Annotated in this window: 39 protein-coding genes (1 of these 39 running past the window's edge); 13 read left to right on the top strand and 26 right to left on the bottom strand. The window is 36.9% G+C overall.

The features are described 5' to 3' along the window. Window positions 1-556: 556 nt before the first annotated feature. A complete protein-coding gene (locus GJU43_RS18490) occupies window positions 557-3,772 on the top strand; it encodes a TonB-dependent receptor (RefSeq protein ID WP_154342754.1) in 3,216 nt (1,071 codons plus the stop codon). Between the two features lie 240 nt (window positions 3,773-4,012). Beyond that, window positions 4,013-4,504, top strand: coding sequence for a peptide-methionine (S)-S-oxide reductase MsrA (gene msrA, locus GJU43_RS18495; RefSeq protein WP_154342756.1), 492 nt, complete (start codon window positions 4,013-4,015; stop codon window positions 4,502-4,504). Window positions 4,505-4,766: 262 nt separating this feature from the next. Here msrA and GJU43_RS18500 read toward each other — a convergent pair whose 3' ends face one another. Then, window positions 4,767-5,012, bottom strand: a complete 246-nt coding sequence (locus tag GJU43_RS18500) for a hypothetical protein (RefSeq protein ID WP_154342758.1) — start codon at window positions 5,010-5,012, stop codon at window positions 4,767-4,769. A 210-nt stretch (window positions 5,013-5,222) separates the two neighbouring features. Here GJU43_RS18500 and GJU43_RS18505 point away from each other — a divergent pair, with 210 nt between their 5' ends. Continuing rightward, window positions 5,223-6,797, top strand: a complete 1,575-nt coding sequence (locus GJU43_RS18505; protein WP_154342759.1) for a Na+/H+ antiporter — start codon at window positions 5,223-5,225, stop codon at window positions 6,795-6,797. Window positions 6,798-6,990: 193 nt separating this feature from the next. Here GJU43_RS18505 and GJU43_RS18510 read toward each other — a convergent pair whose 3' ends face one another. After that, a complete protein-coding gene (locus GJU43_RS18510; protein WP_154342761.1) occupies window positions 6,991-11,211 on the bottom strand; it encodes a T9SS type A sorting domain-containing protein in 4,221 nt (1,406 codons plus the stop codon). A gap of 134 nt (window positions 11,212-11,345) precedes the next feature. On the opposite strand from GJU43_RS18510, the gene GJU43_RS18515 reads away from it, so the two are divergent. Both GJU43_RS18515 and GJU43_RS18520 read left to right on the top strand, forming a co-directional pair. Beyond that, window positions 11,346-13,355, top strand: a complete 2,010-nt coding sequence (locus tag GJU43_RS18515; RefSeq protein ID WP_154342763.1) for an ATP-binding protein — start codon at window positions 11,346-11,348, stop codon at window positions 13,353-13,355. Then, the gene (locus tag GJU43_RS18520) at window positions 13,352-13,972 is read left to right on the top strand and encodes a response regulator transcription factor (protein ID WP_154342765.1); all 621 of its coding nucleotides are present in this window, start codon (window positions 13,352-13,354) and stop codon (window positions 13,970-13,972) included. The genes GJU43_RS18515 and GJU43_RS18520 overlap by 4 nt, the downstream gene beginning before the upstream one ends. Before the next feature lie 67 nt (window positions 13,973-14,039). Here GJU43_RS18520 and GJU43_RS18525 read toward each other — a convergent pair whose 3' ends face one another. From GJU43_RS18525 to GJU43_RS18540, 4 genes are all read right to left on the bottom strand, one after another. Then, window positions 14,040-15,554, bottom strand: a complete 1,515-nt coding sequence (locus tag GJU43_RS18525; protein WP_154342767.1) for a glycosyl hydrolase family 32 — start codon at window positions 15,552-15,554, stop codon at window positions 14,040-14,042. A gap of 7 nt (window positions 15,555-15,561) precedes the next feature. Continuing rightward, entirely contained in the window at window positions 15,562-17,739 is a 2,178-nt protein-coding gene (locus GJU43_RS18530) for an HAD-IIB family hydrolase (protein WP_154342768.1), read from the bottom strand. 251 nt (window positions 17,740-17,990) lie between these two features. Continuing rightward, a complete protein-coding gene (locus GJU43_RS18535) occupies window positions 17,991-18,557 on the bottom strand; it encodes a cysteine hydrolase family protein (RefSeq protein ID WP_154342770.1) in 567 nt (188 codons plus the stop codon). A 75-nt stretch (window positions 18,558-18,632) separates the two neighbouring features. After that, window positions 18,633-19,589 carry a GlxA family transcriptional regulator gene (locus tag GJU43_RS18540; RefSeq protein WP_154342772.1) on the bottom strand — a complete coding sequence of 319 codons (957 nt, stop codon included), beginning with the start codon at window positions 19,587-19,589 and terminating at the stop codon, window positions 18,633-18,635. A gap of 411 nt (window positions 19,590-20,000) precedes the next feature. Between GJU43_RS18540 and GJU43_RS18545 the strand changes: the two genes are divergently transcribed. Genes GJU43_RS18545 through GJU43_RS18555 form a run of 3 tightly spaced genes read left to right on the top strand, consistent with a single transcriptional unit; the run spans window position 20,001 to window position 23,894 of the window. Further along, window positions 20,001-21,449 carry a hypothetical protein gene (locus tag GJU43_RS18545; protein WP_154342774.1) on the top strand — a complete coding sequence of 483 codons (1,449 nt, stop codon included), beginning with the start codon at window positions 20,001-20,003 and terminating at the stop codon, window positions 21,447-21,449. Between the two features lie 2 nt (window positions 21,450-21,451). Further along, window positions 21,452-22,486 (top strand): caspase family protein, encoded by a 1,035-nt coding sequence (locus GJU43_RS18550; protein WP_154342776.1) that lies wholly within the window; start codon window positions 21,452-21,454, stop codon window positions 22,484-22,486. Continuing rightward, window positions 22,473-23,894 carry a hypothetical protein gene (locus GJU43_RS18555; protein ID WP_154342778.1) on the top strand — a complete coding sequence of 474 codons (1,422 nt, stop codon included), beginning with the start codon at window positions 22,473-22,475 and terminating at the stop codon, window positions 23,892-23,894. The genes GJU43_RS18550 and GJU43_RS18555 overlap by 14 nt, the downstream gene beginning before the upstream one ends. Window positions 23,895-24,989: 1,095 nt before the next feature. Here GJU43_RS18555 and GJU43_RS18560 read toward each other — a convergent pair. The 7 genes from GJU43_RS18560 to GJU43_RS18590 form a co-directional block, all read right to left on the bottom strand. Beyond that, window positions 24,990-25,829 (bottom strand): DNA-binding domain-containing protein, encoded by an 840-nt coding sequence (locus tag GJU43_RS18560; RefSeq protein WP_154342780.1) that lies wholly within the window; start codon window positions 25,827-25,829, stop codon window positions 24,990-24,992. A 9-nt stretch (window positions 25,830-25,838) separates the two neighbouring features. Then, entirely contained in the window at window positions 25,839-26,753 is a 915-nt protein-coding gene (locus GJU43_RS18565; protein WP_154342782.1) for a DUF692 domain-containing protein, read from the bottom strand. Continuing rightward, on the bottom strand, window positions 26,743-27,330 hold the full coding sequence (locus GJU43_RS18570; protein WP_154342784.1) for a hypothetical protein: 588 nt from the start codon (window positions 27,328-27,330) through the stop codon (window positions 26,743-26,745). The genes GJU43_RS18565 and GJU43_RS18570 overlap by 11 nt, the downstream gene beginning before the upstream one ends. Window positions 27,331-27,346: 16 nt before the next feature. Beyond that, entirely contained in the window at window positions 27,347-28,861 is a 1,515-nt protein-coding gene (locus tag GJU43_RS18575) for a ferritin-like domain-containing protein (RefSeq protein ID WP_154342786.1), read from the bottom strand. A gap of 20 nt (window positions 28,862-28,881) precedes the next feature. Further along, window positions 28,882-30,876 carry a hypothetical protein gene (locus GJU43_RS18580; protein ID WP_154342788.1) on the bottom strand — a complete coding sequence of 665 codons (1,995 nt, stop codon included), beginning with the start codon at window positions 30,874-30,876 and terminating at the stop codon, window positions 28,882-28,884. A gap of 43 nt (window positions 30,877-30,919) precedes the next feature. After that, window positions 30,920-32,638 carry an alpha-keto acid decarboxylase family protein gene (locus GJU43_RS18585; protein ID WP_154342790.1) on the bottom strand — a complete coding sequence of 573 codons (1,719 nt, stop codon included), beginning with the start codon at window positions 32,636-32,638 and terminating at the stop codon, window positions 30,920-30,922. A gap of 85 nt (window positions 32,639-32,723) precedes the next feature. Next, the gene (locus tag GJU43_RS18590) at window positions 32,724-34,091 is read right to left on the bottom strand and encodes a heme-binding protein (RefSeq protein WP_154342792.1); all 1,368 of its coding nucleotides are present in this window, start codon (window positions 34,089-34,091) and stop codon (window positions 32,724-32,726) included. A gap of 852 nt (window positions 34,092-34,943) precedes the next feature. On the opposite strand from GJU43_RS18590, the gene GJU43_RS18595 reads away from it, so the two are divergent. The 4 genes from GJU43_RS18595 to GJU43_RS18610 all read left to right on the top strand — a co-directional run bounded on the left by GJU43_RS18595 (window position 34,944) and on the right by GJU43_RS18610 (window position 37,938). Further along, entirely contained in the window at window positions 34,944-35,534 is a 591-nt protein-coding gene (locus GJU43_RS18595; RefSeq protein WP_154342794.1) for a Crp/Fnr family transcriptional regulator, read from the top strand. Window positions 35,535-35,657: 123 nt separating this feature from the next. Then, the gene (locus GJU43_RS18600; protein ID WP_154342796.1) at window positions 35,658-36,206 is read left to right on the top strand and encodes a carboxymuconolactone decarboxylase family protein; all 549 of its coding nucleotides are present in this window, start codon (window positions 35,658-35,660) and stop codon (window positions 36,204-36,206) included. A gap of 21 nt (window positions 36,207-36,227) precedes the next feature. Then, a complete protein-coding gene (locus GJU43_RS18605; RefSeq protein ID WP_154342798.1) occupies window positions 36,228-36,899 on the top strand; it encodes a peroxiredoxin-like family protein in 672 nt (223 codons plus the stop codon). Between the two features lie 4 nt (window positions 36,900-36,903). After that, complete coding sequence (locus GJU43_RS18610; protein WP_154342800.1) at window positions 36,904-37,938, top strand: hypothetical protein; 1,035 nt, start codon at window positions 36,904-36,906, stop codon at window positions 37,936-37,938. 248 nt (window positions 37,939-38,186) lie between these two features. Here the strand turns inward: GJU43_RS18610 and GJU43_RS18615 are convergent, their stop codons facing one another. The 11 genes from GJU43_RS18615 to GJU43_RS18665 form a co-directional block, all read right to left on the bottom strand. After that, window positions 38,187-39,017 carry an endonuclease/exonuclease/phosphatase family protein gene (locus GJU43_RS18615; RefSeq protein ID WP_154342802.1) on the bottom strand — a complete coding sequence of 277 codons (831 nt, stop codon included), beginning with the start codon at window positions 39,015-39,017 and terminating at the stop codon, window positions 38,187-38,189. Between the two features lie 154 nt (window positions 39,018-39,171). Beyond that, window positions 39,172-40,689 carry a SusD/RagB family nutrient-binding outer membrane lipoprotein gene (locus GJU43_RS18620; RefSeq protein ID WP_154342804.1) on the bottom strand — a complete coding sequence of 506 codons (1,518 nt, stop codon included), beginning with the start codon at window positions 40,687-40,689 and terminating at the stop codon, window positions 39,172-39,174. Window positions 40,690-40,724: 35 nt separating this feature from the next. After that, the gene (locus GJU43_RS18625; RefSeq protein WP_154342806.1) at window positions 40,725-44,135 is read right to left on the bottom strand and encodes a SusC/RagA family TonB-linked outer membrane protein; all 3,411 of its coding nucleotides are present in this window, start codon (window positions 44,133-44,135) and stop codon (window positions 40,725-40,727) included. A 119-nt stretch (window positions 44,136-44,254) separates the two neighbouring features. Next, complete coding sequence (locus GJU43_RS18630) at window positions 44,255-45,190, bottom strand: FecR family protein (RefSeq protein ID WP_154342808.1); 936 nt, start codon at window positions 45,188-45,190, stop codon at window positions 44,255-44,257. A gap of 118 nt (window positions 45,191-45,308) precedes the next feature. Continuing rightward, window positions 45,309-45,866, bottom strand: a complete 558-nt coding sequence (locus GJU43_RS18635; RefSeq protein WP_154342810.1) for a sigma-70 family RNA polymerase sigma factor — start codon at window positions 45,864-45,866, stop codon at window positions 45,309-45,311. Between the two features lie 1,078 nt (window positions 45,867-46,944). Continuing rightward, on the bottom strand, window positions 46,945-49,092 hold the full coding sequence (locus tag GJU43_RS18640) for a peptidase domain-containing ABC transporter (protein ID WP_154342812.1): 2,148 nt from the start codon (window positions 49,090-49,092) through the stop codon (window positions 46,945-46,947). Between the two features lie 22 nt (window positions 49,093-49,114). Beyond that, window positions 49,115-50,251, bottom strand: coding sequence for an HlyD family secretion protein (locus GJU43_RS18645; protein WP_154342814.1), 1,137 nt, complete (start codon window positions 50,249-50,251; stop codon window positions 49,115-49,117). Between the two features lie 204 nt (window positions 50,252-50,455). Then, the gene (locus GJU43_RS23240) at window positions 50,456-50,923 is read right to left on the bottom strand and encodes a CPBP family intramembrane glutamic endopeptidase (protein WP_154342815.1); all 468 of its coding nucleotides are present in this window, start codon (window positions 50,921-50,923) and stop codon (window positions 50,456-50,458) included. A gap of 82 nt (window positions 50,924-51,005) precedes the next feature. Continuing rightward, window positions 51,006-51,473, bottom strand: coding sequence for a CPBP family intramembrane glutamic endopeptidase (locus tag GJU43_RS18655; protein WP_154342818.1), 468 nt, complete (start codon window positions 51,471-51,473; stop codon window positions 51,006-51,008). A gap of 79 nt (window positions 51,474-51,552) precedes the next feature. Next, complete coding sequence (locus GJU43_RS18660; protein ID WP_154342820.1) at window positions 51,553-51,723, bottom strand: hypothetical protein; 171 nt, start codon at window positions 51,721-51,723, stop codon at window positions 51,553-51,555. A 15-nt stretch (window positions 51,724-51,738) separates the two neighbouring features. After that, window positions 51,739-51,906, bottom strand: a complete 168-nt coding sequence (locus tag GJU43_RS18665; RefSeq protein WP_154342822.1) for a hypothetical protein — start codon at window positions 51,904-51,906, stop codon at window positions 51,739-51,741. Window positions 51,907-52,427: 521 nt separating this feature from the next. Here GJU43_RS18665 and GJU43_RS18670 point away from each other — a divergent pair. Next, a complete protein-coding gene (locus tag GJU43_RS18670) occupies window positions 52,428-54,131 on the top strand; it encodes a helix-turn-helix domain-containing protein (protein WP_154342824.1) in 1,704 nt (567 codons plus the stop codon). A 282-nt stretch (window positions 54,132-54,413) separates the two neighbouring features. Here GJU43_RS18670 and GJU43_RS22840 read toward each other — a convergent pair whose 3' ends face one another. Both GJU43_RS22840 and GJU43_RS18680 read right to left on the bottom strand, forming a co-directional pair. Then, complete coding sequence (locus GJU43_RS22840; RefSeq protein WP_195760065.1) at window positions 54,414-54,992, bottom strand: hypothetical protein; 579 nt, start codon at window positions 54,990-54,992, stop codon at window positions 54,414-54,416. 20 nt (window positions 54,993-55,012) lie between these two features. Beyond that, window positions 55,013-57,671, bottom strand: partial view of an RHS repeat-associated core domain-containing protein gene (locus tag GJU43_RS18680; RefSeq protein ID WP_154342827.1) — the 3' end only. 3,785 nt of this gene lie beyond the right edge of the window; 2,659 of the gene's 6,444 nt are visible here — the last part of the coding sequence; its start codon lies off the right edge, out of view; its stop codon occupies window positions 55,013-55,015.

Raw genomic sequence — 57,671 nt, forward strand, 5'->3', positions numbered from 1 at the left:
CTTTAAAAAGCGTTAGATCGAGATGAAAAAATTATTATGTTTTTTTATCTCTCGCAGATTTTGCAGATTGAGCAGATTTAAATTTTAAGTTTTAAGTTTTTGTAAATCTAATGGGAAGAAAAAAATCTGCAATATCTGATAAATCTGCGTGAAAAAATTAAAAACATGGAACTAAAATCTGTCTGAAAAAAATCGCTTGTATGACGTTATAAAAACTATTTTTCTATGTTTTTACTATTAAAAAAAAACACTCAACAGCTAAAAATGGGATATTTTACATCACAACGGTACTATTTGGGGATGCTGTTTTTTGCAATCCATAACACTGGCTTAACACTCTAATCTTTTTCTAATCTGCTTTAAATATAACTCTAATCTACTTATTTTTAGATTTTTACACAAGTAATTGATTTTAAAGAGTTAGCTCTCTTTTATAAAAATAACACGTTCCTAATTTTAAGATAACACTAAATTGTTTTATGATTTTAAGTTAACAAAAACGTTAAATGGGATCGGAACAAAGGGATTTTCTTTGTCAAATAAAAACTAAAACAACATGACAAAACTAAAACTCTTTTTTTCGGCTTTAATGCTTCTTGTTATGGGGAACATTTTTGCTCAGATTACAACCTCGTCCTTATCTGCAAAAGTAAGTGATGGTACAAGTGCTCTTACCGATGCCGAGGTTACATTAACTCATTTACCTACAAACGCAGTCTACAGAGCTGTAACAGACAAACAGGGTAGGTTTAGTTTCGAAAATTTAAATGCCGGCGGCCCTTACGAACTGGAAATTAAAAGCAGGGACACCAAAGATTACTCTAACGCACAAATATTTTTAGCCCTTGGTGATAATGATTTACCGACCATCGTGGTTAGTAAAGCGGACAATAATGTACTGGAAGAAGTTGTCATCACAAGTTCTAAACCTTCATCTAAAAATAACGGAACCAATATTAACGAAAAACAGGTAAATGGTCTTCCGTTAATCAACAGAGGGATTCAGGATGTTACAAAACTGGTACCGCAGAGTTCAAACAATTCTTTTGCCGGAACCAATTTCAGATACAATAACGTAACGATTGACGGTTCTATAAACAATGATGCCATCGGATTTAGTCCGTCTTTAGGAGGGCAGTCCGGAACTTCAGGTATGCCGGGAAGCAGCACGCGTTCGAATTCGATAAGTCTGGATGCGATACAGGATATTCAGGTTTACATTGCTCCCTACGATATTAAATTAGGAAACTTTTTGGGAGGCAGCGTGAATGCCGTAACCCGCAGTGGTACCAATACAGTAAGCGGATCTATTTACAGTTATGGCAGAAGTGCTGCCATTACAGGCCCGAACAATGCCGGTGACGGTTCTAAAATGCCAAACTCTTTTGGTGATTACCAGGTGGGTTTCCGATTGGGTTTACCAATTGTAAAAGACAAATTATTCTTCTTTACGAATATGGAATATGCGGAGCGAACTGATCCTTTATTTTACAATGCCGGACAAACCAATTCTGCCGGAAAACTAACTTCGTTAGTGGATAACGCCACAGCAGAACAAATTTCGAATTTCGTTAAAACAAATTACGGATTTGACCCGGGCAGTTATGGTGCGTACAACAACTTTGCAAAAAGCCAGAAATTCTTCAATAAATTAGACTGGAAAATTAATGACAAACATTCCCTTTCGTTACGAAACAATACGGTTATCTCTGAAGCTTCAAACTTAGAGCGTGATGCAGCAAATTTCAGGTTTTCAAGTATGGATTTCACACAGAAAAACCAATCCATCAGTACGGTTTTAGAATTAAAAAGTCATTTCAACAGTCAATGGTCAAACTCCTTTATTGCCAGTTATTCAGCGATTAAAGATTATCGTAATCCAAAATCAGGCAATACGATGTTTCCTCAGACGGAAATTGGGTATAACGGAGGTACTATTTTCTTAGGAAATGATCGTGAAGCAACTGTTTTTAATATGAAACAAAATACAGCTGAAATCACAGACAACCTTACGTACAAAACCGGAAACCATACGTTGCTTTTTGGTACGCACAACGAATTCTACGACATCAATTACGGATTCGTAAATGCACTTAACGGAAGAGTTTCATACAAATCTTTAGCTGATTTCTACAATAAATTGCCTTCTCGTGTTCGTGGAACGTATCCGTTTGACGGTGCGAGCAGAGATGAGATTTTTAATAATCCGTATGCTAAATTCAAAGTCAACCTTTATAGTTTTTATGTACAGGATGAAATCAGAATTGGCAACAAATTAAAAGTTACTCCGGGTGTGCGTGTAGATTACACCGATTTGCCTACCAAACCGAATCTGAGTGCACAGGTACAAAACTCTCCGGCTGATCCTAATTATGGTACAACCTATACTTATACGCCATTAAATCAGATCAAAAACAACTTTTTCAGTACTGCTTTAGTTTCTCCAAGAATAGGATTTACCTATAATGTAGACGAAGATAAAACACTTGTTTTAAGAGGAGGATCAGGCGTATTTACAGGCAGAATTCCGTTTGCGTGGTTAGGGTATGCCTATTACAATGATGGTGTAGGATACGGAAGTTACGACAAAAACAACCTTACAGCGGCACAAGTTGCAGCGGCTGGCGATCCATTGGCAAATAATGGACTAAACGGCTATCACGATGCAACGCCAAAAGTACAGGCAGATTTGGTGGACAATAAATTTAAAATGCCGGCTGTTTTAAGAAACTCCCTTGCAATAGATAAAATCATCGACGGCTATAAGTTTACAACCGAAGGGATTTATACCAAAGTAATTCGCGATCTTGAATTTCAACAGGTAAATAAGACAGATAACCCTACTTATTTCTCTTATGACACGAATCATCAGATGCCAATTTATGCTGCTAATATCAATCCTGCTTTTTCAAATGCGTACCTCCTTTCCAATACCAATAAAGGATACCGATACAGCATTACCGAAATGGTTTCAAAAACATACGATTTTGGTTTAAATTTCATGGTGGCGTACACCTACGGAAATTCCCGTGATGTGACCAACGGAATTCGTAACTCTATGGAAAGTAACTTCCAGATGAACCAGTCCTTAACACCAAATGATCCGCAACTGGCCACTTCTAACTTTAATATCAAACACAGAATCGTTTCTAATGTTGGGTATGCCTTAAAATTGGCTGATAACAATACTTTTTCTGCCAATGTTTATTTTAATGCACAATCCGGAAACCCGTTTTCATGGGGATTTGTAAACTCAACCATCGCTGGAACAGGACAGGCAGCAGGATTGGCGTATATCTTTAAAGACGCAGCAGAAGCCGCTAAATATATTGGAGTAAGTCCAGCGGGAGTTCCATCGGCTACAGCAGCACAACAAGTAGCTGATTACGAAGCTTTCGTTAACGGAAATGATTATTTGAAAAGCAGAAGAGGAAATTTCACAGAAAGAAATGGCGACACTACTCCATGGAACATCCAGGCAGATTTGAAATTAATGGATGAAATTAAAGTTACAAAAGTAGGAACCTTCCAGATTTCATTTAGTTTGGCCAATATTGGAAACCTTATCAACAAAGACTGGGGAAGAAGTTATTTCGTTCCAAATACCTATAATTCAACAGCCAATTTAGGTTTAACAAAATCAGGAAACTTAGGCGGAGTTGCTACTGGCGATCCAACTTACACTTTCCAGAAACCTGCATCATCACCTTACACTGTAGATCAATTAGCCTCAAGATTCCAGGGACAATTTGGAGTTAGGTATTCGTTCTAGAGATTGTGTTTATTTTATTTTTTAATTGTCACCCGGTTTCATAAGTATGATACCGGGTGGCTTTTTTATAGCTGTTTCTTTTTTATTTACCTGCTTTCAATTATTTTAGCTTTCCGGTTTCCTAATTTAATTTCAGTACGTATTACCCTAATTTGGATTTACTGCCTTATCTTTAGTTTTGCTTATAAAGAAAAATAAGGACAATCATTTAAATAACAATTTACTTAATCTATACCAATCATGGAAAATTTAAAAAAAGCATACATAGCCGGCGGCTGTTTCTGGGGAATGGAAGATCTGTTCCGTGTTCGTCCAGGAGTCAAAGACACTCAGGTGGGTTATATTGGCGGAAGCAATGACAACCCCACTTATCCTAACCATCCCGGACACGCGGAAGGCATAGAAATTACCTACGATCCCAATGAAACCTCCTATCGTAAACTTCTTGATTATTTTTTCAGAATGCATGACCCCTCGACTGTCGATCAGCAGGGCAATGACAGGGGATCCAGTTACAGATCTGCTTTATTTATCCAGAATGAAGAGGAAGAAGAAACGGCCAGGGAGATCATTAAAATTGTCGATGATTCCGGGCGCTGGCCAGGTAAAGTGGTCACAACACTCGAACCTTACACAAAATTCTGGCCTGCGGAGGAATATCATCAGGATTACCTTGTAAAAAATCCTAACGGTTATACCTGCCATTTTGAGAGGTTTGGTACTTTCCTGTAAAGCACAGCTACGCAGGCTTCCATACTAAAAAGCCTTTTGATTTGTGCCGCTATTTTTATAATAGAATTGATACCGCACTGCCGCGAAGGCTTCAGATACAGCTGCAATTTGGAATACCCGTGCAGGGGCAACTTGCAGTGGGACTAAAAGGACAAAATAATGACAACAAACAAAGAAGAAAACACGACCAATGTATTCTACATCAGCAGTGTAACATTTTTAACTTTTGTCATTCCTGTAGTTGCTTTTTTATCAGAGTATTTCATAACCAGCCATTGAACTTTGAACTTTTTAGTAAATGGTTTATCTTTTCGGCAGTGGGGATTCGTTTATTTTTGGCTGGAATCAAACAGGTAAAAAATCCTGAATTTACTGCAAAAGTCATTTTTGAACTATCGAACAACGAACCTTGTTTTCGGTGGCCTTCGCTTTCCTTAAAATCATGATATACCGCTGTTATTCTTACCCATTTTTCCGATTGGGACAAATACTTTAACTTAGTAGCCATCTGAACAGTATATTTGTACTGTTAATTGAATATTTATATCAGGAGAGCCTCTTACTAAAGTTGAAACGTCAACAGCACCAAAGAAGGCATTTTTGATACCAACAGGTCAATTAATCCGATAACATTTTAACCGAATGTCCAAGAAAAACAAGGCTTATATTCCGGTCGAATATAGCAGCTTAAATTAAAAACTATTTTAGAACCAAACGAATGCTTGAAAATTTCCCTTTTTATCTCGGTATATTAGTCGTTATTTTATTACTGATTATGCTGGCTAATAAAATAAAAGTAGCCTACCCTATCCTGTTAGTGCTGGCAGGATTGATTATAAGTTTTATACCCGGCAGGCCTTTTATAAACATAGAACCCGATCTCATATTTTTTATTTTTTTACCGCCATTGCTTTACGAAGCCGCATGGACTGTTTCGTGGAAGGAATTGTGGCGCTGGAGGAGAATCATTACAAGCTTTGCATTTGTAGTTGTTTTTCTTTCGGCACTTTCCGTGGCACTGGTTGCCAATTATTTTATTCCGGGATTTTCACTCGCATTGGGTTTTGTGCTCGGAGGTATTGTCTCCCCGCCGGATGCCGTCAGTGCAGGTGCCATTTTAAAATTTGTAAAAGTTCCCAAAACTATTTCGTCAATTTTAGAAGGCGAAAGTTTATTAAACGATGCTTCATCACTGATCATTTTCAGATTTGCGATGATCGCCGTCGCCACCGAGCAATTTATATTTTATAAAGCCGCAGCAAGTTTTAGCTGGATGATTATTGGCGGTGTCTCTATTGGTTTATGTATCGGATGGATTTTCATGAAAGCCCATAAATACCTTCCTACCGATAACAACGCAGATATCGTTCTGACCTTACTTACACCCTATATTATATATTTGTCTGCTGAAGAGGTGCACTGCTCGGGAGTATTAGCCGTTGTGAGCGGCGGTTTGCTTTTGTCTAATAACAGGCACCGTTTCCTGACCAGCAAATCTCGTTTGCAGGGCATAAATGTGTGGGAAAGTTTTTGTTTTATATTAAACGGCTTTGTCTTTATGCTCATCGGACTGGATCTTCCGCAAATTACCCGTGGACTCGAAGGCGTAGGACTTCTTTCAGCCATTGGGTATGGTATTATGATTACATTTGTTTTAATAGTAAGCCGGATATTGTCTTCCTATGGCGCTGTCGTGGTGACAATGATTGCACGTAATTTTATAACCGTAGCAGATAGCAAAAATCCGGGCCTAAAAGCACCCTTCATACTCGGATGGACAGGTATGAGAGGCGTTGTTTCCTTAGCGGCCGCTTTATCTATACCGGTTTACCTGAACAATGGCAATGGATTTCCACAGCGTAACCTTATTTTGTTTATCACTTTTATTGTTATTCTTCTCACCTTGCTCATTCAGGGCTTAACACTTCCCTATTTTATCCGGAAAATTAATTTTAGCTCCCTGGACGACTCTCTCCCACGTGATGAAGTTTATAAAAATATACGACAGGAACTGGCCGAGTATGCGGTAGATTATTTAAAAATAAATTATAGTGACCAGGTAGAAAACAATCCTGCATTGCAACATCTTATTCTAAAGTGGGAACAATACAGTAACGGAATCGAAGATGAATCCATTGGAAAAGAACTTAAAGTTATTTATCTTGATTTATTAGACAAACAACGGCAATGGTTACTGGAAAAGAACAGAACCGACCTGAGTATAGATGAGTCCATTATCAGAAGGCAAATGCATTCTTTAGATATCGAAGAAGAAAAATTACGGTTTCTGTAGTATTCCTGAAATTTAACCGGATTTGAGCACTGCACCGCCATATCAAATATTTACTGAATAGATTTCTGTACGGAAGCCAAATGAATAAAGATATAATTTAAAAGCAATAAAAAAGCCAGTGAAAATAATTCCACTGGCTTTTTACTACTACTAAAAAATATAATTTATTTAAAAAAGAACACCGGTAAAAAAATTAATTCTTAACGATTTTGACTGTTTTTCTTTGATTGTTTTCATTTGTTATTTTAAGAAAATACAATCCTGTCGGATAGGAACTCATATCTAATTTTGAGGTCCCTTCGTTAATGTTTTCAGTTCTTATTTCTTTCCCCAGACTATCATACACTTCAATTTTTGCAGCAGTGTCCGCTTCAATATTAAAGACATCATGAGAAGGATTCGGATATACTCTCAAATTAGAAACAGGATCAAAATCAGTTCTTCCTAAAGTGGTAACCTTTATACAATCTGAAGTTACGGAACAGCTTCCTGAAGTAATGACAACGCTGTAGGTACCTGATGTTGCAGGTGTATAGGTTTGATTTACCGCTCCTGGAATTACAGCATTATTATTCGCACAGTCGATCCATTGATATGTTGCATTTGGCATATTTGACGATAAAATTCCGTTACTATAGTCAACAGATCCATCAATCGCAGGAGTAACCACAATTTCCAAAGTGGTTTGTGTAGCACAAGCATTCAGTTCCGGTACAAATGTATAGGTCGTGGTAGCCTGATTGTTTAGTGCCGGAGACCAGGTTCCTGTTATTCCGTTATTCGAAACCGTTGGCAGATCTGCTAAAACAGCTCCCTGGCAAATAGCGGCTATGGGTGTAAAAGTAGGTACTACAGATGGCGTAATCGTTAAATTCAAAGTAGCAGACGCACAAGCTGTTGCCCCTGCAACTGAATAAATACCCGATTCCGTATACGTCAGTCCATTATAATCCCAAACATAACTTCTGCAGGCGGTAGCCGTTTTACTGATGGTTACGGCCGGAGTAACCACAATTTCCAAAGTGGTTTGCGTAGCACAGGCATTCAGTTCCGGTACAAATGTATAGGTCGTGGTAGCCTGATTGTTTAGTGCCGGAGACCAGGTTCCTTTTATTCCGTTATTCGAAACCGTTGGCAGATCTGCTAAGACAGCTCCCTGACAAATAGGGTCAATGGCTTCGAAAGTAGGCACTACAGATGGCGTAATCGTTAAGTTTAACGTAGCCGATTCGCAGGCTGTTACACCCGTAGCCGTGTAAATACCTGATTCCGTATAAGTCAGACCATTATAATCCCAAACATAACTTCCGCAGGCGGTAGCCGTTTTACTGATTGTTACGGCCGGAGTAACCACTATTTCCAAAGTGGTTTGCGTAGCACAGGCATTCAGTTCCGGTACAAAAGTATAGGTCGTGGTAGCCTGATTGTTTAGTGCCGGAGACCAGGTTCCTGTTATTCCGTTATTCGAAACTGTTGGCAGATCTGCTAAAACAGCTCCCTGGCAAATAGGGTCAATGGCTGCGAAAGTAGGCACTACAGATGGCGTAATCGTTAAATTCAGCGTAGCCGATTCACAGGGTGTTGCACCCTTAGGCGTATAAATGCCCGATTCCGTATAGGTTTGTCCGTTATAATCCCAAACATAACTTTCGCAGGCGGTAACCGTTTTAGTACTGTTTATTGTCGGATTAACGGTTAGATTCAATTCTTCACTATGGCAGTTATTTACCACAGTATATTTTCCTGATGTTGTATACGTAACAGTATTGACAGCCCAGGTATAACTGTCACAAACAGTTGCTGTAGTAACATGGGCAGTCCCTTCTGAATAATTGGCTCCGCCATCTTTTGACCAATTGGTATTGGCATTAGCCGCTGCAATATCGTCTACTATAATACACGTCAGGTTTTCCGCCTGAGTAGCATTCATGTAAACCAAATTTGGTTTGTTTTTTAAATTCAACCCTGTAATTTTCGTATACCTGCAATTCAAATCGGTTAAATTAACCTGATCACTTAAATCTAAATTAGTAAGCGGTCCGCTCACTTCTATTTTTTCCAAAGCCGTTAATCCCGACAGGTTTAAATCCGTTAAAGCCGAATTCCCAAAATTAATCTCTTTTAGATTCTTCACTCCGTTTAGATTCACTGTCCTCAGATAATTTCCGTACGCACCAATTCTTTCCAAAGAGGTCATCCCACTTACATCCAGGTTGCTAAGAGAATTGTAGATTAAATCGAGAGTCTTTAAACTCTTAAAACCTTTAATTCCGGTTAAGTTAGAAATAGAAAGAGCCACCAGATTTAAATCTGTAACCGTATCAATATTCGCAGTAAGTACCTTATTATCGATCACATCATCATATCCCAGATCAATTAACTTTTGTTCAAAACGTTCATCTGCAATAAACGTATAGCCTTCCGGCATGGTACCCAATGTAATGTCTACGGCAACTCTGTCGCTTTCGCACTGCGCATTGGTATCATAAAACGTTTGTCTTTGCGAAGCATAATACGTTTTGTTTTCCAAAACCGTAGTACCTGCCAGAGGTGCTCCGCCTGTAGCATCTGCATAAAACTGGACCGATTGTCCCTGAGTAATCGTAATATCAGCAATAGTAGCACCGGTCAGTCTGAATTGAGAATGAATGACAGGTACATCCACAGGGGCGATCGTCAGGTACAGGTAATGAATAGTACACCCGTCATCAAAAGTGACATTTTCTGATTGCGTATACGTGACACCATTCAAAGGCCAGGTGTAACTTCCGCAGGTATAGATATAAATTTCGTCATACTGATTTACCGTTACGCTCACTTTTTTTCTCGGGCTTTCCCCACAAGGGTAAGCCGATTGGGTTACGTAATAATCACGCGTTGCTAATGCTCTTGTGCTTAGTAAAGGAGTAACACTCGCCATAGAAAGATACCATTTGATAGTGTTACCACCACCGGTAGCAGTTGCTGTCAGATCAGCAACAGTCGGATTGTTTCTCGCACAAAAAGTCTGATCTGTTACCGTGGGCTCATAATTTGGATTTACAAAAGTTTGAGAATCTGTTAGTCTTGCACTTTCACATCCGTTAATGGTTTGTGTAATGTAAAGCGTTAAAAAAGAACCCGGTGTAATTTCAAGTGCACTATCAATAGGTGTTGTACTTGTAGCCGATGCATAAATTTTTATCGCATCGGGATTATTAAACTTAGAGGCCAGTGTCGCGTAAGTAGAAGGTCGGCACAAAGTACCATTTACCCCCATATTTCTGGAAGGCAGAGGTGTTGTGTTTACCACTACAGCTACTAAAGTCCTGTCACTTTCGGTGCCATTGATGGTTTGCGAAGCATAATAATTTCCCGATACCAAAGCAGTAGCCGGATCCAATGCAGTTCCGTCTGTTGCGTCCAGGTACCATTTTATGGCCGTACCCGTAGCAGCCAGATTGGCTACGGTTGCACCACCACAAAAAGTCTGGTCCGCAGCGGCATAAGGGCTGCAAGACAGGGAATAGTTGGCCGTTGCATCTTTGCCCCAATTTTCATCAGCAGCATTGATATTGGCATTGGCAACATTATTGACAATAACACAAGTCAGTGCCGGGTTTTCAGTACAGAAAAAGTATTGCAAATCAGGGTTATTGCTTACGTCAAGTACCGTTAAATTATTCCCCGAACAATTCAGATTGGTCAAAGCTGTTAAAGCACTTACATTTAAATCGGTCAATTGATTCTGATAACAGGCTAAATCAGTTAGTTTTGTCAATCCCGACAGATCTGCGGTTGTCAGTTTATTTGCACCGAAATTTAAAGTGGTCAAATTCGTCAGACCGCTTAAATTCAGACTGGTAATTTTATTCTCATTACACTGAAAAGTTTCTAATTTATCTAATCCCGTTAGCGTCAGTGCAGTCAGTAAGTTTTGTCCGCAGGAAAGAAGGGTCAGATTTGTTAATCCGCTCAGGTCCAAAGTGGTTAAGGCATTCGATCCGCAGCGAAAGGTCTCCAGATTAAATAAACCATTCAAATTAATACCCGTAAGATCATTGCCGTAGATTTCCACCACACGCAGACTTGCCATCCCCGATAAATCAAGTGCCGTAAGCTGCTGATAATTCAGATACAATTCCTGCAGACTTGCAAAATCTTTAATTCCAGTCAGGTCTTTTATACTTCCGCCCTGCAGGTTCAAATTGGTGACACCGGCAATGGAAGCGGTTAATACCTGTCCGTCAATGGCACCGGAATCAAGCCCCTGATTAATTAAGCCTTGTTCAAAAGCAGCATCAGGTATTGCGGTGTATTGTGCTTTAACCGAAGTAAAACCAATCATTATAAACAAAAAAAGACCGAATATTTTGGTCCGGTAATTTTTAGCAGTGGATAATGAAATTGATTTTTCGAGTAATTTTAGTTTCATACATTGTCGTTTTTGGATTAAGTAACAAAGGTGAATCAATAGAAGAAACTATCATATAAGGGGTAACCCCCGATTTTTATGTAATCATCGCGATATCAAATTAAAAAAGATACTTTTGTTAAAAATCCATTCCAATGATTCCATACAAAAAAGGACTTTTTCTGCTTATTACGATTCTTATTACCGGGGCTTTTTTCTCGTGTAATGAAAAAAAGGAAAGCGCTGTTCTTTATAAAAAACCGGCCGTCGAAAAAATCGATAAAACTTTTGACTGGATAAAAGACGATACCAACTTTGTAAAACCCGGTTATCAGACTACTTTATATCAGTACTACAACCAAAAGCTAAAAGAAAAAAACTATGTAACGGCTGCCAAAACACTGCAGGCAGCAGCCTGGAATACGGCAGGTTATGCTTCTTTCGATCAGCGGCTTTTTCAGACCATTACGACATTTTTAGAAAAATATAAAAATGAAATTCCGGAAGAAAACACCTGGTTTGCCAACATGTATTATGGCGATTATTATACGGACAAAGGAGACATTAAAAAAGCAATTGAATGGTACAGCAAAAACACGACGATTGAAACAGTCGATTATACCAGTTGTTATTTAAAAGCAGACGGTTACCGTACAATTGCCTGGTGCCATCACCTGTTAGGGAATCTGAACCTGGCCTTAAAAAATGAATTCAAAGCATTGGAATATTTCAGAAAAACAGATAACATATCCGCTGCAGCCGGCGTATACATGGGTATTGCCGAAATTTATCAGGCTTCGAAAGACTATGATAAAGCAGCAATTTTTTTGAATAAATCGATCGTCACTTATGCTAAAGACAGAAAGAAAAATTTAGGAAGTATCTTTATTTGTCTCTACAATAAAATTAATTTGTACGACCGAAGTATGAATTATACCAAAATGAAACCGTTGATAGATTCGGTATACCTGGCTTTCAAAAAAAGTAAGATCAATGATCCTTCTGTTAAAGTTTCTATTAACATCTATTATGCCCACCAACTGATTGATCAGAGCAAAATTACAAAAGCCAGAATAGTACTGGATGAACTGAAACCGGATGTATTGTTTCTGAACTCCAACATTACCAATCAGGAATACCGGGTAGCACTAGCCGAACTGGAGTCTAAGCAAAACAAAGGGATCCGCAATACCAAACTAATCCATAAAACCATTGAGGAACTAAAGGCCAATCAAAATTTCACAAGGGTCAGGGATCTGTATGCAGTGCTTTACAACGATGCCATGAATAAAAAAGATTACGAAAAATCGATGCTGTATCAGGATAGTATGTATGAAGCCACAGATAGTCTGGGCAGCAAAGAAATGGCCAATATTGTAGCACAGCTGGACAAGAAATACCAGACGCAGGCAAAAGAACAGCAAATCGCCTTACAGAAAAAAACGATTCTCAATAAAAACGCCACAATTGCCTTACTGATTTCCGGCTTCATTGGTTTTATTTTATTAACCTTTGCATTGACTTTGATAAGAAAACAACGAATTTTAAAACAGGAAAAGCAAAATTCACAGCTGTACACCAAACAATTGCTGGAGAAAACCGAGGAAGAACGAAAACGAATCGCCAGTGATCTGCACGACAGCGTAAGCCATGAATTACTGAGCCTGAAAAATTCATTCGAACAAAAATCGGAAACTACCGATAAAAAAATTGATACGATTATAAACGACATCCGGATTATAAGCCGGAATCTTCATCCTGTAATGTTCGACAAAATAGGGTTAAAAGCCAGTATTGAACAATTGACAGAAAGAGTACAGGCGGTTAATAATTTTATGGTCACTTCAGAAATTGAATACCACAATTCATTGCCCGCTGCCGATGAATTGCAGGTATATCGCATCATTCAGGAAACGTTGTCCAATATTATAAAACATGCCAATGCCGTTGCGGCAAAAATTACCGTCACCGAAAACGACACAGAACTCCTCATTGAAGTGAAGGATAACGGAACCGGATTTAATGCAGCCGAAAAACTGTCCGGAAACAATGCTTTCGGGCTTCACAACATTATAGCGCGCAGCAGGGCCATAAACGGGGAAGCAAAAATTGCATCGGATAAAAACGGAACTATTGTCACTATTGAAATAAAAAAACCAAAATGAGAATACTAATCGCAGACGATCATCCTTTTACGCTGCAGGGAACCAAAAGTTTTGTCGAATCCTACGGGCATAAAGTAATCGATACGTGTTCGAACGGTACTTCGGCATTAAATCTAATCACACTTCACACACCGGATGTCGCCATTCTGGATATTAATATGCCGGGCTTAGACGGATTGGATGTATCCAAAAAAATACAGGAAAACAGGCTTAAAACCAAAGTGATCCTGCTCACCATGCACAAAGAAATAACCATTTACAGAAAAGCAAGTGAGTACGGTATTTTTGGTTACATCCTAAAAGAGCACGCCCAGAAAGAACTCGAAATATGTCTGGAAGAAGTACAAAAAGGCAATCGCTACGTGAGTGCCTATCTGGAAGAAGACCTGATATCCGATTCCTTTAATGCTGATGATAAGCTGGCCCGCCTCACTTTATCCGAAAGGAAAATCATAGAACTTGTCGCCCAGCTCAAAACAAGCAGACAAATTGCCGAATTACTCTTTTTATCCGAAAAAACCGTGGAAGGCCATCGCGGCAATATCATCGAAAAACTCGGACTGGTCAAAGAAAAAAACACCCTGCTCAAATGGGCCATTCAAAATATCAAAGGATAAAAGCACTATCCGGAATCATGAAACCGGAATCCAAAGTAATCCTGGCACCACAATAAAACAGCAAGACCTAAACCTGCGTTATTTTAGTAAATTCCTCAAATGATTTATTGGGATCAGAAGTCGCATATTCATTCTCCGGTTCGGGAAGCACATGAATTTTTGAATCATTTAATGAAATTATGGAAGAACAAACATATATCCCTATCTTTCCATCACTGTATTTGAAGTCTAATAATGTTAATTTTACAATTTCATTGACAGAGAGCTCATAATAATTTCCATAGCGGATAATCTTAAAATAGATTTCTTTACTTTCTACTATTTCAAATTGATTGGTCTGAATATTTTCAAAAACAAAATTATTCTTTACATCCTTTTCATTAAATCCCCAGGCCCTGAACTGAACAAAACCGTTTACAAAATCAATTGATATATAATACGCTGTTCCTTCTTCGTCACATTCAATAACAAAACCTGTTTTTCCCATGCCTTCTACAGCTAATTTTCCTTCCCAGACAAAATTATTGGATGGCTTTTCAAAGCAGAAAACCTCATATCCGCTGCGACAGCCAATTCTCCATCTATTTTCATTTTCCACAACAAAATTTGCCGAAGGGTTTCCTAAAATGGGAACAGGGACAGGTAAGTTTCTTTGGTGAATTGTTCTTTGATACAAGGTTCTCCAATGATGATAGGTTTTTAATAATAGTCGGCCATCATTACTATCCACATCTAATTGTTTTGGCGGAGGAATTACGCGATGTGTATTGACATTTCCTCCCACAAAATAAAAATTATAGATTAAAAAATGATCTCCGTCTTTTACAATTCTTGCCGCATAATTACCTTGCGGCAACAGCACATTATTATGAAAAGCATGGTATTCTCCTTTAAAATCAGGCGAAAACCAATACCGTACTTTAATATCTTCACGGATGGAACCCAGCAAATAATGTATTCCTTTTATTTCAACCACGCAAGGGCATTCAATATCGTCATATACATAAGCAATATGCAGCGGTTTTTCAAGAACAAAACCCTTTTCACCCCTTTTTGCTACACCAATGCAGCCTCTTCTGTAGGTTGGTCCTACGGCACTGCGGGCACAAATCAGTAAATAATCTTCCCCTTCAAATTGATATTTATAGGGATCCCTGAAACTGAGCCATTCCCGTGGGTTATTATCCCTGCTTTCATAATACGGAGCTTCACTTTTCAGGGGCAAATTATATTTATTTTCTTTTGTCCAGTGAATTAAGTCAGGAGAAACCGCCCTGCCTACTTTTTGCATGATTCCTTTATCTTTCCTTTTTAAACCTGTATAGTACATCTCGTATCCTTCGCCATCAGAATTTGTACTCACATGCATGGTCCATAACATATCATCATCCCATTCTCCGGGATCTCCAACAAACAAAGCATTTTTTACTCTTTTCCAGGAAAGACCATCTTTTGAAACTGCATGAGCAATATAATCGTGATTGGGAATAATCAAATGAAATAAATGATGCATGCCTTTCTCATCTATAAATACATCAACATCTCCAATTTCCCAACTGCTAAAACCTGAACCTGAATACATCTTATCCTTATTTAATTATTTTATAATGTTTTAATCCTTCCAGAATACCGGAGGAAGCTGCGCTTTTCGCCACATAAATATTTTTAGTGGTTTCATATCCCGCCAATTCAGCACTCCGGTTTCCTACGATAATTCCTTTAACAGACCCCCTGAACATATCGATATCATTTCCCGAATCACCAGCAGCAATTACACTCGACAAAGGAATAGCCCATTTGCGGCATAAAAATTTAATTGCATTTCCTTTCGAAGCCCTTTTAGGAATAAAATCAAGGAATTCATCGTGACTTGGAATAATATTTACTTTGTACCATCCTGTACCTAAAGCCGATATTAACTGCTCATGATTGTATTTTTCTTTCTCATAGTAGTAGGAAATTTTATACGGATTCTGCGCTTCTTCTTCCTGTAATCGGATCCAGGGAATTCCTTTTAAACGAGTTACAATATCTTCTCTTTTCCAGCGGCCTGCCAAAAAGGTAGCCCATCCTTTGTCTAAAATATAATCTTTCCCGTTGGTGTAATAAATTTCAGTTCCTACAGCGCAGATAATAAAATCCGGCAAAGGAAATTGTTCTTCTTCAATCACTTTTTTAACGAGGGCTAAATTTCTTCCGGATGCCAGGGCAAAAGACATTTTTTCATGACGATTAATCAAATGTTCTTTTAATTCTTTCAGTCCCGGATTATCCAAATCCGGTGCAATTAATGTTCCGTCAATATCAGATACAAATAAATGCTCCACCTTTCTTTTTAATCGGTCGAGGTTAATATTGGGGTAATGCAGATTTTTAATTCCTGAGCCGGATGACAAGGATAAGTTTTCATTAACATAGGCAACATATTGATTAACGTGACTGAGCCAGCTGTAATGTTTTTGAATATTAATCGCTCCGTTATTGGAGTAATAACGCCATTGGTTATCATCGGTCAAAATATTCCGCAATGCTTTCTTGATTTGATTTTCATCCTTTGGATCTACCAATTCACCATTCTGGCAAGTCGGAATAATTTCAGAGGGGCCGCCGTTTTTGGTAACCACAACGGGCAGACCGGAACTTGCCGATTCAATAACAGTTAATCCGAAATTTTCATGCAAAGCCAGATTCACAAAAACCCCTCTTTTTTCTGCGGCATAGCGATAAATGATAGAGACCTCATTTTCTACATCATGCTTCTTAGGAATTGCCATTTTTCCATATAAATCATATTTATCCATTAATAGTAACAGATCTGTTAAAACATCTTTTTCAGATTCCGGCATTTTCGAAATATCCTTTCTGATTCCGGCAAAAATGACCAAATTTGCAATACTTTGCAATTCTTTGTCTTTACCATAAACTTCAATAAGAGTATGAAGATTTTTATGGCGGTCGGGTCTTGAAAGTGCTAAAATAAAGGGTTTGTGCGGATTTATTAAAAACTTGGAAATCGTTTCAGCTACCCAATATTTTCTTTGTTCTTCTTCCATTTGTTTATCAGCATCCTGTTCCTGATGATAATAAGGCACAAATTTAGTGGTGTCAATACCCGGAGAAATCACGTGATATTTGGCTAATTCAAAGTTTTTATAAGGCCGGTACGTTTCAATTTCCTGTTCTGTAGAAGTAACAATAAACTCTGATAACGCTAAGGTCCTTTCTTCAGCAGCAATTCTTTGTCTGAACTTAAATTTCTTTTCAATTTCTTCCTCATTCAGGCCACTTTCAAGCAGCTTTTTCTTTTTATAAAAACCCAAAGAATGTCCTGTATGCGCAAAAGGGATGTTTAAAATGGTAGATAATTCACTGGCTGCATATCCGGCGTCACCATAATGGGAATGAATCCAGTTTGGAAATATATCATGAAGTTTTACATGCTGAACAATGCCACTGACAAAGGTATCCAGGCCTTCCCACAATTGCTCTTTTGGCTTGTATTTTTTTCCTAAAAACGGAATTCGTCGAATATCTAATTTTTCATTAATAACTTCAATAGGAACAGCATATTCCGGAGAAAGATTCGGATCGTCAATAAGTCTTGTAAAGATATGAACCTGTTCTACATCTTTATGTTGTGACAGGAACTCCGCCAGTTCATAAACATATTTCGTTTGTCCTCCATTGTCAGCATCTCTACCAATCTCTAAGCCTGAACCTTTTAAAAGTCCGTGAATATTGATTAATGAAATTCTTAATTTTGTCATCTTATTTTTTATTTATTAGATTTTTAAGATACAAAAAATAAAGCAGGCTGACCCTGGTTTTTATAAAAATAACAGGTTTATTAACATCCTGAAGCCTAAAAGTAAGAATCGAAACCTTTTAGATTATCCGGTTTATTCTTAAAAAATACAGCTTATCAAAACACAGCTGTTAACAAGAAGGGGCGTCTTGTGTAACTCTTTTCATCATTAATTCAGAGACCCCTTTTTAGTAACGATGCCCGTTTTAAAAGTTAAACCAGCTCTAATACTTTTTCGGTCGTAATCACCTGGGCAAATTCATTGTGCAGACTCGCCAGAGAGATCTGATGAATTAGTTCCGAATCGAACTTTTCGCCATTGACCCCTGCCCTGTCAAACGTAGCCGTGGCATCGGAAATCACCAAAACGTCAAACCCTAGATTACCGGCCATTCGTGCGGTTGTAGAAACGCAGTGATTGGTCGTTAATCCCGTCAAAACCAATTTATGAATTCCCTGCTCGTCCAGCCTTTCTTTTAGATCGGTTCCTATAAAAGCACTGTTTACGTTTTTTACAAGTACAGGCTCGCCTTCCATCGGTTGTACTTCTTCTTTAATTTCAAATCCAGGATTCGATTCGTGCAGTTTGGAGTCCGGGTGTACCGAACTGTGCACGATATGAAAGACAGGGAGTTTAAGAGCGCGCCATTTTTCAAGAAGCTGCGCTATTTTTAGTTCCGCATCCTTATTGTTCCGGTTACCGCCCCAGTAGTCTTCATCATTAAACCCTTTTTGTACATCGATAATAATCAAAGCTGTATGCTGTTCCCTTAGTTTCATGTTTCTGTTAATTAGATTAGTACTACAAAAATAGCAGCTGTTCCCCTATGCAAACAAGGACAAAAGACAGTCGTTTTAAGACAGCCTGTTTTTAATTTCGCCAGGCAGTTCCTGCAGATGGGTTTCCAGGACAACCCGCAATTGCTTCGAGGTCTTGTAACCGCACAAATGGGCAATGCTTTCTACCTTATAATCCGAATGCGCCAGGAGGCTTTTTGCTTTTTCGATTCTCAGTTTCGTACGGTATTCGGCAATCGTGATTCCGGTCTGTTTCTTAAAAATCCGTGTCAGATTTCGGGGACCGATATGAACGAGGTCTGCCAAAAAATCAATGGTAGAGGTTTTCTCGAGATTGTAAATAATCCAGTCCTGAATGGTATGGATTTTTTCATCACGGTGATTTCGGTTTTGCAGGTAGACACTTTCCTGCTGATCACTTCCCTGTCTTCTTTTGTAGACCACCAATTCTTTGGCAATACTGGTAGCGACTTCTTTTCCATGTCGTTCTTCTATAATAAACAGGGCCAGATCAATACCTGTTACAATACCGGCACTGGTATAAACATTTCCTGCTTTGGTAAACAGGACATTGCTTTGCACTTTCAAAAGCGGAAAATCTTTTTGAAACCTGTCTATTAATTTCCAGTGCGTGGTACATTCCTTAAAATCCAAAAGTCCCGATTTCGCCAAAATAAAAGCCCCGTTACATACACTTGCTATGGTGGTCTGCTTTGCATTTGCTTTTTTAAGCCATTCGAAAAAAGAGACATCCTCATCTATTTTACTGATTTGTGCCGAACTGAATCCGGATAAAAATACAATATCATTCCCTCGCGGATTTGTTTTTGAAAAATGGACAACCGATGAAAGTGCTAATCCCGAAGAAGAAGTAATGACAGGATTACTACTGATGAATTTTAACTCATAAGGAAGCCCTAAATTTTTAGCTTCCTGAAAAACTTCCAGAACACCGGCTAAGTCCAGTAAGGTAACCTGTTTCGGAATGTAAAAATAAATAATTGTTACTGCCATTTTTGGGATTGTCTTATTAAATGCTAAACTGCCTTTCAAATTTAGAATAAAAATAAGGATCTGAAACTTTAGACCAGCACTGAAAAATGTTTGGATCTAAAATCAGGATCCTTTTTTATATAAAATAGGAGGTTTTACCCTAAAATAATCGGGTATTTTTACCCTTTACTACTCTCTTTTTTATTTTTAAATTTACTTTTTATTTTAGCGCAGCAAATAAAGCATTGATTGTTAAACTGTTGACCGGTAAAGTATCAGAACTAACTATTTGTACTAAAATCAGACATACTGCGATCCAAAGTAAAGGGAGGCTCCTTTTTCATATAAGGTCAGATAAAATGTAGAATCTTTTTGTCTGGACAAAGAGCGTAATTCTATTAGATTATTAACAGCCAAAAACAAACATAATCTATGGCAAATCTTGAAAAAATCTATTACATCAACGTCGGACAGGGCGGAACCTTTAAAAAATCCGGGGACTATGACAGTTCACCGTCCGATGTAGACAACCTGTTCAAATACCTGGAGGAAAACGACATCGAAAGATTACTCGTTTACTTCCATGGCGGACTTGTGAATGAAACCAGCGGCATGGGATCTGCCGAAGTAATGCGCGCCAACTTCGTTGATGCTCCTTCCAAAACCCATGCGGTAACTTTCGTCTGGGAAACAGGGCTCTGGGAGACCATAGTCGAAAATCTCAGTTCAAAGAGCAGCGACAACCAATTCCGGAAAGTACTGAACTTTGTCATCAAACTTATCGGAAAAAAAATAGGCATCGATTCCCGCGGTGGCGGTGAAACGCTGGACACTGCCACTATAGAAGCAGAAAAGCGAAAAGAATATCCGTTTGCCGAACTGAATGATCAGCTCAAAAATACTACAGACCAAGGCAGCAGAGGTGGAAGTATTCTGTTTGATGAAGAAGATGAAATAGGCTTTTTTGCCGATCTTAAAAAAGATAGCGATGATATGATCCAGGCAGAAGGTGAAATGGCAGCAGAAGAAATCGAAGTAGCAGCAGCTGATCCTGATGCCGGCGATTCAAGGGGATTGTTACTGACGATCGGAACGCTTGTAGCTAAAATTGCATTTGCTGTTCTTAAACGTTACGCAAAGGAAACCCATCATGATTTCTACCCTACCGTTGTAGAAGAAACTTTCAGGAAGCTTTATATCGACCAAATCGGCAAATGGGGCTGGTCTGAAATGAAAGAAAAGGCCCGGGAAATGTTTGCAGATAACGAAGGGCTGTCCGGTGACGATTTACATGCCGGAACCTATTTCCTAAAACTCCTGGAAGCACATTACCAAAAAAGACAAACTGCCGGTAAAAAATTCACGATTGAACTGGTAGGACATAGCGCGGGCTCTATCGCAATCTGTAATATGCTGGCCGTAACATCCGAAAACTTCAAAGAGCTAAAATACAACAATGTCGTTTTTCTGGCGCCTGCCTGCAGGACCGACCTGTTCATCGCAAAAGGAATTCCTGCAAAAGAAAACGGAGTCTTTAAAAAGTTCAAGATGTTTACCATGCAGGAACAGTATGAGAAAAAAGATTACTGTGTCAGATACCTCTATACCTACTCCCTGCTCTATCTGGTATCCGGCTTGTTTGAAGACGAAACCGATGCCAAAATAATGGGGCTTCATGAACAGTTCAAAGCCGAAGACCGTTATTCCAAATTCGAAGAATTGAAAGTAATAAACAGGTTTATTACAAGCAACAAACTGGCATTATCAAAGGATATTGAAAATGCAGACAACAGCATGTGGACCGATTCTCTCCGTCATGGCGATTTTGACAACAACAGTGCCACGTTAAAATCAATACTTTCCACTATCAATAGGGTCTAATCATGAATTATGCAATCGTAATAGGAATTGACCACTACGAGAAAAAACCGCTGTCAGGTGCCGTAGCAGATGCAAAAGCTTTCGCCAATTGGCTGGAAACCAAAGGAGGTGTGCAAAAGGAAAACCTAAAATTGTTTGTGTCAAACAGCGAAGACATGCTCGTTAGTGGTCCCGAAATTGACATAGCCATCGATAAGATCAACCGTGTTGCCAGAAACAACAACGAAACAAACAGGCTGTATTTTTATTTTTCCGGACACGGTATAGGCGTCACTTTCGACAACACAGCACTTTGCCTCCGCCTCTGGCCGGCCTTAATCAACCATTGCATTTCAGGCCTGGACTACCGCACCTGGTTTACCAATGCCGGAGCGTTTGATGAGGTACTGATTTTCTTCGATTGCTGCCGCGAACATGATACCCTCATTAAAGGCAATTCACCTGCCGGTTCCTGGAACCTTCCTATTGGCAACAGAAACCCCAAGGTGCTCATCTGTAATTCTACTGCTTATGGCAAATTGAGCTATGAGGTGATAATCGATCCGCCGGGCGAAAGCAAATCAGAAACCGACGGACTCCCTAAAGAATCAGCCTCTGACAAAAAAAGGGGGGCCTTTACCACTTTTCTTATTGACAGTCTGAACGGCGATGCAGATAGTGATGGCACCGGACAGATTACCGCACTGGCACTTAAAGATCATATCCGTAACAATTTTAAAAGCCATGCCGAAAAATTCAAAAAGACACAGGACGCTGTAGCAGATACACTAAATGGCGGAGATCAGATTCTGATCTGCACTGTTCCCGTGATATTGCCCCAATTTAATTGTGAAATCACTTTTGAGCGCAATTCCAATGTCACGCTCTACGGTCCGAATTTAGAAGACCTCTGGACAGGTGATGTGGTAGTCGGACAGGTTTTACAAAGAAATCTGGACAAAGGCTTTTATCAGTTAAAGGACAATCTGGATACAACAGTACCGCCTAAAAATTTCACCAACTATTCTCCAAAAACAATCAGTTATGAACGCTTCTGATACCCAATATACAATCCGTATTTCTTTCACTCAGTCATTGGACGGATTGCAGCTTGTACTCGTTGACGGCAGCCTGAATAAAATAGTGGAGCAGGAAACGCAACAGCTTGAACTTACATTGTCCAAAGGAATTTACCAGCTAAAAGCTTCTTTCATAGATTACTTCGAAGAATACTTCCTCACCGTCCATAAAGACGAGCATTTTGTGCTGGATTACCATTACCCGATGACTTCACCAAGTATGGATTTTGCGACCACCCATGAATATTTTTCAGTTCCTGCCGAAATATGGAGCCGAAAATGTACTTCAGGCGATCCGGATAAAATTCCAAATTTCTTTTTTTTTGCAGCCGCCTTTGACAAAGATGCTCCGTATAAAGAGGAAATAATTACCGATCTTGTTGAAAATTTTTCTTTGTTCGATCCAAAAGGAAAACTAAATATCCGTTTAGACGATGACAATTCGTTTGTTGATCCCGAAGCTGCAGTTGTTATTTTTTCGGCCCGTCTCAAAAAAGGGCTCTATTTTCTTAAGTACCGAAAAAAAGGAAAACGCAGGATTTTTCCCTTTTACATTTACAACGGATACCAAACCCAGTTTTTATTGCGTTACAAGCAGGCACCTGATTTTTATAACAGTTTTTTCTACTACGACAACAAATTTGGATTTCACAGACAGGACAGCCAATACCTGCTGCTCGACAAAATCCAATATGCCTACAAAGACTACAATAACTATAAGCTGCTGACCCCTTCAGACCGGTCTGCTATAAAAAATCATCCCTATCTGGTGGCCCTTGTACAGATCCTTCACCTGGTTACGGGAAATGAACAGGACGACACCGAATTTGCGAATGCACCCCTACTGGAACTGCCCGACATTGCCATGCTGAAAGCCCTGACGGATAAGGAGAAGCAGATCAATTCAGAAGAATTACCCATCATCTCAGCTATAATGGCCAAATGTATGATCACCGTCGGAAAAAAGATGGAGTTCAAACCCGGTTCCATCATGGATCGTGTGGTAGACACCCTGAATTATGATATTTTCTGGAATAATTTCTCAAAAGTAGAAGACCTCTCGCGTATGGCAGACTTGTATAAGGACCTGTTGCAAAAATCAAAGTATTATGGTACAAACCTAAAAGACAATGCTATCGCCAAAGTTAAAAAACTAATTGTCAATTCAATACGTACCACACCGGAAACATTCAAAGAAGAACGCCTCAATACCCTTTTAGGAAATAACCTCACGGACACACCCGAAGATACTACCCGATTTACAGATGCGATAAACAGTGTCGGAAACGTATCCGAGATCGCCAATAAATTTAATCTCCCCCCTACTACTGTTCTTCGCAACTACGAAAAATATGATGAGATCTACAAAAAAATGAATCCCAAATAACATCAAACAATTTTTGCAGCCTGTTCTCCGGAAATGTCGCCCAAAATTCAGCTGTTAGTTTCTTCACTCGCCAATAGTAATTAACCGTAAAGACAATGGAGGTTTAGTTATACGCAGAACGTTTGCGGCTCTGTATAAATTAGTACTCCTTTTTATTGAAGTTAGACCAATTAGGTGTACATTAGCGCTGATTGATACAGTATAAAAAAGTAAAGGAAAAGTATAGCATTATGCTAAATCTAACATGTTTGGTATAATGCAAAACCGGTGTCAGGCTGAGCGAAGTCGAAGCCCTTTTCTGTAAAAAAGCCCTAGGCTTTACTCAGGGTGACATTGATTTCTAAAAGAATAAAGATGTTTATTCTATTTTATAGTTTTTATCTATTTGTTTTTAGATCAGATCAGAATTGGTATGAATTACATCCAACGCGTTAAAGCTATTATACTGTAGTAGCGATGCTGCTTATAAGAACAAACAGGAGAGCACTGAATCCGGAATTCTGTGCTATTAAGGATTTTTAAGTAGACATAAAATGGAAGATTATGTTTATGGACGCCCGTCTCGTACTTCAAAGTGCAGACGGGTTTTCCATTTCATTTATTTAAGGTTCCTGATTTTGATTCTCCAACAACTCAGCATCAGCTAAAGTCATACTGCCTAACCCGAACAGAATCTTTTAAACCTCTTTATAAAGATAGTAACTAAAGATCACCAGCATATAGGATAATAAACTATAGACATCCACTAAAAAAGAGTATCGCCCTGAAGCATAATTTTTATCCTTCAGTATAACTAATCCGTTAGCTTTTTTACCGAAATAATAGTAATTAAGAATGTGAAAAGATACGGGACAAATAATAGCAAGTTTTAAATGAAATGGATACCTTTTGCCACAAAAAACTAAGGCTGTTTTAAAGATAGTCACCAAAACACATTTTGTGGCAGAATCGTGGCACATGGAGTTTTTGAAAACAAGAAATCGAGTAAAATCAGGCGTTGACAAATTTAGGTTCGAAACTTTTAGATCCATTGTTTTTTTAGTTTTTTATCAGGAGGGTCTCTGTCCATTTTAGGATTTAGCTGATAAAATCTCGTTACACTCTAAAAAAATGAGAATCCAGCCAGCGTTCTTTCCAACTGCTCCATACCTGTTCGAATTGGACTGTATTCGCTTTATAATGAGTATTAAACCATTCTTTTGTCTCAATCACATTCTTATTCTCTTTTAAAAAACACAGAAAATCATACTGCTCTTTGTGCAGATCGTAAATAGACAGTTTAAATTTGTGCCTTAACACCACACAATAACTTTCTTTTCCAAAAGGCAGAGCGGGATTTTTCCCATTTTTGAATTCATAATAGTACTTTCGGACTGGAAACTGAAACTTAAATAAAGCAAATACAGGTACCAACTTTAGTTGCTCTTCGGATGTGTCGATTGCTGCCAGCTGGTAATTTTCTTCTGCTTTCTCTTCAAAAAGAACACCAATCGCATATTCAAAACGGGCCAGTTCAATCATAAAATCAATCCAGTCTTCTTTGATACCTTCATTGGCATCGGGTCTGTTATTTTCCAGATATTCTGCAAAATGGGCTCCCAAAAAAGATAAATTGTAATTATTTGAGGGGTTTGAAGCAAGATAGTCATCAGCGAAAGCACAAAAAATCGCTTCTCCTAAAGCATATTCCAATGCACTAAACTGCTGTGACATACAATTTCGTAATCGTGCAATATAACTTCGCTGGTAAATCGCTAAATGTTCCTGAGCCGTAAGTTTTTCTGAATGACAAATTACATCTTCAATTGAAGCTGCATTTGTGGCATTCGAAAGCAAATCATTAGGATTTATTCCTGTTTGCTGATAGGGATCGAGCAAAAGCTGCTGCATCCATTGCTGAAAGTCTTTTAATGGTATTTTTACCGTTTTCTGCATCTTTGGAGTTTATAAAAGTTTATTCACCGCAAATAGATTCAATGGGTTTGAAACCTGTTCTTTATCAATAGAAAAAACTTCTTTTTCAACTCCAACAAATGCTGCATCCATATATTGTTTTGATTTCAGTAATTCTGAATGGTACACATCAAAAGCCGGAATATTACCATCCCATTCTAATAAAATTGATGCCTGATCTGCTAATTGATAAGCTAGTTGAAATAATTTCCAAACCTGATTATTTACTTCTCTATCGTGTGTATCAATAATATAATTGCCACAATTTTGATGACCAGCCAAATGCATTTGAACTATTTTATCATGCGGAATTCCGTTGATGTATTCTACGGGATCAAAATCATTATTAAAAGAAGATACATATACATTGTTTACATCAAGGAGTAATCCACAAGCTGTTTCTTCGGTCATGATTCGTAAAAACTCCCATTCCGGAAGAGTTGAATTATTGAAAGATGCGTAGGTACTTGGGTTTTCTACAATCAGCGGTCGTTCTAAATAATCCTGAACTTGTCTAATTCGGTTACAAACATGTTTTAATGAATCTTCATTTAGCGGAAGCGGAAGTAAATCGTGCGAATTGGTCGTTAAAACTCCTGTCCAGCATAAATGATCGCTGATCCAGGCTGGCCTGACTTCACCTGCCAGTTGCTTTAAACTCTTTAAATAATCAAAATTTAAAGGATCAGTGCTTCCTATAGAAAGCGATACCCCGTGCATTACCACGGGATATTTTTCTGCTATTTGTTGTAAAATATATCTCGGACGTCCATGTGAATCCATAAAATTCTCAGAAATTACCTCAAACCAGTCTACGGCAGGGTTTTTCTCCAGAATATGTTCAAAATGTTGGCTTCTGAGTCCTAATCCCAATCCTAAATTGGGTAATCCAAGTCTAGTGTCCATTATTTTTGGGTTGACAATTTGAAAGGCTCTCCGGTAATTTTTTAGCGCTTTCTTCTTCCATTTTCAAAACTCTTTTTGCTGCCGCAATTTTTCTTTCGGCAGGGTTGCTGATGTAGGAACAAGATCTTGAACCGCTTTGTCCGCAAGAAGAATAATCTACACCCGAAGTACCACGAATTGAGTTTACGTACTCATCGCTTGGTCCGTATTGCTGTGGAGCTTCGCCAAAAGATTCTCCGTTTTCTTTTCTTTTTTCTTCAAAGCGTATTCTGGCCAATTGCCAGACGCTAAGTCCTTTATTAGGGCCTTGCGCCATAAAACGAGAAGACAAAATAGGCACACCGCAGCTGCCTTGATAACGACAATCATTTTCACCCGGATGGCAAAGTTCTTCTGTAGTTCCAAAAATCCCGCAGCCTCCCTGCCCTTTACAAGCATTTAAGGTGTGGCAAGGATGACCAACTGCTGTTGAACAATCGCCCTGACCTGCACAATCATTATTTCCTGAATATCCCGCATTTTTGCATGAATTAAGCCCCATGCATACATGAAGTTCTTTTGTTACTAATTCTGACATGTTGTATATTTTTATATTAATGATTGTGTCTAAAAGGTGTACCTGGTACTTTAGGAATATCGGCTTCAATGCTGTAATCCAATCCTACGTCTGGTAAAGACGGGAAATAGTTTTCGCTTTTTATGGCCCAGCCCCAATTAACAGGATCGGCTTTTGCCAATTGATCCACCAAACTCATGATTTGTGCTTTTGGTCTTAAGAAACTTTGTTCAAACGAAAAAGGTTCAAATGTTAAAGCGCCTTTATAAGCCTGATTGCCTTTAGTATAAGTGTATTGATTAATTTGGTTACCAACTCCACTCAAAAGCCAGATCATTGATTTATGAATACCAAAAATGAATAAATCGTATTGTGTACTTTCGTCTTTATAATAACAGGCTTCAATCATTAAAAGAATATAAGCAAAAACTGCATTACCTAATTGTGAACATAATGCCAGTGCCTGATTGTTTGAAGCTATATAATCGGCTGTTTTAGGATTCGCATCGGTGTCATATACAAAATAGCTGAAGAAATCATCTAAGCCCTGAATGTTACGAAACTTTTGCTGATAATGCCCTCCAAGTGTATAGGCTTCCAGAAATTTTGCAAAATGAGCAGGTTCTTTCCCGGAATCATCATAATCGCCTTCCCAAAATTCTACCTTGCCATCGACAATATCCATTGGTACCGGCATTTTATTTTCGCCCCAAATTAAGGTATGCTGCTTGTATTTACTTTTCCCTTCTCCCTGATCAATAATACGTTCTATCGCATCAATTGCCGAATGAGCGTCATGTACTCCAACAAGTCCGCCGCTATCATCTGCATTAGCAAATTGAGGATTGTGCTCTCTGTCATAATGTACCGTATTCATTGAATTTTGAGAATAATACGGTCTCGGACGATCTGGATTATCCGGAGGAAGTAATTGGGGTCTGTAATTATAAGGTCCCGGGAAATCCTCCTTTATACATTTGATAATCATTTCATACAAACGCCCGATTGTTTGATATTCAACCGTATCCAGCAATTGTGCATTTGCATAAGGATCTTTAAATGGTTCAGGACTTTCAATTTGTAAAAATGTAGTCAGTTGCTTCAATGACAATTTTGCTGCATTAATTTGAAATTCAGGAATATGTCCGTCTAATTGTGTTGGAAATGTTAATACTTTTCCAATCCCTAACAAATCTGGTGCTGTCTGACAAACCGCCTGTTTTAAATTACAGGCAAGTGCCAGGTGCAGCATTTCTTCGATAACAACGCTCATAATTAAAGCCGCCGATTTATTCGAATACACCAGTATATCCAGTTTCAGATCTTGTGCCAGTTCATCAATTTCAGCAGCAGTACGTACACCGGATTGTGAAAGCTGCGCATGAAGTTTAGCATATAGTTTGTCCTGATCCTGTGCTCTGTTAATGGAATAATAAGTCGATAAATAAGTGGGAATAGTAGCAAGCTCCAGCGCAATTGCCTGTTGCATTACATCTTTAATATTCTCTTTTGTTACCGAAGCAGAAAATTTAAATAGTTTTTTTGTTTTCATTTGTATTTGGTTAAAATAGATTACTCCGGACTGATAAATGGATAGTATTTTTCGTCAATAATAGGTTCAATACCGAAGAAATCATTCAGAACAGATTCGGCTGTACAAAATGCACCTTCTACCCAGGCCTGATCGTTTGAATATGTTTCTCCAACAATAAAAATTTCGCAGTCTGTGTTTGGAACAAGCTGTGAAGGTTTTCTAATTTTTCTTTGTACATCGCCTAGACTATAATGCGATTTATAAGCATGGTATCCTGCATTAAATGGAGGAAGAGACCAGTCCATATATTTCGTTTCTAAAGGTTCTGGCACATACGAATAATCAGCCTGTGGTCCAAAATGCAATGACGCTAATTGTGAACGAAGCATTTTTACCATTACAGGAGTAGCTTCTCTTGGTCCTTCAAGCGGCTGACAGTCTCTGGATTCAGGAATTTCGCGCGTAGCATCTGGTCCAAGTTCTAGAGCTTTCCAGAATGTTGCGTACAGAATATCATCATAACTGGCCAAAATACCATATACTTTTTTCCCTTTTCCGTCTCTGGCGTTATCTCCAAAATAAACTACTTGTCTAATAGGCATATCTGTAATACTCGGCCCAATAGTATCTAATTCGGCTACAGTCGAAATTTGTTTTTCCTGTTTAAAAGTCAATCGTTCCTCGATTGCATTTTCTACAGCAGCTATAAAGCTTACTTTATCGTTAAATGAATTAATAAGGATAGCCGGATTTTTAGCCGATTCTATTTTTTTAAGATAGTTAGAAGGAAAACCCTCTTTTCTTAATTTCTCAATTCCTTCTTGTGTTAAGAAATAACTTGTTAGTTTAGCCGGATACGTAGGGCTCCCTGCCTCGGTTGTTCTCCACCAGGGTGTATCGAAAAACATACCTATTTTGTAGGAAGGTTCCATTAATACAGACTCTAAATACAGCTGTACTTTCTCATCATTTAATACATCCGTTCCTTCTTCATCACTGTATCTGCTTGCCTGCGCCACTAAGTCAATTGCTGCTCTTGGCATAGCCAGAAATGCAGCATCACATTTTTTTCTTTCTGCAAGTGCATCCGGATCTTTGCGTGTTGCAGTTGTAAAATTCACTCCGGATTTTGTGTGCAAAATAGAACGCAATCTAACATTTGGATAATAATTTAGCGTGATTCCTTTTTGTTTTGCCAATTTTTCAACTTCTTCAAATAAGCTGTCAAATAAGCTGGAATATCCTTTTATTAATGTTTTGTATTCTGTTCCCGGAAGAAACTCATCATTCACATTAAATGACTGGGCACTATTGCTGTTTACTACGTTTGAACTGTAGCCGTTACCATCCGATAAATAACTAAATCCTTCCTGCCCAAGCATATCATAACCCAGGTTCCAATATCCAATTTCTTTTAATAAGTCTCCTTTTTGAAAGATCGAACTATCAGGCATGTCAATATTGATTTTTCCTTCTTCATAAAATCTGCACCATTCTCTACGGGTAGTCGGTCCTGATGTTTGAGTGATCGCTACAGATTGTATCGTTGTAAAACCATCATCTGGCGGAGCATCCTGAGCGTAATTGCTTGCAAAATAGGGAGCTGGCTGGTTAGAATTAATATCTGAGATATACATGTTTTTAGAACGCAAAGACATCAAGGGATCTGCTGATTCATTAAACGGAATTGAATCTTTCTTTAAATCTAATTCTTCAATAGTTTTAGTCACTAAACGATGTCCGGGCCCCTGAGGAGTCCCATCCCAATATAAATATCTCATACCTCCTAATTCAAGGTACGAATTGTCTTTGTCGTCTTTATAATGCCATGTACAAACACGTGCCCCCGGTGCTCTGGTTCCTGGATTTTTTTTAGAAAAATCATATTTCCCCCAGTCGTAGAGTTCTAATACATCGCCCTTAACAAGCATTTTTTCGTTTTTGCCGTTTTTAGATTTTCCATCAAGTAATCTCCACGCCGTATAGAGTCCGGCTGCACCTGCTCCAAAAATAGAGTATGTTTTTTTGCTCATGATAGTATAGTTTTTAAATTTTCAGTTTTTATAGATCTTGGTTTTATTCATTTCCCAGTCTTGCCATTTGCTGCGCAAGATCTTTTTGAGGAATCACAATTTCTACCAGGGTTGGAAGATTTGTTTTTTTCTTAAGTTTAAGAAGTACATCGTCTAACTCTGTAACGGTTTCAGCACGGTAGCTGTTTGCTCCAAATCCTTTGGCAAGTGCCTGATAATCCCATTTTGGAAGAATATCAAATTCGTCAAACTTATGATCCGGGCCTGCCTTAAATGAGTCCATGTCTACATATACCTGTTCAATAGCATATACTCCATTGCTCATTACAAAAATTACAGAGTTGATCTTGTATTTTACAAGAGTCGAAAGTGATTGTGCGATCATCATAAAACCACCGTCACCGGCCACAGTCCAGGCCTGTTTGCCACTTCCGAGTTGGGCTCCCGAAGCTGCACCGGTTTCAAAACCAATACACTGCCACGCAGCCGAAGAAATATAGGCGTTTTGAGATAATCCGTACATATTGGTAGCCACATACATTGATGAACTTACACCAAAAGTCATTACAATATCGTCCAGCATTTTTTCTTTTTTCAGAAAAGATGCAGCATGCTCAAAAAAGCGGTTAAACGTTATTACTTCCGGAGTTAAATCGTATTTAGGATCTGAGTTAGATCGCCATGGTTCCGGGAATTTTGGCTGAGCCGGAGCTATTGCTTTTAAAGGATATCCTGAAGTTTTTTTAAAGCGTTCTGTTAAGGCTTCGATGAAGTCTTTTAAAGTTACTCCCGAATAGGTAAAATAACCAACTCTGGTTTCCTGAGTTGTTACCTGAATCATATCCGAAAATTTATTTTCTACCAGCCATAAATAATCATCGGTAATAATAGTTCCTAAGGACAAGATACAGTCTGAAGCTTCAACTAATTTTATAACTTCGGGTATTGAAGCCTGATCAGAATAAGTACCGATGAATTTATCGCCTTTCTCATCCAGAACCGTTTTTCCAAGTGAAGTTGTAGTGTACAACATTCCGCTTGCTTTAATAAGTTCTTCTAATTGCTTGGTTAGTTTATGTCTCAAAAGCTCTACACCTGCAAAAATTACAGGTGTTTTGGCCTGACTAATTTGAGACCACGCCTGAGAAACAGCATTTTCAAGTGCTGCTGGTTCACTCTTTATGATTTCAGCTTCCAGTTTTTTACCAGATGGTTTAGGACAAGGTTCGCCCCATACTTCTTTATAACATGCTATGTACACTGGTCTTTGGTGTGTAAGCGCTGCTATAAGTAATTTATCGATTTTTTCAGGAGCACCTGCAGAAGTACTCAGGGTCTCGGCAGCAACAGTTACTCTTTCGTAAACTTCCTGATCTGCATTAAGGTTACCTGTAGAGTGATGATAAAGTACATTGTACATACTTCCTATTTGTCTTGCATCGGCTCCGGGTGTGGCACTAATTACAACAACCGGGCTGCGCTCTACATAAGCTCCTGCTATGGCATTTAATGCACTAAAAGTACTTACTCCATATTGTAAAGATACAGCAGCTAAACCTCTGGTACGTGCGTAAGCATCTGCCGCATAGGAAGCGTCTAATTCGTTTGAAGTACCAATGGTTTCAATTCCGTCAAAGTATTCCAGAGCTTGTGTAAAATGCTTTACATAGTCTCCCGGAATCTGAAAAACCTCGGTAACATTTAATTGTTTGAGTCGGGTAAGCAGATAATCTGCGACCGTAAATTCTTTTGCAGGTTTCATTTTTTGGTTATTATAATTAGGAGTGTTTTTGTTTTCAGTACTACATATCTTCAGAAAATAAACCGAAGAGATTTATAGTAGTTTTTTAAATTTTGATACGTACCTGCAGACTCCCCATATTATCGGCTAATCCTGCCCCGTATTCGGCATTTAAATCATCGTTGATGCATAACTTCAATGGTCCGCTTTGACCTGCAGGAGTTGTAAAGGGTCCGTTTCCAATATAAAATGGAGCGTTATTTCCAACTTGTCCTATAAGGGCACCCATATTTACATTTTGAACAGGATATCCTGATTGCGTTACAATAATGCCCGGACATCCGTTTGCGTCATACAGGTTACCATTATTCGTTTGCGGATCTGCCGTCCATAGACCCGATTCGTAACTTACTGTTATTGTAGTACCTGGCTGTACTGCAACTCCCGTATTCTGCCATGTCTGATTTGCATTAACCGGAACAAAAGTTTCTACCAGCTGCAGCGTATTCGCATCAATATGTAAAAACTGAATGGGCATATTATTAATGAAAAATTGTAAAACAATATTTTGAATGTATTGTAACTGAGTCGTTCCGTTACTTAAATTTTCAACATACCAGGTAGTGTTCATGGAAAGCACTTTTCCAAAGGAATTTTCAAAATTTATATTGCTTACTGCCCCACCTTCATTACTAGTACTTACTGTAATACTTGAGTAACTGTCAACAGTAATCCCCTGGCTGTTTAATGCATTCAGTTGCTGTGTCAAATACGTTGACGGATCAATTACAGCAGGATCTGTAAATGGTAATTTAGTTCTGTCTGCGGTTGGAAAAACCGGATTTCCTGTTCCCGAAGCCACTGGCCCTCCCGTCATTAAAACCGAAACTCCATGAGGAACCGAAATTTGTTTGTTGTACTGCGTTGCCGGATTTTGTACAGGAATCGGATTTTTATCTGTAACAATACCTGGACCATAAGGCCCTTCAACCTGGTTTTGTATTACGTGATAAAGCCAGGTGCCATTTTCGGCATGAATTAAAGTATTTTGAATGGGCTGTGCTCCATTTGGATCGGCGTTATTTGCTATGTAAACTCTTTGTTCATAAAACAACACACTGCTTGCCTGTGTATATTGTCCTTCTCTATTTGGTGCTCCGCCTGCTATAGCCGAAAATGAGATTTCTTCGAAATAAGGAAAGTTTTTAGTGATGTAACCATTTGGAGCATCTGTTTGGGGTAAAGGCATAACATTGTAACCTGTAGCATTTGCTCCCGTAGGACTATTCCATGTACCAATAAAATTATTTAAAAGTCCCAGATTAGAAGTACCAATAACCGGCGGCTGATTCGTTGTTGATACAAGCGGAGTTGTAATGTCTGGAATTACCGCTGGTGGTGCTGTTACCGCTTCAGCTGCTTGTTGAGCGTGATACGGGCATGTTTGCTGTTGTAAGCCGTTTGAATTTTCCATTTTGTTATGTATTTTGGTCCTTTTCAGGGTAGTTACGTCTCGTTTTGGAAAGTGATTCTGAGGCACATTGGCGCATGCATCTTATCTCATTTCTGTAATAAAATTAATATAACGCTATAGTTCAAATTAAAAAAAAGGTACGAGTGCGGAATTTTTATCCATGAAAGGTCGAAATAAAAGCATAAGACCATTTCGTTATATATTTACTAACTGCTTCCCGGTATTTAATCTCAAAAAGAATAGATGTGCAAAAAAGCGGAGAAACAATTAAAATACACCTGTTAAAACATTGTAATAATTCTCAATAAACTGGTTAGATAATTGAATGCTTCCCGCTACTACAAAAGCCCCTTTACCTATATTGAAACCTTTTAAATTAAGTTTTGTGGCAAAATGAAGGTCTGCGAAGCTTAGGTTCGAAACTGTATTGCGCTGTTTTTATTTTAGTTATTTTATTTTGCTAACAGGTTCGAATCCCGTTCCCGCTACTAAAGAAAGAAGCTTCGGATTTCTCTGAAGCTTCTTTTTTTGATCTTTTTTCGAAAGGTGTCGCTAACTTGATTCAGATTGCGGGTGCGAAGTCAGGAGAGATTAATATTTTTTAAGTCCAACATTCAGTGCTTTTTTTTTGAACGGTTATTTTCTTTGCTTGTGAAAACAACTTTTAGATTCAGATTAAAGCACCTTTAAAAAATCCATTCGATTTAATTTCACCTTTTTTTTTATTTTTGTTAAAGAATTAGAAAGTTTAGTTCGCTGTATTTATTAAATTGTAAACTGAATTCATATAACTATCTTGTAATAATTGTTTGCAAGGACTTTACTTTCTTATAACGTTTCTCAAAATCTCGCATGGATCAATTTCAATCGCTCTCAGATCATATCATTAAAAGAATTTCGCTCAGTGAAGATGAAGTGCAGGAATTTATATCCTGCTTCAAAATAACAAAAGTAAAGAAGAGACAATTTATTATCCAGCCTGATTTTGTTCCCAAATATCGAAACTTTGTTCTTAAAGGTGCTTTTAGAGCCTATGTAGTTGCAGATGAAGGCGAGGAGCATACTATTCAATTTGCAGTTGAAGACTGGTGGATTTCAGATTATAATGGGTACATATTTCAAAAACCGGCCTCGATGTTTGTCATGGCCATGGAAGACAGTATCATCCTGCAAATTGATTTTGAAAGTGAACAAAAATTAAAACTCAGTAACCACAAATTTGAAACATTCTTCAGGATTATGGCAGAACGCTCGTTTGCCGGGATGCAAAGAAGACTGATCAGTAATCTTACCAAAACAGCTGAGGAGCGATATCAGGAATTTGAAGAAAAATATCCTTCCATAGTGGCCCGGGTTCCTCAATATGCATTGGCTTCTTTTTTAGGCATGACAACCCAATATCTGTCAAAGCTCAGAAAATCCAGGGTTTCCAAAAAAAGTTAAACTGGTTTCACATTTTTTATTACTACAGTTTGGGTTTATTTACTAATCTAGTTGATTGTAATCAGGGCAGCCTTTGGCGCAACTTTGTAATGTCAATAATGACAAACAATTATTACAAAGTATATGAATACAAAAGCAAACAGAACTTTCGCAGTTCCTACACGTGACCAAGTCACTTCAAATAATCAAAGTATTTTTGACAATCTTCAAAAAGGCCTTGGCTTCGTTCCCAACCTGTATGCCTACTTTGGCAAAAACGATACCGCTTTGGGAGACTACCTTGCATTTCAAAATCGCAAGAGCACATTAAAATCAAAAGAAAGAGAAGTTGTTAATCTTGTTACCAGCCAAATTAACGGATGCCTGTACTGCCAGTCTGCACATACGGTTTTAGGTAAAATGAATGGTTTTTCGGATAACGAAATTTTAGAAATCAGAAGCGGTAATGCTTTATTTGACAACAAACTGGATGTTTTGGCAAAATTCACCTCCTCTGTTGTAGAAAATCGCGGTAAAGCATCTCAAAAAGCAGTAGCCGAATTCTTCGAAGCGGGTTATAGCGAATCCAATATGATTGATGTGATTATGGTAGTCGGCGATAAAATCATCAGCAACTATATCCACAACCTAACGGAACTGGAAATTGACTTCCCTATAGCTGATCAGCTATAATCAACCTTAAATCTACAATCCATGGAAAATATCGAAAATTTATACCTTGAAACACGCCTTAAAAAACACAGAGATTTCTGGGGGGCTAAATTAACAGCTGCTGAAAATGAAACAATGGAAAGACACATTGAATTTCTTCGTGAGTCAGGTGCCTTAAATAAAGTTCTAAAAAAAGGAGATCAGGCTCCTGAATTTAATCTTAAAAATCAAAATTCAGAAATCATTTCATCCATCGAATTATTGAAAAAAGGACCTTTAGTAGTCAGCTTTTACAGAGGAAGCTGGTGTCCTTATTGTGTGGAAGAAATAAAAGCATTGAATACATTTTATCCTCAATTTCAGGAAAATGAAGCCGACCTTTTGGTATTGTCGCCGCAGAGCCTGGCAAGAACCCAAAGACAAGCCAACGAACTGCATTTAAAATACAGCTTACTTGTCGATGACGATAACAAAACAGGAAAGGCATTTGGACTTGTTTATGAGTTTCCGCAGTACTTAAAAGATTTATATCAGGGAAGGTTCAATAATAATATTCAGGAAATCAATGAAGGCTCTGCCTGGGAACTTCCTATTCCTGCCCGATTTGTAATAGGCCAGGATGGCAAAATCCTGGATGTTTTTGCAGATCCGGACTATCGTTTTCGCCCGGAACCTATCGATACCGTAAACTTTATCAAAAACTTAAAAAAATAATCACATGAAAAATAGTAAAACATATATAGTAGGTTTGTTTTTATCCCTATTATTTTTAAACGAAATGTATAGTCAGGCAAATCAAAAAGACAAGGATGTAAATTATATTGCGTTAGATGGCAGTTCAGTCTTTCCGGAAGGGATCATTACCTTACCCAATAATGATCTGTTAGTAGGTGGTTTTGGTGATGGTTCAATTCAGCGAATTGACAAAGACAATAAAGTTTCAAATTTTAGTAAACCCGGAGAAAACGGAATGGTAATAGCCGTTGGTTTTCATCTTGATACTAAAAACAACAGGCTTTGGGTGGCCAACTTTAATTTCAAAACAGAAAGCGGTAATCCCGGAAGCCAGTTCAAGGTGTTTGACTACACGACAGGCAAATTATTAAAAACAATTCCGGAAAAATTCATCGAAGGTGCGTTTTTTAATGAAGTTACAATGGATCCTAATGGCAGAGTTTATGTATCTGATACTTTTGGCCCAAAAATTTGGTCCGCTACATTTGAATCGACTAATGCTGATGTATTTGTAACAGATGAACTGCTCAAAAATCCCTCTGCCGACCAGCCGTTTGGATTGAATGGACTGACCATTACACCAGATAACAAATACCTTATTGCATCCGTAATGAACAGAACAATAAAAGGCGGCGGAACATTGGTAAGAGTGGATTTATCAAGTAAAAAAGTGTCTTCAATAAAACTTAAAAACGATCAGGCAGCAAGTTCATTTTCAGGCTCAGACGGCATGTTTTTTTACAAAGGACAGCTTTTAATGGTAAACGTATATTCCAGCGCAGGTGCTATTTTTACAGCAGCTTTCAATAAAGATTATTCAACTGCTACACTTCAAATCAGAGATAAGTATCAAAGTGTGTATGACAGGCCAACAGCTTCAGCCATTCGTAACGGTAAGCTTTACACGGTTAACAGTCAGCTCAATCACATTATAGATGATAAAGACGGAAAAATAAATACACCTCCCCTGTTACCTTTTAAAGTGGTAAATGTGCCATTAGCCGATTTACTTAAATAAAAATTTGTCCACAAAGCAGGTATCAGATGACTGCTTTGTGGATTAAATGCAATTGTGTATTTTGGATAACAATGACCTTTCGTATTCATGAGTTTAATAATTTAAAAAAAGGCAAAGTTAAAGCGTAGCCAGATGGGACAGAACCTTTATTTACAACCACTAAAAAAACTTATCTTTAGATATGACACAACCTTTTTTAAATCATGATAACATAAGTTTCAAAATATTGCTTTGTTCTATCAATTACTTTAATAACTCAATTCCACATAAACAGGTAAATGATCCGATGGATATCTTAAGTCTTTTGAATCACTTAAAACAGCAAATTTCTCTACTTTAAAACCAGCATCTTTAGCTATAAAAACATAGTCCAGCAATCGTGTTACGGGTTCATTATGTTTAAAACCATTAAAGGTTCCGGAAGGACCAAAAGGCAGTGTTTTTGAAATTGCTCTGGTATCTTTCATTTCTTTCTCTAGAAGAAAAATGACCTCTGATTCAGGCTCTGAATTTAAATCTCCAGTAAAAATAACCGAATAATTTTTAGTATTCACTTCTTTAATTTTAGCAAGAATAAGTTTGATACCCTTTATTTTTGCCTGTACACCAACATGATCTAAATGCGTATTGAACACCCAGAAAAGCTGCTTTGTTTTTAGATCTTTAAACAAACCATACGTGCAGACTCTTTTATATGCCGCATCCCAACCCAAAGAAATTTCCCCCGGTGTTTCTGAAAGCCAAAAAGTGTCATTTAAAAGCATTTTTAAACGCTCTTTCTTATAAAAAATAGTAGAGGATTCCCCTTTTCCAATTCCTTCTCTACCTATACCAACAGAACTATATTGAGAAAGTTTATTTGCAATATCGTTTACCTGATTGGGTGCTGCTTCCTGAATTCCAAATACATCGGGATTATAAAACTCAATTTGCGATGTAAAAAAATCTTTGCGGTGGCTCCAGTCATTATCGCCATCAACTGCAAGATCTACGCGTATGTTATAGCTCATTAATTTTAAATTCTGTCCATTGATTTGCATGGCCAAAAGAATCATTATCAAAAATTGTACTCTTCTCATAACTTTATTTTTATTCTGTATTGCATTGATTTATTTTTAAATCTTTAAAATTGATTTCTTTTTTTATATTAATTGCCAATAAAAACGCTGCTCTAATTATAAAGAGCAGCGTTAAAAAAATAAAAAAACAAAACTAATCAATATGACCTTTTTGCTAATTTGATAAAAGCCACATTGTCTTATTAATTTCATCATAACCTCCAAACTGACGGTTTAATGCTTCCATCAAATTTTGACTGTTATAATTCAATTCTGAAGAAGGATATAGATACCTCACTGGCATGGTAGTTGGACTATTAACGTTTAAGTTCGTTGATGGGTCAATATTAAAATCAGGATATTTATTTCTTCTGTATTCAAAATACGAAGTTTCACCGTCAACTAAAAAATTCAGAAGATAACGCTGCATCCAAATTTGCTTTAATTGAGTAGCTGCGTCTGTAGCAAAAGCTGCCTCATCAGTAAAATAAGTATCAATATCATTTTGTACAATAGGATTTCCGTGTGCAAAAGCAGCATCCGTGCCCATGACATTTTTTAAGGCAGCTTTAACTCCATTTTCGTAGTAAAGCTGTGCACTTGATGTAGTAATCCAGCCTTTGATACGTGCTTCAGCCAAAATCAATTCCTGCTCAGCATAGGTAAGCAGTCTTCTTGGTTCACTATTTTGTTTGGTTTGGTATCTAAGGTTTATTTTAGAATACTGACCACTTGCATAATTGGCATTCATTAGTCCGTAATCCAAAGAAGTCTTTACACCTTTATATGCTGCTGCATTACTTTGAGATAATCCTGAAGCAGTCTGGGCTGCCGAAGGTTCTCCAAAATAAAATAATCGTTTGTCATTTAATCTTTTAAGATTGTCTACCACAATATCACTTAAAATAGTTCTGCCGGTAAACATATCGTTTGTGCTGTATAACGGATGCAGGTTTACACTATTATACTCTAAACCAAAATAATCAGAATCATCCTGAAGAAGCATATTTTCATTAACAATACTTGCGAATTTCTCTTTAATTTTTAAATCAGCATCACTCTCTTTTGCACTGAGAGTCATTAGAACTTTAAGTTCAAATGCATTGCAGGCTCTTCTCCATCTTTGGGGATTTCCTTTAAAAATGGTGGGATCGCCATCAAAAGCCAGACCCTGTGAGAATTCAAGACGTGCTTGTTCCAATTCAGCAAGGATACCAATAAAGACTTCTTTTTGAGAATCGTATTTTGGTTTATAATTTCCCTGGAGTCCAAGATTTGCTTCACTGTATGGAATATCTCCCATCTTCATGGTAAGGAGATAAAAAGTATACGCTCTTATAAAATGACCGATTCCTTTATATGAGTTTTCTGCCGGACTGCCCTGAGCAGCAAGTAACATTTTATCAATATCAGGCAAAATGGTCATTTTGTTAAAACTTGAACCGGCTATTAAGTTATATTGGGTTCCCAATTGTCCCTCATTTGCATAACCAACATATTTTGGCAAAGCATTCTCAGTAATATATTCTTTTGCATCACTACCTTGATATTTAGCAACACTCAGGATTATATTGGTAGCTAATAGTGAAGCACTTACCTGGGTAGGGGTATTAGGGTTGGTATTGATCTCATCAAAATTACTACAGCCGGAAAACATGAGCATACCTGTAATTGCAACGATTATTTTTTTCATATCAATAATTTTAAATTATGTTTACTTTTTTCAATTTAGAATTCAAGCTTAATATTGCAACCGACAAAACGTTGTGAGGGATCACTAAAATTATCAACTCCGCCATCCGGATCAGAATATTTAAAATCTTTGGACCAAAGAAATAAATTTTGACCTATTGCTGATAGGGTAGCATTTTTTGCTTTTATAAAACTGTATACTGACTTAGGAACATTATAAGTGAGTGAGACTTCTCTTAATTTCAAAAAAGTAGTACTATATGTATCGGCAGGGGATGGATTACCACCCCAGGCTGTTCCTTTATGAATTCTTTTTACATAATTCTCATACGTAACAGGTACGTCATTTGAAGCATATTGTCTGGTATCACTTGTAATATTTCCATAGGCATTATAAGTTACTGCCCCCGAAATTACTTTTACTCCATCTCCAATGTAATTGCTTGTACCTGTGGTAATATCTTTGTAACGTATATCATTTACAGAGTCAGGATGGTTTCCGGACTGCCACATATACATTTCGGTTGTGGTTTGTGCCAAACCTCCTACTCGTCCATCAAGGGAAATATTCAAGGTGAAATTTTTATAACGAAGTGAAGATGTCAATCCCCAAATCCAATCAGGATCACTATACCCGTAAACAGATTCATAAGCAGAATAGACTGGTAGTCCATTCTCATAAATAATAGCGCCATCGGCACTTTTCTGGAAATCATTTAAAACAAAAGCATCAACTCTGTTTCCTACTTTCACCCAGGGTCTGTCTGCAGAAAATTGTTTATCTAACTTGGTGTAATAACGTGCATATTTAGACCAGTTTACCATTACATCCCATTGCCAGTCTGTTGTTTTTATTGGTGTAAAGTTTAAGGTAAATTCAACTCCTCTTCGGGTAATTTCCTGATCTATATTAATATAATTGGCACTATAACCTGATGCACTGCTGACATTGGCAGGGGTTAAAAAGTCGTACATTCTCTTTGAATAATAGGTGAAATCAAGCGACAAACGTTTTTTGAATAAGCTGGCGGCTGTTCCCATTTCCCATGTACTGGCTGATTCTGGCCTAACTTCGTTTCCGCGTATAACATCAGGATAGGAAGCCGAGTTTAAACCTCCCCAGGCATTGGTTGTAATATTATAAACCGAATTAATATCATAAACTCCTGCCGGGGTTTTAGATGAAGTCCAGGAACTGCGAAGTTTCCATAAGGATAACCAATCAAATTTTGGTAAAACTTCTGAGACTAAAAAACTGCCTGAAACAGATGGATAAAGATAAGAACGTGTAGATTCAGGGAGTGTCGAACTCCAGTCCTTTCGTAAAGTACCTTCAAGAAAAGCCATTCCCTTCCACGATCCTGCAAGTCTTCCGTAAAAACTGTTTACCTGTCTTTTATAAACCGAAGAATTCACAACAGCATTAGTAACAGAAGCTTTTAAAGAATAGAACCCCGGAACAGAAAGTCCTCCCTGGGTTCTGGCCTCAATACCTTCATCCTGTGTATAATAAATAGTTCCTCCAAAAAGACCCTCAATATCAAAATCATTAATTTTTTTATTTCCGGTTAAAATAAAATCAGTATTAGAGCTATAACCACTTCCTAAACCTTCATTATAAGATCCTTTTAGAGATTCTCCCCAAATCTCAGTCCCGTTAAGAATAACTGTAGAGACACCGGCACCAACCAGGGACCCTTTTGAAATCCTAACCGTCTGCTTATTATTATAGGTATCAAAACCAGTTCTGACAGTCGCAGTAAGCCAGGGAGCTATTTCATAACTTGCCGAAACAAAACCGTTAAAAACATTGCGGTCTAAACTGTGTAATCTTTCGAATCTGTCAAAATAAGGATTATTATTTGTACCGGTATAACTGTTGTTTTGCGACTCATTTTTTACAAGCCAATAATCTTTATATTTTCGTATATCATAATCCGGAGATGACCAAACCAGAATATTATACATTGGATCATAACCTTTATACCCATTAAATCCAATATTTGGCGAACTTTGCTTATTTATCGATATTGACGAGGATAATTTGAATTTATCTAAACTAATGTCTCCTCCTAATGTATAGGTATATTTATCATATTGAGAATTTGGATATTGCCCTTTATTGCTCACCCAGGTTGCAGATGATCTAAGATTCCCAAATTCTCCTTGCTGTGTTACACTTAAGTTGTTATTTAAAATATACCCCTGATCCAGAAAGTTTTTAAAATTATCCTTTCCTATCGGTAAATAAGGCATCAATTTATAGGATTTACTAACCGGATCCCACTGAACAACTTCCTGCCCTTCCATTGGTACTCCCCAGGATCCTGTTCCTTTATACATATTGGTAGTAGCATCTATCTGTCTTCCAAAAGTTGTTTGAGTTTCAGGAATTGCCAAATAACCCGCTGTAAACATCGTACTGCTGTTTAATGATACAGTAAGGCCTTTTTTAGAGCTCCCTTTTTTGGTTGTCACAACAATAGCACCGCTGGCACCACGATAGCCATATAAAGCTGATGCAGTTGCTCCTTTCAATACATTTAAAGATTCTATATCATCAGCAGGAATATCTCTAAGGGTCATGTTTCCATAAGGTACTCCATCAATAACCAATAAGGCACTTTCACCCCGAATTTCAACAGTAGGAGCTTCTGCAAATTCAGTGCTGTTTTTCACAAGTAAACCTGATACTTTACCAGTTAATGACGTTGCAACATCAACACCTTTAACCGTTTGTACTGAAGATCCTTCTACTTTTTGTACAGCATACCCAAGAGCTTTTTCCTCTCGTTTAATTCCTAAGGCAGTAATTACTAACTCGTTTAGTGCTTCGGCTTCCTCCTGAAGGGTAATATTGATTATCTTTTCTTTTTCAACTTTTTGTTTAACCGTTTTAAAACCCATGTAAACAAAAACAAGTATTTCTCCTTCTTCGGCTTCAATACTGTATTTTCCATCTAAATCTGTTTGCACGCCTATAGATGTTCCTTCAATAAGAATTGTAGCTCCCGGAATGGGTTTACCTAAATTATCCGTAACTGTCCCTGAGATTTTTATTTGCTTTGCTACGTTTACTGCCCTTTTAACTTTAGCAGGACTATTGATTTTAAAAGTAATCAAACCATCATTTATTTGATAAGCAACGTTAAATTTAGCAGCAGCTTCCTTAAGTAATGCTGCTATTGTTTGTGTTCCTGCACTAATAGGAACTTGAGTTTTAAGTTTTGCAACCTCATCAGAATAAAGAAGCGAAAAATCCGTTTGACTTTCAATAGCTTTAAATAAAGCTTTGAGTTCATAAACATTTTTTGAAACTGATACTGGAGTAGATTCTGTGCTTTGCGAGTTAAATGCTGACGCAAATGTCACTTGTGTCCATAACGTAACCAAAAAAAAGAAAAGTATGTTCTTTTTATTATTGTTTTTATTTGTTACAAGATACATAATTTGAATATATTTGTTTTATGTTAATTATTTGCAATTAATGTGACCCGATGATTGGTGGCCGCCATGTTCGGGTTTTTTTTATGTTTTTTGAGTAGTCTTTTAGTTTTGCATAGGCGCTAGTTTTTACAGGGTTTTAGTTTAATTTTTATGGTGTCATTTTTAATTGTGCTATATTCCATATCATTGATGAAACGAATACTGCTTAAGATTTTTTCGATGTCTTTACCTGAGAAATTCCCACTAATAGTATTGCATTGATAAAGTTTTGAATCGAGTTTCAATACCACATTGTATTTTCTCTGAAGTGTTAGCAATACCTGATCTATCTGGGCGTGATCAAAAAAGATTCTTCCTTCTTTCCATGCCAGGTAATTTGATGATTCAATATTATTGGATCTTATAAGAGACCCGGAAACATTATCATAAGTCACTCTCTGATTTTTAGTGATAATTTCGGATTTAGAGGAATGCTGATCCGTAACTTTTACCTTTCCGGACACAACCGTTACTGAGGCAATACCTTTTTCATAATTGGTTACGATAAATCTGGTACCCAGAACCTGAGTTTTTAAATGAGCTGAAGAAATTATAAATGGATGTTTTTCTTTGTGTACAACTTCAAAATAAGCCTCTCCTTTTAAAGTAATTTCTCTGGAATCTTCTCCAAAGTGTTCCGGATAAACTATACTGCTTCCTGAATTTAAATAAACTACGGAGGAATCGGGTAATCGTACATTTTTTTGCTCGCCAAATTGGGCGGCAACAGTAATAAAATGATTCGTTTTAAAAATAGAATTAAAAGTAAACAGCAATGTTCCTAAAAGTATAACTGCCGCAACAGATGCCGAAATTCTGTAATAAGTTTTCTTTTTTCTTTCTAAACGCTCTTCAATTTTAAGTAAAATACGATCTCCCAAAACACTATCAATATCATGTTCTGTAATACCGTTATCCTGAATTTTGTTAAAATAAGTATTTATTATTTTTTTTTCCTTTTCAGAAGATTTGTCTTCACTGTATCTTTTAAAAAGATGCTTGTACTGTTTTTGCATATGACTATTAAATAAGGTCTTTATTATATAGTACACGAAAAGCAGGCAGCACCTATAAAATTTTTAAAGCATTACAATTTATTAACGTTCTTAACAAAAAGCTTGAAAATAACTCTAGTTAGGAACAAAAAATAAGGATGGCCAATAATTTAATGTAGTAATCATTTTCTGTCTTTAACATTTTTAAAGCCTTATTAATTTGATTTTCAACTGTACTTACTGATATATTTTTATATTCAGCAATATCTTTAATACTCCTATTTTCATAAAACCTAAGATTAAAGATGTCAAGGCACTTTGGAGGTAAAATTTCATGTGCCTTTTGTCTGACTTGCTCAACAATGTGCTCTTTTGGAAATTCAGCAAATTCCTGTTCATCTATCAATTGTATAGATTCTTCTAAAACTTGTAATTCAAAAGCTGTTAGTTTCTTATTTCTAAGGCTTTTTGCGCATTGGTTTCGAACTGCCTGAAATAAATATGCGGTGTAATTTTGAATTTCAGTATCATTCATTCGTACCCAAAAATCGATAAATATTTCCTGAATAATATCTTCAGCTGATTCTTTATCACGCAAAATATTAAAAGCAAAAGCATACAGAGCTTTCCAGTTTTGCTGGTAAACTTTATTAAAAACAGGCTTTTTATTTAAAAAAGTATTGTGTTGTACGTCCACTACATTAGTTTTAAGTTAATGCAAAGCTATATGACCCTTTTACAACTTTACTATTTATCAATATGATGTTTTTATTAAATTTTTAATGAATAAAAAAACAGGCTTGATCACTTAAAATGATATTGATGAAGAAGTAAAAAGTGCTGTCACAGCTGTAACAATAAAACCTGAGTATTTAAGTAATTAGAAATTAAACTGCCTATTTAAAGAATGATCTAAAAATAGTTATACCTGATCTAACCATCTGATTCTTCCTCAGCATATGCACAACTTCAATTCCACTCAAGGTTCGTCTGGCCGATTTAAAACTTTTAAAACCTGAAGCGGATACCTTTTCTGCCACAAAAAGCGAAGGCGTTTTTAAAGATATTCATCAGTCTAAAGTATTGTGGCACAATCGTGGCGCCAAGCACTTTGAAGAATTAAAATTTCAGCAAAATCAAGCGTTAAAAAGTTTAGGTTCGAAACTTAATATCTCCACTCCAAACCGGGTTCACTCACAATTGAATATGCAGCAACAAAATCTTCAAAATAATCATATTGAGTGTTAATTTCTGCATCGGGAAACAGCAATTAATAAACAAGGCAGGCAGCAATGCCCTAAAAAAAATACCCTGCACAAAAAGAGCATCACCCCCAAAGCATAATTTTTATCTTTAATAATGATTACTATTATGCTTTGTATTAAAATAATAATAATTTAAAATGTAAAAAGAAACAGGAAAAATAATAACTAGTTTTAAGATATCATAATAATCGATTTTGGTAACCCAAAAGAAAATAGTAAGCAGGGTTAGAAGATTGTTAGATTGCACCAATGATAGCATCGTATATACCGGTATTTCAGGCTCCGAGTTCTTTTTAGAACTTAACAGGAAATAATGATAATAGATACGTTTATAAATCGTAAGCATATGTAGTGATTTTAATCTTTAAAATATTATATGCCTACAAAATTAAAAGTAAAGTTTAGCAGTACACCAAATAAAAATAGAACACAAATAAAAAATAGATTCTCTAAAATAGAAAAATTATCTTTTCTACTACAAATAGAATGGTACTGGCCTGTCCAAAAAAGTCAAACCAAACTCTGTTTGTTCCATAATTCAAAATATTTTCCTTTTAAATTCAAAAGCGTAGTATGATTGCCTTGTTCTGTAATACTTCCGTCTTCCATTACTAATATCGTGTCAGCAGTAGCGATGGTACTTAATCGGTGTGCAATAACAATTACGGTTTTGCCCTGTGCCTTAAAATTCGTGATGACTTCCTGTACTACTTTTTCAGACTGTGTGTCAAGAGACGATGTGGCTTCATCCAATAACAATATTTCAGGATTTTTGTATAACGCCCTGGCGATGGCAATACGCTGTTTTTGGCCACCGGAAAGCATCGCACCGTTTTCACCTACTTGTGTATGAAACCCATTTGGCATTTTCTGGACAAAAGCGGTTATCCCTAATTGATTGCATAAATCAATGACACGTTTCATATCCGGAAAAGGATCACCCAAAGCGATGTTTTCGATAATATTCCCCGAAAACAGATTTAATTGCTGCGGAATTACACCAATACTTTTGCGGAGACTTTGACGATTAATGTATTGCAAATCATAGTTGCCGATGTAAATTTTTCCGCTTTTTACAGGATATAAATGCTGCAAAAGCGAAATCAGGGTCGTTTTTCCACTGCCGCTTTCTCCTACTATTGCAGTAGTTTGATTCTTTTTGAATGTTGCATTAAAGTTGGTAAAAACTTCCTTTCTGGAACCGTATCTGAAGGTTACGTTTTCAAATCGTATAGCGCCAATATTTTCCGTTTCCAAATCAAATGTATTTTCGGTTTCTTCCCTTTCCAAATCCATAATTTCAAACAATCGATCCGCTGCAATCAGCGCGTTTTGCACTGTTTTATTCATCCCGATTAAAGAAGCAACCGGTGTCGTAAAATATCCGATCAATGCATAAAAAGAAAATAATTCACCGGGAGTAATAGCCCTGTCCATTACATAGCCGGATCCTACCCATAGCAAAATGATGGTAAAAATGGAAGCCAGAAACTGTGTAGACGTTCCTGAAAACACACTATTAAGACCTGATTTATAAATGGTAAATAATAGTTTTACAAAACGATTCTCTGTTTTGGTATTAGAAAAATCGGCAATACCAAATTCTTTAACGGTCCGGATATGGCTGATGCTTTCTGTAAGCTGCGTTTGCAAATCGGCAGCATTTTCCATAATAGTCCGTTCTACTTTTTTATTGAACTTGTTAAATAAAAAATAAATAAACCCATAAAAAGGAATTATGAACAAGATCACTAAGGCTAATTTCCAGTAATACGTAAACATTAGTGTAAATGAAAAAAACACAATAAATACATTTACAATCATTTCGATGGCAACCTCATTGATAAAAGAGCGAATCTTTACCGCATCGTTTATTCTGGAAGTAATTTCGCCAATTTGCATCGTGTCAAAAAAGCGTTGTGGCAGTTGAAGCAAATGTTTGTAGTAGCCCAGTATTAATTTGGCATCAATAAGCTGGCCTGTTTTCATGACCATAATGCTTTTTTTAGAACCAATGTACGCCTGTAAAAGAACGATCCCTATCATAGAAACACTTAACAGATTAAGCAGGTTACGATTTCCCTCTACCAGCACATAATCCGTTATTTTCTGCACATAAACAGACATCGCTAATCCGAGCACTGTAAAAACAATTGCTCCAGTCAGTGCCTGAATCAGGATACTTTTATGCGGCTGTATTAAATCCCAAAACCGTTGTAAAGGCGCTGTTTTTTCGTTATAGGTTTTAAAATCGTCATTTTTGGCAAATAAGATCAATACTCCTGTCCATACCTTTCGAAAATCTTCATAGGTATACGTTTCCATTTTTCCAAAAGCGGGATCCATTACCTGTATCCTACCTTTACTCACCGAATACAGTACTACATAATGATGCAGCTCTTTAACAATAAGGTGAGCAATGGCAGGTAAAGGAATTTTGTCCAAAGCGTCTGTAGCCCCTTTCACCCCTTTTGCTGAAAAGCCCATCTTTTCGGCGGCTTCAATCAGCCCCAAAACATTAGTACCGCGTTTATCGGTATTGGCATATTGCCTAATTCGCGCTAGCGGAACATTAACCTGGTAATGATTTCCAACAGATGCCAGACAAGCAGCACCACAATCTTTATAATCATGTTGTTTAATTTTTATAGTGGCCATTTTTAATTCTTGAAAGTTGAAACTAGGTACTAATAATTTTAGGGTTGAGCCAGTCATCCACTTTATCAAACAACAATTCATATAAACTACGTCGGGCTATAATGTATCGTGCTGTAAGTGTCATTCCGTTTGAAACACAGGCTTTATAACCTGATTTGAGCTGTATTTTTTTAGAATTCAGGCTGCACCGCACTTTATAAAACGCCTGGTTATCCTGAAGTGTAATGTTGTTATCAATGTCCAAAACCTCCCCTTCAAGCAGTCCCCACTGGTTATAGTTAAAGGCATCTATCTGAAATTTTACCTTTTGCTTCTTTTTTATCAATCCAATATCATCCGGAGAAACCGTACATTCTACGATAAGATGATCAAAGGGCGAAATCACCGCAATGGGCTGTGATGCGTTTAAAAAAGAGCCTGCCTGTACTCCTGTAAAATTTTCGATAGTTCCGCTGACGGGTGCCGTTACATAATAGTTCTTCAATTCAACATTTATTTTTTGAAGGTTTCCTAATATACTTTTCGATTTTTCCTGCACTTCGCGATAGCGGTTTTGCCATTGCGAGATCTGACTTTTTTGAAGTACCTGAACGGCTTGTTGCGCAACAGTTAACTCATACCGGAATTTGTTAAATTCAGCCGCCGCAATTACGCCCTTATCATACAACTGTTTTTGGCGGTTATATTCCGTTTGTGTATAAGTTACTTTGTCTTCCAATTCCTTTTTTCGGGTTTGGTAAGTGGTCCATTCCTGTACCATAACTGCCGTTTTTAAAGGGGAAGCATTACCGGCACAAACCTGCTGTAAGTCATCCAAAAGATTCCGGATATCATTTGCCTGAATTTGCGCCGTAGTTTTATCCGTTTGCAAGTTATCCTGTGAGAGCTGTAATAAGGTATCGCCTTTCTGTACGACACGATTATTTTTTAGCTGTATTTTTGTGATTTTACCATTTACAAGTACCTGTAAAGGCACCTTATCCATAGTACTTCGCACGATACCACGACTCTGACTGCTTACTTCTACTTTTATAATCGGCAATGAAAATAAAAATGCAATAACTGCCACGACTAAAACAAGGTATAATGAAATACCTTTACTACTATTTCTGGCAATCAGGTTTTCAATAGTATGTACGGGGTCTTCACTAATATTCATGAATCGATTATTTGAAAATTTTATTTTTGTTTTTAATTTAGACGATTTGCAATTGGCAAATAGTCTCCTCACCACACAAAACTACTGTGCAGTAACTATGAGTTATAAAATGAAGTTTTTTTTTCTTTTTAAATTGCTCTAACTATACCTAAATACTTTCGTAAAATCTGACCAGTAAAAAATTAGAATCTTATAGTGCAAAATTTAAGAAAAATAAGTTTTGCCTATAAAAGCAATACCATTATAAATAATGTGAGTTACCAAGGGTAACAGGATGGCATCTTTTTCATTCTTGCCTGCCACGTATAAATAAGCGAACAGTAAACCAGTAACAAAAGCGTATAAAAAATAAAAAACATTATACAGATGCAGGGAGGCAAAAATAAAGGCAGACAAAAGACAGCAGTATTTCAATGCCATTTTTTGGTCTTTGCAAATTTCAATTACCACATATTGAAAAAGGAGTGTTTCAATGATTGGTCCTATAATAATAAATAAAACTATTTTTTCTGTAAAAGAGTAATTGTCGTCAAAACCTTTATTTAAGGAAATTGAAAAGTGTTTTGCAAGAATTGCAAAAATATAATTATTTAGAAAATTTAAAAGGAGTACTATTACTACAAGTTGCCATTGCTGAAAACTTTGTACCTTCTTTTTTATATTAGAAACCATATTTATTTATTTTTTGCTGTAATTATACTTAAATGCTTTCGTGGCATCCTATCACCAAAAGTTAGAATTTTATAACTAAAATTTAAGGAAAGTAAACTTTAGATATAAAAACAATACCATTAAAAATTATATGTGCTATAGCTGTGATTAGGATTGCGTTTTTTTTATTCTTGCCTGATAGATATAAAAAAGCTAATAATGTACCTGCAACAAAAGCATATAGAAAATAAAAGACATTATAGAGATGCATGGAGGCAAAAATAAAGGCCGACAAAAGACAGCAGTATTGTAATGCCATTTTTTTGCGTTTGCAAAATTCAATTACTGCGTATTGAAATAGTAAAGTTTCAAGAATAGGACCAACGATAACAAATAAAATTAGTTTCTCTTTATTAGAGTAGTTTTCACTAAAACCTTCGTCTGAAGACCTTGAAAAAAGTGTTGCTACAACTTCAAAAATATAACTATTCAGACAATTTAAAAGAACTACCAGCAGTATAAGCTGCCATTGTTCAAAACCTTGTATCCTTTTTTTTATTTTTACTACCATTTATTTGTTGACTTCATTTAAAGAGGCTGTTATAAAACAGCCTCTTTGTTATAAAAACTTGCTTCCTAAATTATCAATTTTACCATCGTTGATAAACCTGTGGTTCGATATGATGTAAGGAATGATTTAATTTACCTGCTACATAACCTATTCCATACGCAAGATCTTCCCAAAATCCACTACCGCCCTCTATTGCTACTAATTCATTCAGGGTTAACTCATTTACATTTAATTCATTTAAATTTTCCATTTTTTTGTCTTTTAATTATTTATTACCGGCATTCCAGCCGTCCTTAAGTCCCTTTTTAATGTCTTCCCAATTTTCTACAATCTCAATAAAAATCCATTTACCCCAGCCACTATTGCCACCTTCAATGGAAAGAACTTCCTGAGCATTTAGCTCCACTAAACCTAAATTTTCTAAATTTTTCATACATTAGCAATTATTAAATTATTGCAGTCTTACTCCTGTCGTCGAAAACATTTAATAGAGTAAGGCTGCTTTTTTATGGTTGGTTGGTTCTGAACCAGGCTACTTAACCAAAAGCTCAAAAAATAGCCCTTGTTTTTGCTTGCAAGCGATTTATTTAAAAAATTATTCCTTTGCAATTGGCCTTCTTAACAAAGTACTACATCATCAAATACTATTTCAATTGATCGCAATTAACACAACAAGGAAAAGCTAAAGAAAAACAAAGCTGTATCATAGTAATCGCTTTTTTTGTGATCTTGTTCTGACAAATGTATACTGTGACTTTCGGATGTACAAACTATGTATGTATCAATTCAGGAATTGGTAGTTTCAATTTAGGAACTGACTCACTATACGAATCAGATATTTTTCAAACTGCAGAAGTACTTGTCATTTCTAAAAAGACATTCTATCGTTTTAAATCATTAAAATGTAAGAATATTACGTATGTTTGCAGTTCGGAATAAAATAAGTTATCGTTTATGCACCAGAATAAAATTTTGTTTATCCTTAGTCTTTTCCTTTTCTCTTCTATTGCCCTCTCCCAAAAGTTACTAAAAGTACCTGATTCTTTAAAAAACTATACACATGATACTTTTAGAGAAAAAGTGTACAGCAACTCTGACGATAACTTTACACGCAATTATATATACGGTAAGTCAAATTTATTAAAAGCAAAAAGTGAGCAGAATACGAGAGAGATCATTTACGGGTACGATTTATTGGCGGAAATTTTTGATGATTTTAATCAATCTGTTCAATATTCGGATAGTGCTATCGCTTTAGCCCGGCAAAAATATCCAAAAGCACTTCCCTATCTCTATTCCACAAGAGGTTATGTATTTTACAATAAGAAAAGGCTCAAAGAATCTTTAAATTGTTTTTTGATGGCCCTAAAGGATACTATTCATCTTTCTGATCAGCGAATTAACAACATCAGGTACTCCATAGGACTCATCAAAAAGACACAGGGTAATTATAGTGAGGCACTCCCCATTTACAAAAAATGTATAACCAGAGCGGAAAAGATTCAGGATGGAAATTACCTAAGGTATCTTACAGGATTAGCAGAACTCTATAACTGGACAGGCAATACTGAAATGTCTGAGCAATTAACAAAAAAAGGAATTCATGACTGTGGGAATTATGATTCTGGCGATTACTATCTGCCCTATTTTATTGCGAACAGGGGAAAAAATTATTTACAGCGGAAAAATTACACTGCTGCACTGACAGATTTAAAAAGTACCCTGGTGAATTTTAAAAAAAATAATGATTTTTCTAATTATGCTGAAAACTGCTTTTATATCGGAGAGGCTTATACAAAGCTTGATCAAAGTGATCAGGCCGTACGCTTTTATAAAAAAGTAGATTCGATCTTTAACGTGCAACATGATATTTCGTTAATTACTATTCCGGCGTACGAAAAAATGATTGCCTATTATAAAACTAAAGACCAGTACAGGGAAGTTATTTTTTACTCTGATCAGTTTATCAAAGCAGATAAAGTGCTGGATGGTGATTATAAATATATCACTACCACACTTGCAAAAAAATCTGATACAGATGGAGTACTGTCCTTTAAGCAAAGCCTGATGGCTTTAAAGAACGAAAAACTTTCACTAAAACTTACCATCCTATTTTTGTTTTTAGGAGTTATAATCCTTTTCAGCTTATTGTACAGCAATAACAAAAAAAGACAAAAAGAAGTCGAAAAACAAAGGCAATTGTTTGAAGCCTATACCAAAGAAAGGGAACAACAAATAATCCTTGCTAACGAATCCCTAAAAAGGGTGACTAAAAAAGCATCAATCGATACTATGGACGAAAGTGTGATTAACCATATTTTAGATTGTCTCCAAAAATTTGAATCAGAGCGACGATATATCCAAAAAGAATATACCATTGAAATGCTTGCTGCTGAGTTTAAAACAAATTCAAAGTACCTGTCTAAGGTGATCAACACTGTAAAAGACATTACTTTTACGCAGTATATCAATACTTTAAGAATAGAATATATATTGAATCAATTAGAAAATGACAAAAAAATTTTAAATTATACCATACAGGCTTTATCTGAAATCTGTGGCTATAATAGTGTTCAGACCTTTACAAGAGCTTTTACCGCTTATACCAAAATGAAACCCTCCGATTTTATTAAGGAATTAAAAGCTAATCGTAAATAAGCAGCAGATTAGATCATGTTGAACTTTTAAAGATTTTTCAAAGTCAGGAGCAGTTATCAATGTCTATAATGCTTTGCTTTTGGCAGGGCAGCGATCTTAAAATCATATTTTGATAAGTGAATTCTGCATCAGCGATAGCAATTAATTCATGCCTGCTTCCAACCCACATTCCATAAAATAATAGAGTAAAAAAGGGTTGTCCTGATGTGACAACCCTCTTTATTATAGAAATCATCATAACCAAAATCAGTAGTTACGGTTGCATTAAAACTAATCCCAGCATTATTTGAAGGTATCGTCCAATTTCTCTGTAACCTGTATTTTTTTAATTTTATTATGAATAATCCATAATGCTACTGGAGGAAATGAAAAAGTAACTAAATTACCTGCAATATCATTAAAACATACAGTCTTTTTTAACTCAATGGTTGAGATAAGTTTAGAAACAAAATAACCACAATAAGAAAAGGAAAGAACACCAACAAACTGAATTAAGCCCACATATAGAAATATGTCATCGTTCGGTTCACCTCCCTTAAAAACAAAACTAAAAATATAGGCTATAAAAAAAACAAAATTGAACACTACAATAATATTCACTACTAAACATAATTTAAAAGTAAATAATTTCAAATTAAAATATTTATTTGAATAACTATATAAGAAATTCACAACAATATTTAACCAATAAAAATAAGGCAAATATAAAAATGCAAAAAATGCAAATATTAAATAATATAACCTTTCACAAGAAAATGATTGAACTAAGTTTATTAGAAAAAATTGAATTATAATAGGAATTATCAAAATAAAGATAAAAACTTTTTTTGTGCTTTGTTTCAAAAGAAAATTTATGTTCATAATTGTTACAATTTATGTTTTTAATACCAATCCCATTTCCAACCACCTTTTACATTAGCAGCCCCTCCAATACTAAGCCCCATGCTATAGCCAGTATCCAATCCAAAATAAAATTGTTTATGATAACGAGATAGTTTTGAGTACTCGGCAGAGATCCCAAATGCACTAAGCGAAATTGATTCAAATCTTTGTTCACCAATGTTGTATTTATAATCAACTCCTACCCCATACGCAATAGCAAATTCAAAATAATGATTTTCAGAACTCTTTGTTATATCACTCTTATTATCATAATAATCTGCTTTAATACTTGATTCTCTATATTCTCCTATTTTAATACCAAGCACTTTTTTAAAAGGAGTGAAATCTATATATTGCCCTGCCCGTAAATCTGTTTCTAAACTAAAATACTGATTTTTAAAAAACCATGAATCATAATCCAATTTCCTTTCAGCATTACTATCAGCCGTTTTTAGCATAACAGGATCATTCTGAATAACACCAGGAATATGATTTTTCGAATCATCATAACCAAAGTCAGTAGTAACGGTTGCACCAAAACTTATCCCAGCATTATTTGATGCGGCATTCCAATCACCTGTTTTAGTATACTCAGCATATGTCGCACCAAAATGTGCGACTCCAGCTCCAATTAACGCAGCACCAACTACTGTTCCCACTCCAGTCGCAGTCAAAACTGCTCCAACAACTATTGCCACTCCCGCAACTATGTCATTCCAATTAATTTTAAACTCCCCACTAGGATCGGTGTATTTTAGTGGGTTGTTTAGTACATACCCATAACGATTGTAGTTTTGAGTATTACCAGGGTCTTGTACATAATTATCTGGTTGCAGGAAACGGTGAAGTTTAGGATCATACAGACGTCCATTCATGTGTATGAGACCTACGCTTTGCAGATGTTCATGTCCAGTATATCCTCTATCAAGAATAGTAAGACCGTTTAATATATTACCTGCACCATCCTGTACTTTTTCAATAGCTCCCCAAGCGTCAAACTTTCTTTTTTCTAGTATAGCTCCCGTCTCATTGGTTATTGCCAATATACTCCCTTGATAATCTCTGTGCAAATATAACGTTTGTTCTTGTATAGCTCCTACACTACTATATGCTTTTTTATAAACAACCGGAGCTGAATAACCATCACCACCAATATAAGTTACGAACTCGATAGCCCCTGTTTGGGTATTTTCTTTGATCTCCATAGAGCCTTCAGCACTATAATGTTTAAGATAGATTCGGGTTTCCTTAAGCCCCAATCCTCCATAAAACATAACGCTACGATCATTGTTCTCATTATATACAAAGCTTATTTTGTCTTTACCATCTTCCACTATTTCTACAGGACTCTTGAAAGTGTTATAGCTAACGGTCTGTAAAGGTTTGTTTTGATAATCAGATAAAGCCGAGGCAGTTAGTGTTATCGAAGTGTTTTGGTATTTTTTGTTAGAATTACCATAATTGTACGTTCCTAATATGTTAGATTTAATACGCCCATCGTCTTCGTAGGTCTGATTTTCCTGCACACCTTGCGCATTAGGGTATTGTATAAGGCGATCCTGGCTGTCATAATCGAAATTTTCGGTAACATTTCCAAAAAGGCTGTTTTTACGCCACTTAAGATTACCTCGTTGTATGTCAAAATTAGTACCTAATTCCATAATGGTAGTCATACCCAAAGTGTGCTTTGCATTGCTTACATAGCCATAACTGTCATATATATTATTAATAGCAATTCCATTACCTAGTGTTGCCTTGGTCAGCTGCCCTTGAGCATTTACCTCAGTTGTTTCACAAAGAGTTTTGGTCTTTTGCCCATTTTTTATTTCGTATATTTTGTATGCAAAGCCATTTTTGTACTCTCTTTGCGTAGCAGAGATACTGGTTTTTCCTTTTAAAGATGCCGTTTTGGTTTCTTTTTCAACCCTGCCCCAGGCATCATATTCTATTTTTTTTGTAAAAACCGCACCATAACCTGTTGTTTCTGTAGTGGTTTCTAATCGTTTTTTAGAGTCGTAGGTATAATCGGTAATAATTGTTTTCCCTGCGTCCCCATCATCAGTATATACCGTTTTTAGAAGCAATTTGCTGTCTGGAGTATAAGTGTACTGAGTAGTACTTTTAGTATTACTACCTGCTATAGTTTTGGTTTCGATTTTGCCCCAATCGTTCAGCTTGTAGGTGGTAGTGCCGTTTGGAGTAGTTTCTTTTGTGCTTTCGCCGAGTTCGTTATAGTTATAGCTGTATGTACCGGCCGAAGGATCTGTTAAGCTAATTTTTCGTCCCCAGCCATCTTGTATTAAACTTATTTTATTGCCATTATAATTCGTTTCCTTAAGGTTTCCGTTGGCAAAATAACTATAATTGATGGTACCTCCTATTGGGCTTTCGAGCAGCTTAACCACATTCCCCATAGCATTTTTAGTAGATGTTTTGATTTGACCAGTGCTCCCATCTGTTACTGTAGTGGTTCGTTTGTCATATTTTATGTTCAATACTTTACCCTTATAATCTGTAATAGTTTCGGGACGACCGTAAACATCATACAAAGTGGTATTCCATAATGGACTCCCTGTGTTAGGCTCGCTAAAACTAAAATTGCGGTCGTTAATATCGTATTTAAAATCTTTGTAGGACACAATACCCTGTACGCCTTTT

It is taken from the genome of Flavobacterium sp. LC2016-23, assembly GCF_009674775.1.
GTDB lineage: Bacteria > Bacteroidota > Bacteroidia > Flavobacteriales > Flavobacteriaceae > Flavobacterium.

Excerpts from the sequence above, each read along its gene's own strand:
- GJU43_RS18490 (WP_154342754.1), top strand. The coding sequence starts at position 557 with ATGACAAAACTAAAACTCTTTTTTTCGGCTTTAATGCTTCTTGTTATG.
- msrA (WP_154342756.1), top strand. The coding sequence starts at position 4,013 with ATGGAAAATTTAAAAAAAGCATACATAGCCGGCGGCTGTTTCTGGGGA.
- GJU43_RS18500 (WP_154342758.1), bottom strand. The coding sequence starts at position 5,012 with ATGGCTACTAAGTTAAAGTATTTGTCCCAATCGGAAAAATGGGTAAGA.
- GJU43_RS18505 (WP_154342759.1), top strand. The coding sequence starts at position 5,223 with ATGCTTGAAAATTTCCCTTTTTATCTCGGTATATTAGTCGTTATTTTA.
- GJU43_RS18510 (WP_154342761.1), bottom strand. The coding sequence starts at position 11,211 with ATGAAACTAAAATTACTCGAAAAATCAATTTCATTATCCACTGCTAAA.
- GJU43_RS18515 (WP_154342763.1), top strand. The coding sequence starts at position 11,346 with ATGATTCCATACAAAAAAGGACTTTTTCTGCTTATTACGATTCTTATT.
- GJU43_RS18520 (WP_154342765.1), top strand. The coding sequence starts at position 13,352 with ATGAGAATACTAATCGCAGACGATCATCCTTTTACGCTGCAGGGAACC.
- GJU43_RS18525 (WP_154342767.1), bottom strand. The coding sequence starts at position 15,554 with ATGTATTCAGGTTCAGGTTTTAGCAGTTGGGAAATTGGAGATGTTGAT.
- GJU43_RS18530 (WP_154342768.1), bottom strand. The coding sequence starts at position 17,739 with ATGACAAAATTAAGAATTTCATTAATCAATATTCACGGACTTTTAAAA.
- GJU43_RS18535 (WP_154342770.1), bottom strand. The coding sequence starts at position 18,557 with ATGAAACTAAGGGAACAGCATACAGCTTTGATTATTATCGATGTACAA.
- GJU43_RS18540 (WP_154342772.1), bottom strand. The coding sequence starts at position 19,589 with ATGGCAGTAACAATTATTTATTTTTACATTCCGAAACAGGTTACCTTA.
- GJU43_RS18545 (WP_154342774.1), top strand. The coding sequence starts at position 20,001 with ATGGCAAATCTTGAAAAAATCTATTACATCAACGTCGGACAGGGCGGA.
- GJU43_RS18550 (WP_154342776.1), top strand. The coding sequence starts at position 21,452 with ATGAATTATGCAATCGTAATAGGAATTGACCACTACGAGAAAAAACCG.
- GJU43_RS18555 (WP_154342778.1), top strand. The coding sequence starts at position 22,473 with ATGAACGCTTCTGATACCCAATATACAATCCGTATTTCTTTCACTCAG.
- GJU43_RS18560 (WP_154342780.1), bottom strand. The coding sequence starts at position 25,829 with ATGCAGAAAACGGTAAAAATACCATTAAAAGACTTTCAGCAATGGATG.
- GJU43_RS18565 (WP_154342782.1), bottom strand. The coding sequence starts at position 26,753 with ATGGACACTAGACTTGGATTACCCAATTTAGGATTGGGATTAGGACTC.
- GJU43_RS18570 (WP_154342784.1), bottom strand. The coding sequence starts at position 27,330 with ATGTCAGAATTAGTAACAAAAGAACTTCATGTATGCATGGGGCTTAAT.
- GJU43_RS18575 (WP_154342786.1), bottom strand. The coding sequence starts at position 28,861 with ATGAAAACAAAAAAACTATTTAAATTTTCTGCTTCGGTAACAAAAGAG.
- GJU43_RS18580 (WP_154342788.1), bottom strand. The coding sequence starts at position 30,876 with ATGAGCAAAAAAACATACTCTATTTTTGGAGCAGGTGCAGCCGGACTC.
- GJU43_RS18585 (WP_154342790.1), bottom strand. The coding sequence starts at position 32,638 with ATGAAACCTGCAAAAGAATTTACGGTCGCAGATTATCTGCTTACCCGA.
- GJU43_RS18590 (WP_154342792.1), bottom strand. The coding sequence starts at position 34,091 with ATGGAAAATTCAAACGGCTTACAACAGCAAACATGCCCGTATCACGCT.
- GJU43_RS18595 (WP_154342794.1), top strand. The coding sequence starts at position 34,944 with ATGGATCAATTTCAATCGCTCTCAGATCATATCATTAAAAGAATTTCG.
- GJU43_RS18600 (WP_154342796.1), top strand. The coding sequence starts at position 35,658 with ATGAATACAAAAGCAAACAGAACTTTCGCAGTTCCTACACGTGACCAA.
- GJU43_RS18605 (WP_154342798.1), top strand. The coding sequence starts at position 36,228 with ATGGAAAATATCGAAAATTTATACCTTGAAACACGCCTTAAAAAACAC.
- GJU43_RS18610 (WP_154342800.1), top strand. The coding sequence starts at position 36,904 with ATGAAAAATAGTAAAACATATATAGTAGGTTTGTTTTTATCCCTATTA.
- GJU43_RS18615 (WP_154342802.1), bottom strand. The coding sequence starts at position 39,017 with ATGAGAAGAGTACAATTTTTGATAATGATTCTTTTGGCCATGCAAATC.
- GJU43_RS18620 (WP_154342804.1), bottom strand. The coding sequence starts at position 40,689 with ATGAAAAAAATAATCGTTGCAATTACAGGTATGCTCATGTTTTCCGGC.
- GJU43_RS18625 (WP_154342806.1), bottom strand. The coding sequence starts at position 44,135 with ATGTATCTTGTAACAAATAAAAACAATAATAAAAAGAACATACTTTTC.
- GJU43_RS18630 (WP_154342808.1), bottom strand. The coding sequence starts at position 45,190 with ATGCAAAAACAGTACAAGCATCTTTTTAAAAGATACAGTGAAGACAAA.
- GJU43_RS18640 (WP_154342812.1), bottom strand. The coding sequence starts at position 49,092 with ATGGCCACTATAAAAATTAAACAACATGATTATAAAGATTGTGGTGCT.
- GJU43_RS18645 (WP_154342814.1), bottom strand. The coding sequence starts at position 50,251 with ATGAATATTAGTGAAGACCCCGTACATACTATTGAAAACCTGATTGCC.
- GJU43_RS23240 (WP_154342815.1), bottom strand. The coding sequence starts at position 50,923 with ATGGTTTCTAATATAAAAAAGAAGGTACAAAGTTTTCAGCAATGGCAA.
- GJU43_RS18655 (WP_154342818.1), bottom strand. The coding sequence starts at position 51,473 with ATGGTAGTAAAAATAAAAAAAAGGATACAAGGTTTTGAACAATGGCAG.
- GJU43_RS18660 (WP_154342820.1), bottom strand. The coding sequence starts at position 51,723 with ATGGAAAATTTAAATGAATTAAATGTAAATGAGTTAACCCTGAATGAA.
- GJU43_RS18665 (WP_154342822.1), bottom strand. The coding sequence starts at position 51,906 with ATGAAAAATTTAGAAAATTTAGGTTTAGTGGAGCTAAATGCTCAGGAA.
- GJU43_RS18670 (WP_154342824.1), top strand. The coding sequence starts at position 52,428 with ATGCACCAGAATAAAATTTTGTTTATCCTTAGTCTTTTCCTTTTCTCT.
- GJU43_RS22840 (WP_195760065.1), bottom strand. The coding sequence starts at position 54,992 with ATGAACATAAATTTTCTTTTGAAACAAAGCACAAAAAAAGTTTTTATC.